59 protein-coding genes (2 of these 59 only partly in view) are annotated in these 54,063 nt (G+C 70.3%); 34 read left to right on the forward strand and 25 right to left on the reverse strand.

The window, feature by feature from the left end; translation table 11 throughout:
* From AB6V29_RS05360 to AB6V29_RS05370, 3 genes are all read left to right on the forward strand, one after another.
* Positions 1–759 carry the 3' portion of an ABC transporter substrate-binding protein gene (locus AB6V29_RS05360; protein ID WP_210073361.1) on the forward strand. The gene continues 567 nt to the left of window position 1, outside the view, so only the last 759 of its 1,326 coding nucleotides appear in the window; its start codon lies off the left edge, out of view; it ends in the stop codon at positions 757–759.
* 130 nt (positions 760–889) lie between these two features.
* Positions 890–2,242, forward strand: coding sequence for a carbohydrate ABC transporter permease (locus AB6V29_RS05365; RefSeq protein WP_307312966.1), 1,353 nt, complete (start codon positions 890–892; stop codon positions 2,240–2,242).
* Positions 2,239–3,216 carry a carbohydrate ABC transporter permease gene (locus AB6V29_RS05370; protein WP_210073363.1) on the forward strand — a complete coding sequence of 326 codons (978 nt, stop codon included), beginning with the start codon at positions 2,239–2,241 and terminating at the stop codon, positions 3,214–3,216. The genes AB6V29_RS05365 and AB6V29_RS05370 overlap by 4 nt, the downstream gene beginning before the upstream one ends.
* 398 nt (positions 3,217–3,614) lie before the next feature.
* On the opposite strand, the gene AB6V29_RS05375 is transcribed toward AB6V29_RS05370, so the two are convergent.
* Together AB6V29_RS05375 and AB6V29_RS05380 are read right to left on the reverse strand one after the other, a co-directional pair.
* A complete protein-coding gene (locus AB6V29_RS05375; RefSeq protein ID WP_307312964.1) occupies positions 3,615–4,286 on the reverse strand; it encodes a DUF305 domain-containing protein in 672 nt (223 codons plus the stop codon).
* Positions 4,286–4,993, reverse strand: coding sequence for a DUF3105 domain-containing protein (locus AB6V29_RS05380; protein ID WP_307312963.1), 708 nt, complete (start codon positions 4,991–4,993; stop codon positions 4,286–4,288). Before AB6V29_RS05380 ends, AB6V29_RS05375 begins: the two co-directional genes overlap by 1 nt.
* 232 nt (positions 4,994–5,225) lie before the next feature.
* Between AB6V29_RS05380 and AB6V29_RS05385 the strand changes: the two genes are divergently transcribed.
* The 3 genes from AB6V29_RS05385 (at position 5,226) to AB6V29_RS05395 (ending at position 9,340) form a co-directional block, all read left to right on the forward strand.
* Positions 5,226–6,563, forward strand: coding sequence for a multidrug effflux MFS transporter (locus AB6V29_RS05385; protein WP_210073369.1), 1,338 nt, complete (start codon positions 5,226–5,228; stop codon positions 6,561–6,563).
* 109 nt (positions 6,564–6,672) lie between these two features.
* On the forward strand, positions 6,673–7,371 hold the full coding sequence (locus AB6V29_RS05390; RefSeq protein ID WP_369357409.1) for a phosphatase PAP2 family protein: 699 nt from the start codon (positions 6,673–6,675) through the stop codon (positions 7,369–7,371).
* Positions 7,372–7,381: 10 nt separating this feature from the next.
* The gene (locus AB6V29_RS05395) at positions 7,382–9,340 is read left to right on the forward strand and encodes a helicase HerA-like domain-containing protein (RefSeq protein ID WP_369357410.1); all 1,959 of its coding nucleotides are present in this window, start codon (positions 7,382–7,384) and stop codon (positions 9,338–9,340) included.
* 71 nt (positions 9,341–9,411) lie between these two features.
* On the opposite strand, the gene AB6V29_RS05400 is transcribed toward AB6V29_RS05395, so the two are convergent.
* On the reverse strand, positions 9,412–10,893 hold the full coding sequence (locus AB6V29_RS05400; protein WP_210073375.1) for an MFS transporter: 1,482 nt from the start codon (positions 10,891–10,893) through the stop codon (positions 9,412–9,414).
* Between the two features lie 132 nt (positions 10,894–11,025).
* On the opposite strand from AB6V29_RS05400, the gene AB6V29_RS05405 reads away from it, so the two are divergent.
* From AB6V29_RS05405 to AB6V29_RS05415, 3 genes are read left to right on the forward strand one after another with little or no spacing between them, the layout of a single operon-like run.
* A complete protein-coding gene (locus AB6V29_RS05405; RefSeq protein WP_307312957.1) occupies positions 11,026–12,693 on the forward strand; it encodes an SDR family oxidoreductase in 1,668 nt (555 codons plus the stop codon).
* Between the two features lie 10 nt (positions 12,694–12,703).
* A complete protein-coding gene (locus tag AB6V29_RS05410) occupies positions 12,704–13,186 on the forward strand; it encodes a molybdenum cofactor biosynthesis protein B (RefSeq protein ID WP_369357413.1) in 483 nt (160 codons plus the stop codon).
* The gene (locus AB6V29_RS05415; RefSeq protein ID WP_369357415.1) at positions 13,183–13,611 is read left to right on the forward strand and encodes a molybdenum cofactor biosynthesis protein MoaE; all 429 of its coding nucleotides are present in this window, start codon (positions 13,183–13,185) and stop codon (positions 13,609–13,611) included. Before AB6V29_RS05410 ends, AB6V29_RS05415 begins: the two co-directional genes overlap by 4 nt.
* A 132-nt stretch (positions 13,612–13,743) precedes the next feature.
* Here the strand turns inward: AB6V29_RS05415 and AB6V29_RS05420 are convergent, their stop codons facing one another.
* From AB6V29_RS05420 to moaA, 5 genes are read right to left on the reverse strand one after another with little or no spacing between them, the layout of a single operon-like run.
* A complete protein-coding gene (locus AB6V29_RS05420; RefSeq protein WP_369357417.1) occupies positions 13,744–13,980 on the reverse strand; it encodes a MoaD/ThiS family protein in 237 nt (78 codons plus the stop codon).
* On the reverse strand, positions 13,977–14,477 hold the full coding sequence (moaC, locus tag AB6V29_RS05425; protein ID WP_369357419.1) for a cyclic pyranopterin monophosphate synthase MoaC: 501 nt from the start codon (positions 14,475–14,477) through the stop codon (positions 13,977–13,979). The genes AB6V29_RS05420 and moaC overlap by 4 nt, the downstream gene beginning before the upstream one ends.
* Positions 14,474–15,697 (reverse strand): gephyrin-like molybdotransferase Glp, encoded by a 1,224-nt coding sequence (glp, locus tag AB6V29_RS05430; protein ID WP_369357421.1) that lies wholly within the window; start codon positions 15,695–15,697, stop codon positions 14,474–14,476. Before glp ends, moaC begins: the two co-directional genes overlap by 4 nt.
* Positions 15,698–15,711: 14 nt before the next feature.
* Positions 15,712–16,494 (reverse strand): ThiF family adenylyltransferase, encoded by a 783-nt coding sequence (locus AB6V29_RS05435; protein WP_369357423.1) that lies wholly within the window; start codon positions 16,492–16,494, stop codon positions 15,712–15,714.
* The gene (moaA, locus tag AB6V29_RS05440) at positions 16,491–17,642 is read right to left on the reverse strand and encodes a GTP 3',8-cyclase MoaA (protein WP_369357424.1); all 1,152 of its coding nucleotides are present in this window, start codon (positions 17,640–17,642) and stop codon (positions 16,491–16,493) included. The genes AB6V29_RS05435 and moaA overlap by 4 nt, the downstream gene beginning before the upstream one ends.
* Positions 17,643–17,720: 78 nt before the next feature.
* On the opposite strand from moaA, the gene AB6V29_RS05445 reads away from it, so the two are divergent.
* The 4 genes from AB6V29_RS05445 to AB6V29_RS05460 all read left to right on the forward strand — a co-directional run bounded on the left by AB6V29_RS05445 (position 17,721) and on the right by AB6V29_RS05460 (position 20,907).
* Positions 17,721–18,116, forward strand: a complete 396-nt coding sequence (locus AB6V29_RS05445; protein ID WP_267787843.1) for a molybdopterin-binding protein — start codon at positions 17,721–17,723, stop codon at positions 18,114–18,116.
* 213 nt (positions 18,117–18,329) lie between these two features.
* A complete protein-coding gene (modA, locus tag AB6V29_RS05450) occupies positions 18,330–19,091 on the forward strand; it encodes a molybdate ABC transporter substrate-binding protein (RefSeq protein WP_369357426.1) in 762 nt (253 codons plus the stop codon).
* Positions 19,088–19,867 (forward strand): molybdate ABC transporter permease subunit, encoded by a 780-nt coding sequence (gene modB / locus AB6V29_RS05455; protein WP_369357427.1) that lies wholly within the window; start codon positions 19,088–19,090, stop codon positions 19,865–19,867. The genes modA and modB overlap by 4 nt, the downstream gene beginning before the upstream one ends.
* On the forward strand, positions 19,864–20,907 hold the full coding sequence (locus AB6V29_RS05460; RefSeq protein WP_369357428.1) for an ATP-binding cassette domain-containing protein: 1,044 nt from the start codon (positions 19,864–19,866) through the stop codon (positions 20,905–20,907). The genes modB and AB6V29_RS05460 overlap by 4 nt, the downstream gene beginning before the upstream one ends.
* A 1-nt stretch (position 20,908) precedes the next feature.
* Here the strand turns inward: AB6V29_RS05460 and cydC are convergent, their stop codons facing one another.
* From cydC to AB6V29_RS05480, 4 genes are read right to left on the reverse strand one after another with little or no spacing between them, the layout of a single operon-like run.
* Positions 20,909–22,594: a thiol reductant ABC exporter subunit CydC gene (gene cydC, locus AB6V29_RS05465; protein WP_369357430.1), complete on the reverse strand. Its 1,686-nt coding sequence runs from the start codon at positions 22,592–22,594 to the stop codon at positions 20,909–20,911.
* A complete protein-coding gene (gene cydD / locus AB6V29_RS05470) occupies positions 22,591–24,294 on the reverse strand; it encodes a thiol reductant ABC exporter subunit CydD (RefSeq protein WP_369357431.1) in 1,704 nt (567 codons plus the stop codon). Before cydD ends, cydC begins: the two co-directional genes overlap by 4 nt.
* A 3-nt stretch (positions 24,295–24,297) precedes the next feature.
* Positions 24,298–25,323 (reverse strand): cytochrome d ubiquinol oxidase subunit II, encoded by a 1,026-nt coding sequence (gene cydB / locus AB6V29_RS05475; protein ID WP_210073408.1) that lies wholly within the window; start codon positions 25,321–25,323, stop codon positions 24,298–24,300.
* Positions 25,324–25,332: 9 nt separating this feature from the next.
* The gene (locus AB6V29_RS05480; RefSeq protein WP_210073411.1) at positions 25,333–26,772 is read right to left on the reverse strand and encodes a cytochrome ubiquinol oxidase subunit I; all 1,440 of its coding nucleotides are present in this window, start codon (positions 26,770–26,772) and stop codon (positions 25,333–25,335) included.
* Positions 26,773–26,903: 131 nt separating this feature from the next.
* Here AB6V29_RS05480 and AB6V29_RS05485 point away from each other — a divergent pair, with 131 nt between their 5' ends.
* Together AB6V29_RS05485 and AB6V29_RS05490 are read left to right on the forward strand one after the other, a co-directional pair.
* Complete coding sequence (locus AB6V29_RS05485) at positions 26,904–27,449, forward strand: PadR family transcriptional regulator (RefSeq protein ID WP_369357434.1); 546 nt, start codon at positions 26,904–26,906, stop codon at positions 27,447–27,449.
* A 99-nt stretch (positions 27,450–27,548) separates the two neighbouring features.
* A complete protein-coding gene (locus AB6V29_RS05490; RefSeq protein WP_267787829.1) occupies positions 27,549–27,839 on the forward strand; it encodes a hypothetical protein in 291 nt (96 codons plus the stop codon).
* Between the two features lie 61 nt (positions 27,840–27,900).
* Here AB6V29_RS05490 and AB6V29_RS05495 read toward each other — a convergent pair whose 3' ends face one another.
* Positions 27,901–28,221: a heavy-metal-associated domain-containing protein gene (locus AB6V29_RS05495; protein WP_210073417.1), complete on the reverse strand. Its 321-nt coding sequence runs from the start codon at positions 28,219–28,221 to the stop codon at positions 27,901–27,903.
* A 10-nt stretch (positions 28,222–28,231) separates the two neighbouring features.
* Complete coding sequence (locus tag AB6V29_RS05500) at positions 28,232–28,513, reverse strand: metal-sensitive transcriptional regulator (RefSeq protein ID WP_210073419.1); 282 nt, start codon at positions 28,511–28,513, stop codon at positions 28,232–28,234.
* A 230-nt stretch (positions 28,514–28,743) separates the two neighbouring features.
* Between AB6V29_RS05500 and AB6V29_RS05505 the strand changes: the two genes are divergently transcribed.
* Entirely contained in the window at positions 28,744–29,106 is a 363-nt protein-coding gene (locus AB6V29_RS05505; RefSeq protein ID WP_307312934.1) for a hypothetical protein, read from the forward strand.
* Here AB6V29_RS05505 and AB6V29_RS05510 read toward each other — a convergent pair.
* Together AB6V29_RS05510 and AB6V29_RS05515 are read right to left on the reverse strand one after the other, a co-directional pair.
* Positions 29,087–29,782, reverse strand: a complete 696-nt coding sequence (locus AB6V29_RS05510) for an ABC transporter ATP-binding protein (protein ID WP_267787826.1) — start codon at positions 29,780–29,782, stop codon at positions 29,087–29,089. The genes AB6V29_RS05505 and AB6V29_RS05510 overlap by 20 nt on opposite strands.
* Positions 29,779–30,840 (reverse strand): ABC transporter permease, encoded by a 1,062-nt coding sequence (locus AB6V29_RS05515; RefSeq protein ID WP_369357437.1) that lies wholly within the window; start codon positions 30,838–30,840, stop codon positions 29,779–29,781. Before AB6V29_RS05515 ends, AB6V29_RS05510 begins: the two co-directional genes overlap by 4 nt.
* A 146-nt stretch (positions 30,841–30,986) precedes the next feature.
* Between AB6V29_RS05515 and AB6V29_RS05520 the strand changes: the two genes are divergently transcribed.
* The 5 genes from AB6V29_RS05520 to AB6V29_RS05540 all read left to right on the forward strand — a co-directional run bounded on the left by AB6V29_RS05520 (position 30,987) and on the right by AB6V29_RS05540 (position 35,057).
* Positions 30,987–32,150 carry a sensor histidine kinase gene (locus tag AB6V29_RS05520; RefSeq protein WP_369357438.1) on the forward strand — a complete coding sequence of 388 codons (1,164 nt, stop codon included), beginning with the start codon at positions 30,987–30,989 and terminating at the stop codon, positions 32,148–32,150.
* Positions 32,147–32,767 carry a response regulator gene (locus AB6V29_RS05525; RefSeq protein ID WP_369357440.1) on the forward strand — a complete coding sequence of 207 codons (621 nt, stop codon included), beginning with the start codon at positions 32,147–32,149 and terminating at the stop codon, positions 32,765–32,767. Before AB6V29_RS05520 ends, AB6V29_RS05525 begins: the two co-directional genes overlap by 4 nt.
* Before the next feature lie 37 nt (positions 32,768–32,804).
* Positions 32,805–33,308 (forward strand): bifunctional nuclease family protein, encoded by a 504-nt coding sequence (locus tag AB6V29_RS05530; RefSeq protein WP_369357442.1) that lies wholly within the window; start codon positions 32,805–32,807, stop codon positions 33,306–33,308.
* Positions 33,309–33,394: 86 nt separating this feature from the next.
* Entirely contained in the window at positions 33,395–34,456 is a 1,062-nt protein-coding gene (gene gnd, locus AB6V29_RS05535; protein WP_267787821.1) for a phosphogluconate dehydrogenase (NAD(+)-dependent, decarboxylating), read from the forward strand.
* 34 nt (positions 34,457–34,490) lie between these two features.
* Positions 34,491–35,057, forward strand: coding sequence for a ribonuclease H (locus tag AB6V29_RS05540; RefSeq protein WP_369357444.1), 567 nt, complete (start codon positions 34,491–34,493; stop codon positions 35,055–35,057).
* Here AB6V29_RS05540 and AB6V29_RS05545 read toward each other — a convergent pair.
* Together AB6V29_RS05545 and AB6V29_RS05550 are read right to left on the reverse strand one after the other, a co-directional pair.
* A complete protein-coding gene (locus tag AB6V29_RS05545; RefSeq protein WP_369357445.1) occupies positions 35,054–36,010 on the reverse strand; it encodes an NAD-dependent epimerase/dehydratase family protein in 957 nt (318 codons plus the stop codon). The two genes, AB6V29_RS05540 and AB6V29_RS05545, sit on opposite strands and share 4 nt — an antisense overlap.
* A 118-nt stretch (positions 36,011–36,128) precedes the next feature.
* The gene (locus tag AB6V29_RS05550) at positions 36,129–37,442 is read right to left on the reverse strand and encodes a DUF222 domain-containing protein (RefSeq protein ID WP_369357447.1); all 1,314 of its coding nucleotides are present in this window, start codon (positions 37,440–37,442) and stop codon (positions 36,129–36,131) included.
* 309 nt (positions 37,443–37,751) lie between these two features.
* Here AB6V29_RS05550 and AB6V29_RS05555 point away from each other — a divergent pair, with 309 nt between their 5' ends.
* From AB6V29_RS05555 to yiaA, 4 genes are all read left to right on the forward strand, one after another.
* Complete coding sequence (locus AB6V29_RS05555) at positions 37,752–38,708, forward strand: hypothetical protein (RefSeq protein WP_369357449.1); 957 nt, start codon at positions 37,752–37,754, stop codon at positions 38,706–38,708.
* A gap of 57 nt (positions 38,709–38,765) precedes the next feature.
* Entirely contained in the window at positions 38,766–39,350 is a 585-nt protein-coding gene (locus AB6V29_RS05560; protein WP_369357450.1) for a hypothetical protein, read from the forward strand.
* A gap of 210 nt (positions 39,351–39,560) precedes the next feature.
* A complete protein-coding gene (locus tag AB6V29_RS05565) occupies positions 39,561–39,776 on the forward strand; it encodes a hypothetical protein (RefSeq protein WP_369357452.1) in 216 nt (71 codons plus the stop codon).
* A gap of 164 nt (positions 39,777–39,940) precedes the next feature.
* On the forward strand, positions 39,941–40,384 hold the full coding sequence (yiaA, locus tag AB6V29_RS05570; RefSeq protein ID WP_369357454.1) for an inner membrane protein YiaA: 444 nt from the start codon (positions 39,941–39,943) through the stop codon (positions 40,382–40,384).
* A 4-nt stretch (positions 40,385–40,388) separates the two neighbouring features.
* On the opposite strand, the gene AB6V29_RS05575 is transcribed toward yiaA, so the two are convergent.
* Positions 40,389–41,555, reverse strand: a complete 1,167-nt coding sequence (locus tag AB6V29_RS05575; protein ID WP_369357455.1) for a GNAT family N-acetyltransferase — start codon at positions 41,553–41,555, stop codon at positions 40,389–40,391.
* A 211-nt stretch (positions 41,556–41,766) separates the two neighbouring features.
* On the opposite strand from AB6V29_RS05575, the gene AB6V29_RS05580 reads away from it, so the two are divergent.
* Both AB6V29_RS05580 and AB6V29_RS05585 read left to right on the forward strand, forming a co-directional pair.
* Positions 41,767–42,051 (forward strand): hypothetical protein, encoded by a 285-nt coding sequence (locus AB6V29_RS05580; RefSeq protein WP_210073439.1) that lies wholly within the window; start codon positions 41,767–41,769, stop codon positions 42,049–42,051.
* 29 nt (positions 42,052–42,080) lie between these two features.
* Entirely contained in the window at positions 42,081–42,572 is a 492-nt protein-coding gene (locus AB6V29_RS05585; protein ID WP_369357457.1) for a hypothetical protein, read from the forward strand.
* Positions 42,573–42,587: 15 nt separating this feature from the next.
* On the opposite strand, the gene AB6V29_RS05590 is transcribed toward AB6V29_RS05585, so the two are convergent.
* Positions 42,588–43,052, reverse strand: coding sequence for a GNAT family N-acetyltransferase (locus AB6V29_RS05590; protein WP_267787812.1), 465 nt, complete (start codon positions 43,050–43,052; stop codon positions 42,588–42,590).
* Between the two features lie 84 nt (positions 43,053–43,136).
* Complete coding sequence (locus AB6V29_RS05595; RefSeq protein ID WP_210112119.1) at positions 43,137–44,171, reverse strand: LLM class flavin-dependent oxidoreductase; 1,035 nt, start codon at positions 44,169–44,171, stop codon at positions 43,137–43,139.
* Between the two features lie 90 nt (positions 44,172–44,261).
* Between AB6V29_RS05595 and AB6V29_RS05600 the strand changes: the two genes are divergently transcribed.
* From AB6V29_RS05600 to AB6V29_RS05610, 3 genes are all read left to right on the forward strand, one after another.
* Positions 44,262–45,017 (forward strand): hypothetical protein, encoded by a 756-nt coding sequence (locus AB6V29_RS05600; protein ID WP_369357458.1) that lies wholly within the window; start codon positions 44,262–44,264, stop codon positions 45,015–45,017.
* A 63-nt stretch (positions 45,018–45,080) separates the two neighbouring features.
* On the forward strand, positions 45,081–47,612 hold the full coding sequence (locus AB6V29_RS05605) for a DEAD/DEAH box helicase (RefSeq protein WP_369357460.1): 2,532 nt from the start codon (positions 45,081–45,083) through the stop codon (positions 47,610–47,612).
* Between the two features lie 114 nt (positions 47,613–47,726).
* Positions 47,727–48,032, forward strand: a complete 306-nt coding sequence (locus AB6V29_RS05610; RefSeq protein WP_267787805.1) for a response regulator — start codon at positions 47,727–47,729, stop codon at positions 48,030–48,032.
* A 99-nt stretch (positions 48,033–48,131) separates the two neighbouring features.
* Here AB6V29_RS05610 and AB6V29_RS05615 read toward each other — a convergent pair whose 3' ends face one another.
* A complete protein-coding gene (locus AB6V29_RS05615; RefSeq protein ID WP_103206025.1) occupies positions 48,132–48,692 on the reverse strand; it encodes a Dps family protein in 561 nt (186 codons plus the stop codon).
* Between the two features lie 170 nt (positions 48,693–48,862).
* Here AB6V29_RS05615 and AB6V29_RS05620 point away from each other — a divergent pair, with 170 nt between their 5' ends.
* Together AB6V29_RS05620 and AB6V29_RS05625 are read left to right on the forward strand one after the other, a co-directional pair.
* Positions 48,863–50,668 carry a glycoside hydrolase family 15 protein gene (locus AB6V29_RS05620; protein WP_369357462.1) on the forward strand — a complete coding sequence of 602 codons (1,806 nt, stop codon included), beginning with the start codon at positions 48,863–48,865 and terminating at the stop codon, positions 50,666–50,668.
* A gap of 53 nt (positions 50,669–50,721) precedes the next feature.
* Positions 50,722–51,615 (forward strand): SDR family oxidoreductase, encoded by an 894-nt coding sequence (locus tag AB6V29_RS05625; protein ID WP_267787803.1) that lies wholly within the window; start codon positions 50,722–50,724, stop codon positions 51,613–51,615.
* Positions 51,616–51,693: 78 nt separating this feature from the next.
* Here AB6V29_RS05625 and AB6V29_RS05630 read toward each other — a convergent pair whose 3' ends face one another.
* On the reverse strand, positions 51,694–52,155 hold the full coding sequence (locus AB6V29_RS05630) for a GNAT family N-acetyltransferase (protein WP_210073480.1): 462 nt from the start codon (positions 52,153–52,155) through the stop codon (positions 51,694–51,696).
* Positions 52,156–52,238: 83 nt separating this feature from the next.
* Between AB6V29_RS05630 and AB6V29_RS05635 the strand changes: the two genes are divergently transcribed.
* Positions 52,239–53,168, forward strand: coding sequence for a helix-turn-helix domain-containing protein (locus AB6V29_RS05635; RefSeq protein ID WP_369357464.1), 930 nt, complete (start codon positions 52,239–52,241; stop codon positions 53,166–53,168).
* Between the two features lie 4 nt (positions 53,169–53,172).
* Here AB6V29_RS05635 and AB6V29_RS05640 read toward each other — a convergent pair whose 3' ends face one another.
* Positions 53,173–53,445 carry a hypothetical protein gene (locus tag AB6V29_RS05640; protein ID WP_369357466.1) on the reverse strand — a complete coding sequence of 91 codons (273 nt, stop codon included), beginning with the start codon at positions 53,443–53,445 and terminating at the stop codon, positions 53,173–53,175.
* A gap of 143 nt (positions 53,446–53,588) precedes the next feature.
* On the opposite strand from AB6V29_RS05640, the gene AB6V29_RS05645 reads away from it, so the two are divergent.
* Positions 53,589–53,747 (forward strand): hypothetical protein, encoded by a 159-nt coding sequence (locus AB6V29_RS05645; protein ID WP_210073487.1) that lies wholly within the window; start codon positions 53,589–53,591, stop codon positions 53,745–53,747.
* Between the two features lie 84 nt (positions 53,748–53,831).
* Here AB6V29_RS05645 and AB6V29_RS05650 read toward each other — a convergent pair whose 3' ends face one another.
* Positions 53,832–54,063, reverse strand: the final stretch of a protein-coding gene (locus AB6V29_RS05650) for an epimerase (RefSeq protein ID WP_369357468.1). It continues 773 nt past the right edge of the window; only the last 232 of its 1,005 coding nucleotides appear in the window; its start codon lies off the right edge, out of view; the stop codon is at positions 53,832–53,834.

Consider the following 54,063-nt stretch of genomic DNA (forward strand, 5'->3'; position numbering starts at 1 on the left):
GCCCCCTGGTGCGCAGGCTTCGCCTCGGGCGATGCGTCGGGGTGGCCCGGAACCGACTGGATCGAGGACATGGTCCTTCGCCAGTCCGGCGCCGACGTCTACGACAAGTGGGTCGCGAACGAGGTCAAGTTCACCGACGCCCCGATCAAGGAGGCCTTCGAGGCCACCGGCAAGATCCTCCTGAACCCGTCGTACGTCAACGCCGGCTTCGGCGACGTCAAGAGCATCAACTCGGTCGCCTTCGCCGACGTGGCCGCCAAGGTCGCCGACGGCAGCTGCCCGATGACGCACCAGGCCTCGTTCCTGTCGTCGAACTTCCTCACGGTCAAGAACGCCGCCGGCCAGACGCCGACGGTCGCTCCCGACGGTGACGTCTACGCGTTCCTGCTCCCCGGCGTGACCGAGGGCAACCTCGCGGTCGAGGGCGGCGGCGAGTTCGTCACCACCTTCTCCGACGACGCGAACGTCCAGAAGGTCGCCGAGTTCATGTCGACGCCCGACTTCGCCAACGCCCGCGTCAAGCTCGGCGGCGTGATCTCGGCCAACAAGGGCGCTGACCCCTCGCTCGCTTCGAGCGAGTTCCTGCAGGAGGCCATGAAGGTCGTGCAGGACCCGAGCACCACGCTGCGTTTCGACGCGTCGGACCTCATGCCGGCCACCGTCGGTTCGGGCTCGTTCTGGAAGGGCATGGTCAGCTGGATCGACGGTACGCCGACGGACCAGGTGCTGAGCGACATCCAGACCGGCTACAACAACTAACGCACTACCGCACCACCGATGGGCCGCCCGCCACGCGGGTGGCCCATCCGGGGTCCATACTTCTATTCCGCCCGCACGCACCACACGGGCACTCATTGATGAGCACGAAGGCGTGTTCGGGAGGGACGTCATGACCGATATCAAGAACGCGGAGAAGGCGCCGACGGCGTCACCTCCGCCGGGCGGACGAGCCGAGCGTCGCACGCGCGGCTCCGGCGCACGCAATCGGACCACGCTGCTCGTGGTCCTCGTAGGGCTCATCCTGGCGGTGGCGCTCTTCCTCTTCATGGTCACGCGGGCACCCGCCGAGACCAAGCCGACCACCCTGGGCTTCAGCCTGAACAGCTTCTTCATCTGGCTCGGCGGACTCAGCCCCCTCGTCCAGATCCCGCTCGTCGTCGTCGCTTTCGGTGCCGTGGTGGGACTGCTGCTGCTCCTCATCGAGTACGCGCCGCGCTCCGGCAAGGGCTACTTCTGGCTGCGGCTCATCGCGTGCTTCGGCATCCCGGTGCTGGCATTCATGCTGCTGCGCCCGTACCAGAACGCCGTCGTCTACGTCCTCGGTATCGCGATCCTGCTCGGCGCGGTCCTGTTCTACGCCGACTACCGCTCACGCCAGGGTGCGGGATACCTCTTCCAGCTGATCCTCTTCGCGGCCCCCGCATCGATCCTCCTGCTGATCGGCCTCGTCTACCCGGCCATCACCACCTTCTTCCAGTCGTTCTTCGACAAGACCGGTGACAACTTCGTCGGTCTCGAGAACTACATCTGGACCTTCACGAACCCCGAGGGGTTCTGGTCGGTGATCAACACGCTCATCTGGGTGCTCCTGGCCCCGACCATCGCCACGGCCATCGGTCTGGCGTACGCCGTCTTCATCGACCGCGCGGCGGGGGAGAAGTACCTGAAGGTGCTCATCTTCATGCCGTTCGCGATCTCGTTCGTCGGCGCCGGCATCATCTGGAAGTTCGTCTACGACTTCCGTCAGGGCGACCAGATCGGTGTGCTGAACGCGGTGGTCACGGCCTTCGGCGGGCAACCGGTCTCGTGGCTCGCGGCGTCGCCGTTGATCAACACGCTGTTGCTCGTCGTCGTCTTCATCTGGAGCCAGACGGGGCTGGCGATGGTCATCCTGTCGGCTGCCATCAAGGCCGTGCCGCCGGAGCAGAACGAGGCGGCCGAACTCGACGGAGCCAGCGCCTGGGAGCGTTTCATCAACGTCACCGTTCCCGGCATCCGCTCCTCGCTGATCGTGGTGCTCACCACGATCGCCATCGGCGCGCTGAAGATCTACGACATCGTCGCCGTCATGACGGGCGGACGAAACGACTCGACGGTGCTCGCCTTCGAGATGGTCAACCAGCAGCAGCGTTTCCAGAGCTACGGGCACTCCGCGGCGTTGGCCGTGGTGCTGTTCATCTTCGTGCTGCCGCTGATCATCTTCAACGTCCGCCAGATCCGGAAGCAGAGGGAAGTGCGATGACCACCTCGACCGTGGTGATCGAACCCACCACCGACACACGCTCCGCACGCCAGGTCGCTCGCGACACGCGTAAGCACGAGGCCATGGCGCGCAAGCGCCTGACGTCGAAGGGCGCCACGATCGCGGCCATCGTGATCGCCTTCTTCTGGACGATTCCGACGTTCGGTCTGTTCATCACCTCGTTCCGACCGGGTTCCGACACCCAGTCGTCCGGGTGGTGGACGGTGTTCACCGACCCGTCGTTCACGCTGGAGAACTACCGCCTCGCGCTGACCTCGGGCGGGACCGCGTTGACGTTGGCGCAGTCCTTCCTCAACTCGCTCGCGATCACCATCCCGGTGGTGCTGTTCGCCCTCGCCGTCGCCTCGCTCATCGCCTATGCGTTCGCGTGGATCGACTTCAAGGGACGCAACTTCTTCTTCATCTTCATCTTCGCGCTGCAGATCGTGCCGCTGCAGATGGCCCTCGTGCCGCTGCTCAGCCTGTTCTCGCGCGGACTGACCATCAACGAGGTCACGATCTTCCCGGGTTTCGACCTGCGCGGTGTGGAGCACAGCTTCGCGACCGTGTGGATCGCGCACGTGATCTTCGCGATGCCGCTGGCGATCTTCCTGCTGCACAACTTCATCGCCGAGATCCCCGCCGAGGTCATCGAGGCGGCGCGCGTGGACGGTGCCGGCCACGGACAGATCTTCTTCCGACTGATCCTGCCGCTGGCCGCTCCCGCTCTCGCCTCGTTCGCGGTGCTCGAGTTCATCTGGGTGTGGAACGACCTGCTCGTGGCGACGATCTTCGCACCGTCGTCCTCGTTGCCACTGACCCAATCGTTGAACTCGTTGTCGGGGACCTGGGGCGACCAGTGGTTCCTGCAGTCCGCGGGAACATTCATCTCGATCCTGGTTCCACTCATCGTGTTCTTCCTGCTGCAGCGCTTCTTCGTGCGCGGTCTGCTGGCCGGAGCCACGAAGGGCTGAGCCCGTCTCGACCGAAGGGGCGCGGCATCCGGAGGGGTGTCGCGCCCCTTCGTCGTTCCCCGGCCCGCGCGCCGGTACCCACGCATAAACGCGATCCACACGTGGAAACGCGAGGAGCGCGCGTTTGTGCGTGCGGATCGCGTTTCTGCGTGAGGGGTGGGGAGCGGATGCCGTGCGGCGGACGGACGTGGGCGAGGGGCGTGGCGGGCGGGCCGGCGCGCGACCGCGGAGGGGGAACGGCGACCGCGGGGGCGGATGACCGCACTCCCTACGCATAAACGCGATCCACACGCGGAAACGCGAGGAGAGCGCGTTTCTGCGTGCAGATCGCGTTTATGCGTGAGGGGTGGGGAGCGGATGCCGCGCGGCGGACGGCCGTGGGCGAGGGGCCGCGGGGGTCAGGCGCTGCACGCGAGACGCGACTGGATGTCGCGCATCGCGTCGAGCTCGGCCGACTGGCCTGTCACGATCGCACCGGCGACCTCCTTGACGCGGGCATCGGTGCCGAGCTCGATGACGGCCTGCGCCATGGGGATCGCTCCCTCGTGGTGGCGGATCATCAGGTCGAGGAACAGACAGTCCGCCGGGCGCCCCTCGTCGCTGCGCAGCTCATCGAGCTGGGCGTCGGTGGCCATGCCCATCTCGGCGAGCAACTGCTCCTGCGTGAGCGCGGCGGTGTCGCCGTGGCTGTGTTCGCCCGACTTCTCCATCCACGTCATCAGCGGCTGACTCGAAGACTGGGGCAGGCCCCACTGCACCAGCCACCCGTACATCTCGCCGCGCTGACCCGACTGGGCGGTGGCGATGTCGTACGAGAGGGTGCGCAGCTCGTCGTCGTCGGTCTTGCGGTAGATCTCCATCGCCATGAGCACGGCCTGCGTGTGGTGCACCTGCATGTCGCGCGCGAAACCGGCCTCGGCCGAGTTCTCACCCGGGTGCGCGGGCGCTGCCGTCGCGCCGAACGCGGTGAAGCGGCCGACCGCGAAGGCGACGGCGATCACCGCGACGGCGACGAGGGCGACGACGACCCAGCGGACCGTGGGGCGAGCGACCGGGGCGTCGTCGGTCATCAGGCCTTGCCCGGACCGTTGACGCCTCCCGAGCACGCGGCGTTCGGCTCGGGGGCGTTCTGGCTGCGCCAGAACTCGGTGAAGAACTCCGCGATGCGCGGGTCGGTCGGGTCATCGAGCTTCAACTGGTGGTTCCACGCGCTGACCGCGACCGGGGTGTCCATGCCGGGGTAGGGCGAGAGAAGGGCGTAGCTCGAGGGCATGACGGCCTTGAGGGCGTCGATGCCGGCCTGGTCGACACGCTCCGGGTCGTAGGTGATCCACACGGCGCCGTGCTCCATCGAGTGCACTGCGTTCTCGTTCTGCTGCGGCTCGGTGTAGATGCCGCAGTTGAGCCAGATCGGGTTGTGCGGGCCACCGGCGGGCGGGTTCTGCTCGTAGGTCACGGCACCTTGCACGTGATCGGAGCGGTTCTCGAACGTCTGCACACCGCTGATCTCGCGGCCGGTGCTGTTGCCCGCCTGGTAGCTGGTGGGGGGAGCGGGGGCGAAGGCGAAGGATGCCACGACGAGGCCGATCACCGCGACGGCGGCCGTGGAACCCACGACCCACCACACGAGCTTGCCGCGCTTACGCTTCGCGACCTGCTTCTGGTACTCGGCCAGCTTCTCTTGACGCTTCTGCTCACGCTGCTGCTTGACGGTGAGGTCGATCTGGGCCTGCTTGGCGGGGTTGCCGCTGGCTCGCTTGTCGGAGGGGGAGGTCATGCGCTGTGTTCTGTCTCTCTTCGGGGCGGGACACATCGGCAGCCGCCGACGTCCCCAGCCTATGCGGGTGAATGGGCCGATGGCCTGGGAGGAACCCGCGAGCTCGGGATGGTGGCGTGCGGGTGGTCGCGGTAGTATGACGATGTCGAATCGATTCGAGGTTCGACGATCCCCCCTCTTTTCTCAGCCCGATTCCATCGGGCTGTCCGTGTTGCGAAACGAAATCAAACGCGTGCTCGATACTGCCTCCCACCCCGTCATCCCCTCGTCGCCCCGCTCGCCGCAGACGAACACCGGCGCCATCCGCGCGATCGGCAAGAACCCCGCCACCGCCCCGATCGTGCTCCACCCGGGCGACGCCATCCCCGCCTCCCGCCGCCTGCTGTACATCCTGGTGCTCGGCGCGCTCACAGCCCTCGGCCCGTTCACGATCGACCTCTACCTGCCGGCGTTCCCCGTGCTTGAGGCCGACTTCCAGACGACCGCGGCGGCGATCCAGCTCACGCTCACCGGCACCATGATCGGCTTCGCGCTGGGCCAGCTCATCGTGGGCCCGCTCAGCGACAAGGTCGGCCGTCGCCTTCCCCTGCTCTCGGTCACCGCTCTGCATGTGGCCGCGAGTATCTTCGCCGCCTCGGCGCCGACGCTCGAGACCCTCTCGATCGCGCGCGTGCTCATGGGTGCGGGTGCCGCCGCAGGCGGTGTCGTGGCCGCGGCCATCATCCGCGACCTGTTCGGCGGTCGCCGGCTCGTCGTGATGCTCTCGCGCATGGCCATGGTCTCGGGCGTCGCGCCCGTGCTGGCGCCCCTCGCCGGCTCCGCTCTGCTGCTGGTGATGAACTGGCGCGGCATCTTCGTCGTCCTCGCCGTCTACGGCGCCGTCATGCTCGTCTCGGCGATCCTGTTCGTACCCGAGACCCTTCCGCCGGCTCGCCGCGGCGGACCCGGTGCCACGACCGTCTGGCAGCGCTACGCGAGCGTGTTCCGCGACCGCGTCTTCATCGGGGTGCTCATCATCGGTGCGATGACCTTCAGCGGGCTGTTCTCGTACCTGTCGGCATCCTCGTTCCTCTTCCAGGTGACCTACCAGTTCAGCGCGCAGGGCTACGGCGTGCTGTTCGCCGCGAACTCCATCGGCGTCGTCGTCGGCGTGCAGGTGGCCTCGCGCCTCGCCGCCCGGTTCGGGCCGCAGTGGGTGCTGGCCGTCTCGACAGCGGTGCTCGTGCTCGCGGGCGGTGCCATCGTGCTGACCGACCAGCTGGGCCTCGGACTGTGGGGCACGATCGTGCCGCTGTTCTTCTTCATGACCGCGTGCGGATTCACGTTCCCGTGCGCCCAGGTGCTCGCCCTCGACCGCCACGGCAAGGCCGCGGGAACCGCGCAGTCGATCATCGGTGCGGCGAACTTCGGCGTGGCCGGGATCATCTCGCCGCTGGTCGGTCTGCTCGCCACCGGTTCGGGAATCACCGCGACGACCATGGCCTCGGTCATGCTCGGCTGCGCGGTCATCGGCGTGCTGTCGCTGTGGCTGCTCGTGCGTCCGCGCACGGTGGAGCGCCTCGCGCCCTGACCAGCCTCGCCAGCCGGTCGGCGGCGCGCACATTACCAGGTCGGTCCCGGGGGTTCGCTCCCGGGACCGACCCATTCCCCCGTCGCCGCCGAGGCGGCATCATGAGGCGATGGATGCCTCCGCGATCGACGATGTGCTGGACACGCGCCCGCAGCGATTCCGTGCGACGGTGGGCGTGGTGTGCATCGCCCTCGCGTGCGCGCTCGGCGCATGGGTGTTCTTCCGCGGGCCGAGTCCGTTCGCGCTCGACGTGTGGTGGAACCAGCTCTTCGCGTCGTCGCCGTCCCAGCCGCTGCTGATCTTCTCGATCGTGATGGACACGGTCGGGGGTCATCTCACCGCCGTCGTGATCGTGCCGGTCCTGGGTGCTCTGGCACTCTTCCTCTCGCGTAGGCGATGGTCGGCGCTGTACTTCCTGACCGCCTCGGTGGGCAGCGCTCTGCTCGTGCAGGTCGTCAAGCACACGTTCGGCCGCGCGCGACCGGAAGACATCCTCATCATCAGCGATTACGGATCGTTCCCCTCGGGGCACACGGCCAACGCGGCGACCATCGCGGTGGTCGCCGCCGTGCTCTTTCCCGCGTTCTGGGTACGGATCGTGGGGGTGGCGTGGGTGGTGCTGATGGCGTTCAGTCGCACGTACCTGCACGCGCACTGGCTCTCGGACACCGCGGGTGGAGCGCTCATCGGCGCCGGTGCCGCCCTCGTCCTGGCGGCGGCGTTCTCGCGTCTGCGCGCCCGCGACGAAGACCGACTGGCGATTCGCAAGACACGCGAAGCGGATGCCAGAGCATCGGCCCAGTCGTAGGCTGTCGCGCATGAGCGAGCCCGGCGACGCGCCCTCCGTTTCCGTCGAAGATTCATCAGCGGCCGATGCCGAGGTCGCGCGTCTGCGCGCCGAGGCCGACGCGGCCGAAGCCGAGCTCCGGCTGGCGCGCGCTCGCGCCGACCTCGCTGCTGCTGAGGCGGCCGCTGCGGCGGCGCGTGCTCGTGCGGCGGGTGCGGCAGCGCCCGGCCCCGCGCCGGTCGTGCCGCCGGAGGAGCGGTCGGCGACGACCCCCGCGTCGACCGACCACGCCGCGGCGTCGACGCCCCCCGACGCGGCCCCGGCCCCGGCCCCGGCCTCGACTCCCATCTCGTCCGTCGACGGCCCCCTCTCCGCCGCGCAGATCGCCGAGATCGCCGCCGGATACGCCGCCACCGGCGCAACCCTCGACCTGGGCGTGCTCGTGAACGGCGGGCCGGTGGAATCCGTACCCGTACGTATTCCCCTCGCGATGACGAACCGCCACGGTCTCGTGGCCGGCGCGACGGGAACGGGTAAGACACGCACGCTGCAGCTGCTCGCGGAGCAGCTGTCCGAGAACGGCGTGCCGGTGTTCGCCGCCGACATCAAGGGCGATCTGTCGGGGTTGGCCGCCGAGGGCGTCTCGAGCGAGAAGCTCCTCGCGCGCACCGCCGCTCTCGGCCAGGACTGGTCGGCGCGATCGTTCCCGACGGAGTTCTTCGCCCTCGGCGACGACGTGGGGTCGGGCATTCCGGTGCGAGCGACGGTGTCGGGTTTCGGCCCCCTGCTGCTGAGCCGTGTGCTCGGTCTCAACCCGACCCAGGAGTCGAGCCTCGGCCTCGTCTTCCACTACGCCGACGAGAAGGGACTGGCGCTCGTCGACCTGTCCGACCTGCGCACGGTGCTGACCTACCTCACGAGCGAAGAGGGCAAGCCGGAGCTGAAGGGCATCGGCGGGCTCTCGGCGGCGACGGCGGGCGTCATCCTCCGGGAGCTGGTGGCTTTCGCCGCCGTCGGCGCCGACACCTTCTTCGGTGAGCCCGAGCTCGACGTCTCGGTGTTCTTGAGGACGGATGCCGCGGGCGCGGGCATCGTGAGCTTGCTCGAGGTGCCCAACGTCGCGGCGCGGCCCCAGCTGTACTCGACGTTCCTCATGTACCTGCTCGCGGAGCTGTACGAGGCCCTCCCCGAGGTGGGCGATCTCGACAAGCCCAAGCTCGTGTTCTTCTTCGACGAGGCGCACCTGCTGTTCCGGGACGCGTCGAAGGCGTTTCTCGAGGCGATCACCCAGACCGTGCGGCTGATCCGCTCGAAGGGCGTCGGCGTCTTCTTCGTCACTCAGACGCCGAAGGACGTTCCCGGCGACGTGCTCGCGCAGCTCGGCTCGCGGGTGCAGCACGCTCTGCGTGCTTTCACCCCCGACGACGCCACGGCCCTGCGAGCCTCTGTGCGCACCTACCCCGACTCGGGTTACGACCTCGAGCGGGTCCTCCAGGAGCTCGGGACGGGCGAGGCGATCATCACCGTGATGAGCGAACGCGGGGCGCCCACCCCGGTCGCGTGGACGCGGATCTTCGCGCCGCGTGCGTCGATGTCGCCCCTCCCCGCCGAGGCGATGGCGTCGGCGGTGTCGGCATCCCCCCTCTTCTCCGCCTACGGAACGCCGATCGATCGCGAGTCGGCACGCGAGATCCTCGGTGCGCGCATGCAGGCGGCGACCGAGGCGAAGGACGCGGCGGAGCGGGCGAAGAAAGAGGCCGCGGACGCCGCCGAGTACGCCAAGCAGAAAGCGGCGATCGACAAGGCCAACGCCGAAGCGCAGAAGAAGGCGCAGCGCGAGTACGAGCGGATCCTCAAGAGCACCGCGGCTCCGCGCTCTCGCACCGCCACACCGACCGCCGGACTGGACGGCCTGCTCGGGCGCGGGGCGACCAAGAGCATCGTCAACGGGGTCATTCGCGGACTGTTCGGCAACGGGCGGCGCCGCTAGCTCCCCATCGACGACGAGACGGGATCGGATGCCGGTCACCCGGCATCCGATCCCGTCGTCGTGGTCGCGGCTTAGGGGCGGTGCAGCTCGAGCGGCATGGTGGACGTGTCGATGAGCGGGTCGTCGTCCTGGCGCGCCACCAGGGCCTTCGCCTCGCCGGGAGTCTCGACCGTGGGGACCGAGCCGAGCAGCGGCCGCTTGGCCGTCTCGGGCATCGCGATGAGGGCGACCAGACCCATGGCGGCGAAGAACATGATGTAGAACGCCGGCATGAGGGTGTTGCCCGTCCAGTCGATCAGCGCCTGGCTGAACAGCGGGGTCGTGCCGCCGAACAGCGAGACCGACACGTTGTAGGCGATCGCCATCGCCCCGAAGCGCGAGGCGGTGGGAAAGAGCGCGGGAAGAGTGGATGCCGCGATGCTCGCGTAGAACGCCACGGGTACCGCCGCGAGGACGAGGGCGATCATCACGGCCCACAGCTCGCCGATCTGCATGATGAGGAAGGCCGGCACGAGCAGCACGAGAGCGGAGCCGGCCGCCAGGACGTAGATGGGCTTGCGGCCGACCTTGTCGCTCAGTCGTCCGAAGATCGGGAGCATGGCGGACATCAACAGCAGGACGGGGACGGTGGCGACCGCCGACCCGACGTTCGAGATGCCGACCTCTTTCTCGAGGTACACCGGCATGTAGCTGGTGAGCGCGTAACCGGCGGTGTTGGTCGCGGCGACCAGGGCTATCGCGATGAGCAGCGGCTTCCAGTGATGGCGCACGATGCCGGTGAGACCCTGTCGCGACATCGGGTCGTCCTTGTCGATCTCGTTCTGGGCCTCGGCCGCGTGCGTCTGCTCGAACGAGGGGGTCTCGGGGATCTTGAGCCGGAACCAGATCGCGACGATACCGAGGGGCACCGCGAGAAGGAACGGGATGCGCCAGCCGTACTCGGTCATCGCGTCGGGGCCCGAGACGCTCGTGACGACCGCCGTGGTGATGGCCACGGCGCCGGCGCCCGCGGCGAAGCCGACGTAGGAGCCCACGTCGAGCCACGACGACCAGAAGCCGCGGCGCTTGTCGGGGGAGAACTCCGACACATAGGTGGTCGCACCGGCGTACTCGCCGCCGGTGGAGAAGCCCTGGACCATCTTCAGCAGGTACAGCGGGACGATGGCCCAGAGTCCGATCTGAGCGGAGGTCGGCAGGATGCCGATGAGGGCGGTGGCCGTGGCCATCATCGCCATCGTGAGGAAGAGCACCTTCTGTCGGCCGATGCGGTCGCCGAGCGGGCCGAGGACGAAGCCGCCGAAGGGGCGGACGAGGAAGGAGATGGCGAATCCGAGGAGGGTGACCAGCAGACCCCACGGGTCGGGCAGATCGGAGGCGAAGACGGCGGTGAGCGTCACGGCGAGGTATCCGTAGATGCCGAAGTCGAACCACTCCATGAAGTTGCCGACGACGGTGCCGCCGATGGCGGTGCGCACGCGCTTCTTGTCGACGACGATGACGTCGTCGACCTCGAGCCGGGGGGCTTCCGATGTCGAGGGGGGTTTCTCGTTCATCCTTCTACCGTTACCCGCATCAGTCCTTCGTTTCCAGTCCGGCCGGTGCGTGCGGGCGGTGTGATAGCCAGGCGGGAGTGCTGCCACGTCAAGCCCCCGAGGATGTCGGGGGTCCGGCGTACCGTGACGGGCATGCCCGAGCTCTCCGCCCCCACCGGTCGCGAACCGGCGCTCATCGCCCAGCCCCGCCCCGACGGATCGGCGCCGCGCGCGCTGGTGCTCGGAGCAACCGGTTACCTGGGGGGAAGGCTCGTGCCGCGGCTGCTGTCGGCCGGCTACCGGGTGCGCGTCCTCGCGCGCGATGCGCGCCGGGTCGAGGCCTTCCCGTGGGGTGACGACGTCGAGACCGCCACCGGCGACGCGACCGACGCCGATGCCGTCCGCGCCGCGGTCGAGGGCGTCGACGTGCTCTACTACCTGATCCACTCGATGGGCAGCGGCCGGGATTTCGAAGCGACCGATCGCGTGGCGGCCCAGACCGTCGCCGACGCCGCCTCGGCGGCATCCGTCTCGCGCATCGTCTACCTCGGCGGCCTGCACCCCGACGACGCCACCCTGTCGGCGCACCTGCGCTCGCGTGTGGAAGTGGGCGAGATCCTGCTGCACAGCGGCGTGCCCACCCTGGTCTTGCAAGCCGGGGTCGTGATCGGCTCGGGCTCGGCGTCGTTCGAGATGGTTCGCCACCTCACCGATGTGCTGCCGTACATGCCCGCGCCCAAATGGGTGCGCAACCACATCCAGCCGATCGCCGTGCGCGACGTGCTGCACTACCTGCTGGGGGCGGCGCGTGTGGCCCCGAACGTCAACCGCGCCGTCGACATCGGCGGGCCCGACGTGCTGCGCTACGGGCAGATGATGAACGGCTACGCGATGGAGGCCGGGCTGCCGCAGCGCGCGATCGCCCCGCTGCCGGTGCTCACCCCGCGCCTCGCCTCGCACTGGGTGAACCTCGTCACCCCGATTCCCCGGGCCATCGCCCGGCCGCTCGTGGAGTCGTTGCAGAACGACTGCGTGGTCAAGGACCGCGCGATCGACGATCTGGTCCCGCGACCCGAGGGCGGCCTGCTGCCCTACCGCGAGGCCGTGCGCCGGGCCCTGGGCCGCGTGAACGATGACGCGATCGAGACGAGCTGGCAGGACTCCGAGGTCTCGGGCGCCCCGAGCGACCCCCTGCCGAGCGACCCCGAGTGGTCGGGACGATTGGTCTACACCGACGTGCGCTCGATGACCACGAAGGCGAGTTCGGCGCAGCTGTGGTCGGTGATCGAGGGGATCGGCGGAGAGAACGGCTGGTACTCCTCGCCGGTGCTCTGGGCGATCCGCGGGTGGATGGACCGACTTGTCGGCGGGGTGGGCCTGGCCCGCGGTCGTCGGAGCCGGTCGGTGGTGACGGTGGGCGACGCCCTCGACTTCTGGCGCGTCGAGGCGATCGAGCCCGGCCATCTGCTGCGCCTGCGCGCCGAGATGAAGGTGCCGGGCGGGGCGTGGCTCGAGCTGCGGGCGACGCCCGACGGCGAGGGGGCGCGCTTCGACCAGCGGGCGCTGTTCTTTCCCACGGGCCTCGCCGGCCGTCTGTACTGGCTCGCGGTGCTGCCCTTCCACGGACTGATCTTCAGCGGCATGGCCCGACGCATCACCGCCGCGGCCGAGCACGTGCAGCGCGACGATCTCGAGCCGAAGTCGAAGGCGGGCCGTATCGCGCCCGAGATCGCCGAGGTCGAGACGACCGCCGCGCCCTCGTCCGAGGACGTCCCCTCGGCTCGGGCGACAGCCCGCCGCCCCGGCGGCCGCAGCGCCTAGGCTGATCGGCGTGCCCCATGTCGCCCGCGTCCTGACCGTCTCCGATCGCTCGGCCGCGGGCCTGAGAGAGGACCGCGGGGGTCCGCTCGCCGTCTCGCTGTTGCGCGAGGCGGGCTTCGTCTGCGCCGACCCGGTGGTCGTGCCCGACGGTGCCGATAGCGTCGAGCGGGCGCTGCGCGACCTCGTCGCAGACGGCGCGGGGCTCGTCGTCACCACCGGAGGCACCGGGATCGCCCCCACCGACCGCACACCCGAGGGCACCGCTCGCGTCCTCGACCGCGAGCTGCCCGGCATCGCCGAGGAGCTGCGGCGTCGAGGCCTCGCCGACACCCCCATGGCGGTGATCTCTCGAGGGCTCGCGGGGATCGTCGACCCCGGCACGCTCGTCGTCAACCTTCCCGGGTCGACGAGGGCCGTGGCATCCGGGATCGCCGTCGTCGCACAGCTGGCCCCGCACATCCTCGACCAGCTCTCCGGAGGAGACCACGCATGAGCGCTGTCCGCATCGCCCGCTTGTCCGAGACCCCGCTCGACCTCGACGACCACCTGGACGCCGTCGAGGAGTCGTCGTCGGGGGCCGTGACGACCTTCGTCGGACGCGTGCGCGACATCGACCCCGACGCCTCGGGCGCGGTCGTGGCGCTCGAATACAGCGCGCACCCTGACGCCGAGCAGACCCTGCACCGCATCGCCGAGACCGCCGCGGCGGGAACCGATGCGATCGTCGCCGTCAGCCACCGCGTCGGCCGTTTGGGCGTCGGAGAGGCCGCGGTCGTGATCGCCGTGGCATCCGGTCACCGCGCCGAGGCGTTCGAGGTCTGCCGCGCCGTGATCGAGACCATCAAGACCGACCTGCCCGTGTGGAAGCGTCAGGTCGAGGCCGACGGCACAACGGAGTGGAAGGGCCTCGGGGGCTGACGGCTTCTCACGCCCGCAACGGATTCGGATGATCGGGGCGCATCCGGAGACCGCAGCGAGGGTGCGCCCGGATCCCATGCACGGATCCGCATCCGGTGGGCGGCGCGCGCCCCGGGCTCAGCCGCCCCGGGCTCAGCCGCCCGCGAAGGGCGGGAGCACGTCGACGTACGTGACGCCGTCGAGGGGGACGTCGTCATCGTGGCGCGTGCCGTCGACGAGCACGGCGCAGCGATCCAGGATGCCGCCGAGCGCGGGGTGGTCGGCGACGACGGCCGCGCGCACAGCGGCGAGGGTCGGTTCGGTGCGGTCCTCGGCATCGGTCCCCGCCGCCTCCGCCGCCGCGGCGAAGTAGCGCACGCGCACGCTCACGCGAGTTCTCCCTCGGCGGCGGCGTCTTCGCCCGGGCGCAGCCAGTCGCCGGACTTGCCGCCGGTCTTCGACACGATGCGCACGTTCTCGATGAAGGTGCCCTTGTCCATGCCCTTCACCATGTCAACGATCGCGAGAGCCGCGACGGAGACGCTCGTCAGCGCCTCCATCTCGACGCCGGTGCGGTCGGCGGTGCCGACGGTCGCCTCGATCTCGACGCCCTCGTCGGTGATCTCGAGGTCGACCGAGGCGCGGTGTACGCCGATGACGTGCGCGAGGGGGAGGAGCGCGGGGGTGGACTTCGCGGCCTGGATGCCGGCGATCCGCGCCACGGCCAGCACATCGCCCTTGGGGGCGGTGCCGTCGCGGAGGGCGGCGACCACCTCGGGCGCGCAGCGCACGAAGCCGCGCGCGGTCGCGGTGCGGACGGTGGGCTGCTTGAGCGTGACGTCGACCATGCGGGCGTGGCCCGCGGCATCCAGATGGGTGAAGGTCATGGAATCAGCATGACATCGAGCGGGTCGCCCACCGACACGGTGGACACCTCGGCGGGAACGATCGCGAAGGCCTCGGCGCGCGCGAGGGACGCGGCCAGGTGTGAACCCGAGCCGCCGGCGGTCGCGGGGTGAACGGTGCCGGCGACGAGGTCGATCGCCGCGGGGAGGTACTGGCGGCGTCCGGGGGGCGTCGTCCAGCTCTCGGATGCCGTGAGTCGGGCCAGGCGTCGATCGATGACCGTGCGCCCCTGCAGTGCCAGCAGCGCGGGGCGCACGAACACCTCGAACGACACCGCGACACTCACGGGGTTGCCGGGGAGACCGAAGACGAGGCGGCCGTCGTCGAGGACCCCGAAGGCCTGCGGCTTGCCGGGCTGCATGGCGATCTTGTCGAAGGAGATGCGGTCGGAGAGGGCCTGACGTACCGGTTCGTAGGCCCCCGCGCTCACACCGCCCGTGAAGACGACGACGTCGGCGTCGTGGGCCTGCTCGAGGAGGGCGTGGATCGCGCCGGCTTCGTCTCGAAGCGAGGCGATGACCGTCACCTCGGCGTCGGCGTCCGCGATGAGAGCCGCCAGAAGGGTCGAATTCGAGTCGGGGGTCTGCCCGCGCCCCGGCACGGTGCCGGGGGCGACCAGCTCGCTGCCGGTGGAGACGACCGCCACGCGCGGGCGGCGGCGCACGACGAGCTCGGCCACGCCGGCCGCGGCGGCAGCGGACAGGGCCCAGGCCCCCAGTCGCTCGCCGGCCGCGAGGACGACGTCGCCGGCACGGGTGTCCCCGCCCCGACGTCGGATGAACGCCCCCGCGGCGGCGGGGGCGTGGAGCACCTCGACGACACCGAGCGAGTCTTCGAGACCACCCGCGGTGTCCTCGAAAGGGACGACCGCGTCGGCCGCGGCGGGAATGGGCGCGCCCGTCATGATGCGCACCGCCTCGCCCGGGCCGAAGGACGGGTCGGCCGAAGAACCGGCCGGCAGATCGGCGACCACGCGCAGGGACGCCGGGGTGCCGGCATCCGCCCCCTCGACGTCGGCGAGGCGCACCGCGAAGCCGTCCATCGACGAGTTGTCGAAACCGGGGAGGTCGTGCGCGGCGCGCACGGGCTCGGCGAGCGTGCGACCGCTCGCGTCGGAGAGGACGACGGTCTCGGCGGGCAGGGCCGAGACGGCGGCGAGCACGCGGGCGCGGTGCTTCTCGACGGTGAGCAGCGGGGTCATCGGGGCCTCCGGGGTCAGGGTGAGACGGCAGGGCGTGCCGCCGGGACGAGCGGGATCACGTCGTGCCGGGCGCGCAGGGCGTCGATCACGACGAGCCGGCCGAGCAGGGGGTCGCCGGCGCCGGTGACGAGTTTGATCGCCTCGGTGGCGAGCATGCCGCCGACCTGCACGCACAGCGACCCCAGCACACCCACCTGCGCGCACGTCGGGGGCTCGCCGGCGGAGCCCGCGGGGAACAGATCGCCCAGGACGACCGGGGCGTAGCCCTCGGGCGGGGCCGACCAGAACACCGTGAGCTGCGCCGCCCACTCCTGCACGGCTCCCCAGACGAGGGGGATGCCGAGCTCTTCGGTCGCGGCGGCGACGGCCTCGCGGGTGTCGAAGGTGTCGCTCCCATCGATCACGAGGTGGGCGCCCGCGAAGAGTTCGCGTGCATTGTCGGCGGTGAGTCGCACGTGTCTCTCGTGGACGAGGGTGAGAGGAGAGAGATCGTGCACGGCGCGCGTCGCGGAGGCGGTCTTGGCGGTGCCGATGTCGTCGACGCGGTGCATCAGCTGGCGTTGCAGGTTCGTGCGCTCGACGGTGTCGTCGTCGATCACGACGAGCTCTCCGACCCCCGCGGCGGCGAGGGCGAGCAGCACGGGCGAGCCGAGACCCCCGGCTCCGACCACCGCGATGCGGGCCGAGGCGAGACGGCGCTGGCCCTCTTCGCCGATGCCGGCGAGCACGGCGTGACGGGCGGTCCGGATGAGTTCTTCGGGGGCGAGCGAGGCCACCGGCTCGACGAGCGGTCTCATCCGCCGATCGCGCTCATCGTGCGCTCGGGCTGGACGAAGTCGGCACGCGCCAATCCGACGCGGTCGGAGCCGTGGGCGCGGGGCTTGGCCCACATGGCATCCCGCCAGACCTGCGCGATCCCCTCGTCGTCGGCACCCGACCGCAGGGTCGAGAGCAGATCGGTCTCTTCGTGCGAGAACAGGCACGAGCGCACCTTGCCGTCGGCGGTCACGCGGGTGCGCGTGCACGCCGAACAGAACGGCTCGGTGACCGAGGAGATGATGCCGACGTGACCGGCCACCGCGGTCTCGCCGGGGCGGCGCACCTCCCACCGCTCGGCGGGGGCCGCGCCCCGCCCGCGGGGATCGGGGGCGAGCGAGAACGCCGTCTCGATCTCGGTGCGGATGTCGTGCGCCGAGATGACGTTCGTCGCCGTCCACGAGCGGTCCCCGTCGAGGGGCATGTCTTCGATGAAGCGCATCTCGAAGCCGTTCGACACGGCCCAGTCGACCAGCGGAACGATCTCGGTGTCGTTGATGCCGCGCAGCAGCACCGCGTTGATCTTGATGGGCCCCAGACCCGCCGTGCGGGCGGCCTGCAGACCCGCGAGCACCTTGTCGAGGTGCGGGCGACGGGTGAGCTCGGCGAAGGTCTCGGGGTGCAGTGTGTCGAGCGAGACGTTCACGCGGGTCAGTCCCGCGTCTTTCAGCGCCTGGGCTCGACGGTCGAGGCCGACGGCGTTGGTGGTCATCGAGATGGGGAGGTCGGGGTTGTCCTCACGGATGCCGGCGATGATGAACTCGAGGTCTTTGCGCACGAGGGGCTCGCCCCCGGTGAGGCGCAGTTCTTCGGCGCCCAGCGACTGCACCGCCACGCGGACGATGCGGCGGATCTCGTCGGTGCTCATCAGCTGCGCCTGCGGGAGCCACGGCATCCCGTCGGCCGGCATGCAGTACGTGCAGCGGAGGTTGCACTTGTCGATGACCGAGACGCGCAGGTCTGTCGCGACGCGACCAAACCGGTCGAGCAGGCCGCCCTCGCGGGGAGCTGCGGCCCCGCTCTCGCGGATCGCGCCGAGAGTGCTCGGGGCGCCGGTGTCGCGCAGAACCGTGGCGCCGAGGGGTACCGCGACCGGTCCCGGGGCGGCGACGTCGTGCGCAGCTTCCATGGGTCGAGCCTAGGTCAGCGCAGACGGGGGTGGGGCGGTGGCGCCTCCGGGGCAGGACCGCGGGGGTACGGTCGGGGGATGCCGAACACCTATCGCATCGCGCAGGCTGCGCGTCTTCTCGGAGTCAGCGACGACACCGTGCGCCGGTGGATCGATCAAGGGGTGCTGCCGACGACCGGGACCTCGCCGACCGAGATCCCCGGAGCAGCCCTCGCGGAGCGGGCCGTGGCGCTCGCCGACGAGCCCGACGACCCGACGGGTATCGCCTCGAGCGCACGCAACCGCTTCGTCGGGATCGTCACGCGTGTGCGCATCGACGGGGTGATGGCGCAGGTCGACCTGCAGTGCGGGCCGCACCGGGTCGTGTCGCTCATGTCGGCCGAGGCGGCCGAGGACCTCGCGCTCGAGCCCGGCTCCCTGGCGGTCGCGTCGGTGAAGGCGACGGTCGTCACGGTCGAGGCGCCGCGCGGTTGAGGTCGGCGGACTCCGCGGGCCGAACTCCGGAGATCCGGGGGTCGAGATAGCTCGGTGGGGCGATCGTGGGGCTCGAGAGCCGATTTCTCCGGAGTTCGGCGCACGGGTGCTCGGCGTAGGAATCCGTGGAAACGGGTCCAGCGCGTCCCGGAGTCCGCAGATGCGGAATACTGAGGGCAGAGCGAGCCGTCGGCGTCGCCGAAAGGACTTCTCATGCGCCGCAGTCTCCGCTTCTTCGCCGTTCTCGGTGCCGTCGCCGTGCTCGCCTCGGGCTGCGCGGGCGCGGTGACCGCCCCCGCGGCATCCGAGGACTCCCTCTCGGGGACCGTCGAGGTGTACGCCGCGGCCTCGCTGCAGCGCTCGTTCGCCGAGATCGCCTCGGCGTTCGAGTCGGCCCACCCCGGAGTCACCGTCAACGCGGTCTACGACGGATCGAGCACCCTCGCGACGCAGATCGGCGAAGGCGCTCCGGCTGACGTCTTCGCCTCGGCCGACGAGAAGAACATGGCGAAGGTGAAGACGCAGGCCCCCGCCCCTCAGCTCTTCGCCGGCAACACGCTCGTGATCGCCGTGCCGAAGGGAAACCCGGGCGGCGTGGCCACCCTCGCGGACCTCGCCCGCGTCACGACGGTGCTGTGCGCCCCGGAGGTGCCGTGCGGCGCTGCCTCGGCGACCCTGCTGTCGAACGCGGGTGTGAGCGTGACCCCTGCCAGCTCCGAGCAGAACGTCACCGCGGTGCTGACCAAGGTCGCGGCGTCCGAAGCCGATGCGGGCCTCGTCTACGCCACCGACGTCAACGGTCGCGACGACGTCGAGACCATCGTTCCCGCCGGTGCCGACGCGGTCGTCAACCGGTACCCGATCGCCGCGCTGACCGATGCGCCGAATCCCGACGCCGCTGCGGCCTTCGTGGCGTTCGTCCTCGGCGAGGACGGGCAGCGCGTGCTCGCCGACGCCGGGTTCCGCGCCCCGTGAGAGAGACGGGCTACGTCCCCCGCTGGTTGATCGTTCCGGCGGTGGCCGGCTTGCTCTTCCTCCTCGTCCCGCTGACCGCACTCGTGTCGCGCGTGCAGTGGGCGACGCTGTGGAGCGACGTCACCTCCGACGCCGCCCTCTCGGCTCTCGCCCTGTCGCTGATCACGGGGGCCGCGGCCACCGCGGTGTGCGCGGTCGTCGGCATCCCGCTCGCGCTGCTCATCGCGCGCAGCCCCGCCCGCACGGCAGCCGTGCTGCGGGCCCTGGTGACCGTGCCGCTCGTGCTGCCGCCGATGGTCGGCGGCGTCGCCCTGCTGTACCTGTTCGGGCGCAACGGCTGGTTCGGTTTCCTCGGACTGCCGTTCACCACCCCCGCCGTCGTGCTGGCGCAGGTGTTCGTCGCCCTGCCGTTCCTCGTGCTCGCGGTCGAGGGGGCGCTGCGCAGCACCGGCGTCGAGTTCGAGCGTGCCGCCGCTTCTCTCGGCGCAAGTCGGGCGACGATCCTGCGCCGCATCACGCTCCCGCTCGCGGCCCCCGGCATCGTCGCCGGGGTCGTGCTGTGCTTCGCCCGCGCGATCGGGGAGTTCGGGGCGACCGCGCTGTTCGCCGGCAACCGCCCGGGCGTGACGCAGACCATGCCGCTCGCGATCTACACGGCGTTCAACGGCGCGGGCGTCTCGCAGGGCACCGCGGTGGCGCTGTCTCTCCTGCTGTTGATCACCGCCGTCGCGGTGCTGCTGCTGGTGCGCGGATGGCGGCCGGGGGTGGGTAGATGACGATCCCGGGTGCCGCGGAGCTCCGCGCCCGCATCGCCGTGCGCCGCCGAGACTTCGTCGTCGACATCGCGCTCGACCTCGCCCCGGGCGAGACGGTGGCCGTGATGGGGCGCAGCGGCGCGGGCAAGTCCACGCTGCTCGGGGCCCTCGCCGGGCTGACCCCGCTCGACGAGGGCGAGATCTCCGTCGACGGCCGGGTGCTCGATCGCGCACCGCGGCTGCGCACGGCCCCGATGGAGCGCGGGATCGTGCTGCTCGGTCAGGAGGCCCGGCTTTTCCCGCACCTCACCGCGCGCGAGAACGTCGCCTTCGGTCCGCGCTCGGCCGGGGTCCCGGCATCCGTCGCTCGCTCCCTCGCCGATGAATGGCTGGACCGCGTGGGGCTCCCGGGAACGGGTGATCGTCGCCCCGCGCGGTTGTCGGGCGGGGAGCAGCAGCGCGTGGCCGTGGCCCGGGCGCTCGCCGCCGAACCCCGGGTCGTGCTGCTGGACGAACCGCTCGTGGCCCTCGACGCGGTCACGGCTTCGGAGATCCGCGCGATGCTGCTCGAGCGTCTCGCGGGGGTGACCACCGTCGCCGTCACGCACGACGCGATCGATGCCGCCGCTCTCGCCGACCGGCTCGTGATCGTGGAGCGCGGACGGGTGACGCAGGAAGGGCCCGTGCGCGAGGTGCTCTCGGTCCCCGCCACCGACGTGGCGGCGCGGATCGCGGGACTCGAGCGCCTCGAGGGCGTGGCTCGAGGCGGCGCGTTCGTGCGCGGTCAGCTGCGGCTGGAGTCGACGGATGCCACATCCCTCGCCCTCGCGCGGACCGAAGGTATGGCACTGGCCGCCGTCTTCCCCGCGTCGGCCGTGCGTCTCGGGGAGGGGACTCCGGCTCTCGTGTCGCACCTCGAGCCGACCCCGACCGGCGTCCGGGTGGTCACCGATCACGGAGCCGCGGAGGTCCCCCCGGCCGAGGCCGCGTCGATCCGACCCGGCGACACGGTGCTCGTGAGCATCGCTGCCGAGCGCGTCCGTTTCGCCGCCGCCTCCTGATTCAGCCCGCCACCACGCGTCCGTTCTCGAGCCTCACCTCGCGGTCGACGAGAGCGTCGGGCACGTCCACGTGCGAGACCAGGATCACCGCGCGATCGCGGTCGACCGCGCCGAGCAGGTCGCGAAGGAGGGCGTCGGATGCCGCGGGGTCGACGCCCGCGGTGGGCTCGTCGAGCACGAGCACGGGAAAGTCGCGCAGGATCGCGCGCGCCAGGGCGAGGCGCTGCGCCTGGCCGCCCGAGACGAGCCCGCCCCGCTCGCCCACGTCGGCGTCGAGCCCCCCACGCTCTCGCGTCCAGTCGTCGAGCCCGACGCGCTCGAGCGCCGCCCACAGGTCTTCGTCGGTCGCACTCTCGCGCGCGAACAGCAGGTTCTGGCGAACCGACTCGTCGAAGAGGTACGGCGACTGCTCGATCAGACCGACAGTGCGCCGCAGGTCGTCGCCCGAGATCTCGCGGGCCTCGCGACCGCCGAGCCGGTACGACCCCTCGTAATCGAGGAAGCGGGTGAGCACGTGCGCGAGCGTGGTCTTGCCGGCGCCGCTCGGGCCGGTCACGAGGACGCGCTCGCCGGGACCGACGCGGAGGACGACGTCGTCGAGGCGCCCGGAATCGCCGTCGGCGTCACCGCGCGCCGGCCAGTGGGCACGGATGCCGCTCAGCTCGAGGCCGGCGCCGAGGACGGGGGCCTTGTCGGTCGGGGCCGGTTCGTCGCGGGGGAGGCCGTCGGGGGTGGCTTCGGGCACGGCCTCGGCGATGCGCTCCGCGGCCGACCGCACCTGCCGCCACGAGGCGAGGGCGAGGGGGACCGGGCCGAAGACCTCGAACACCGCCATCGGCAGCAGCACGACGACCGCAAGACCCGGCCCCGACAGTGCGCCGCCGGTGACAGCGGGGGCGGCGACGAGAAGGGCGACGAGGGAGGCGACGCCGGCCAGCACCGACACCGCGCCCGAGGTCAGCCCCTGGGCTCCGCCGCGTCGGACGACGGCCCGGCGCAGTGCGGCGTCGGCTCGGCGCACGCGCTCGGTCGCGGCGTCCAGGGCTCCGTACGCCGTCAGCACGTCGAGATTGGCGAGCAGGTCGTGCACCGCGTCCGCGACGGCGGCGCGCAGCGGCGCGATCGAGCGCTCGGCGCGGGCGCCCGCGGCCCAGCCGACGGCGACGGCGAGGCCGAAGGCGGCGACGAGGCACACCAGCAGGACGACGGCCGCGGGCCACGAGACGAACGCGGCGAAGATCACGGCGGCGAGAGAGGTCAGCGCGGCGACCGCGAGCGGCAGCACGACCCGCAGGGGCAGGTTCTGCAGCTCTTCGACGTCGTCGACCACGCTTGAGAGCAGCCCTCCGCGGCGGGAGCGGGCGAGACCGTCGGGGGCGAGCGGCACGAGGTCGCGCATGAGGTCGGCGCGGACTCCCGCGAGCTGGTGCAGAGCGGCGTCGTGGCCCGTGAGGCGCTCGAGGTAGCGGAAGACCCCGCGCGAGAGCGCGAACGCGCGCACTCCGACCACCGCCATCGACAGGTACATCACGAGCGGTTGCTCGGCGGCCCGGGCGATGAGCCAAGCGCTCGCCGCGAGCAACGCGATCGAGCTCGCCGCGGTGCCGACACCCGACAGCACCGCGGGTGCGAATCGTCGGGGCGAGGGCAGGGCGGAACTCAGGATGCCGCGCACCCGGGCGTTCACGAGCGCACCGCCTGGGCCGCGCGTGGGCTGCCCGACACGGGCGTGCGCTCGTCGGTGCGAACGGCGGACGACGGAGATTCGCGCGGGGGCGTCAGCTCGACCACGCGGTCCGCGATCGCCCGGGCGGAGCGGCGGTGCGAGACGAGAAGGACCCCGCGACCGGCATCGGCCTCGCGGCGCAGGGTCGCCCAGAGATGCGCTTCGGTGTCGGCATCCAGAGCGCTGGAGGGCTCGTCGAGGACGAGTGCCGGCACCCCGCCGACCCGCGCGCGGTATAGCGCCCGCGCGACCGCGACGCGCTGCGCCTGCCCACCCGAGAGTCCTGCACCGCCGGCGCCGAGCGCGATGGCGGGATCGATCTCGGCCGCTCCGGCGTCGGCGAGGGCCGCGGCGACCTGGGCGGAGTCGACCGGGGAGCCGAACGAGACGTTCTCGGCCACCGTGCCTGTGACGAGCCCGGGTCGTTGTCCCGCCCAGGCCACCGAGTCCCGAGCGTGCGGCACGGCCACGCCGTCGACCCGCACCTCGCCGTCGTGCGCGGCGAAGCCGAGCAGCGCCGCGATCAGAGACGATTTGCCGACGCCGCTGGGGCCGTTCACGAGCACCACCTCGCCGGGCCCCACCGACAGCGAGACGGTGGGGAGAGCGTGCCCCTCGCGGTGCACCCTGACGCCCTCGAGCGCGATCGTCGAGCCGAGCGCCGGGGTGACGGCATCCGGAGTCTGCCCCTCGGGAGTCTCGGCCGAGCGGGCGGCGTCGAGGGCGTCGAAGATCTCGTCGGTGGCCGCGACCCCCTCGGAAGCCGCGTGGAACTGCACGCCGACCTGGCGCAGCGGCAGGTACGCCTCGGGCGCCAGCAGCAGCACGAAGAGCCCGATCAGCAGCGTGAGGTCACCCGAGAGCAGACGGAAGCCGATGGTGACGGCGACGATGGCGACCGAGATGGATGCCAGGAACTCCAGCGCGAAGCCCGAGAGGAACGACACGCGCAGCACCGTCATCGTCTCGCGCTTGTAGTCGCGCGTGATCGTCTCGATCGAGCGTGCCGCGCGGTGCTGGCGTCCGAAGGCTTTGAGCGTGCCGAGGCCCTCGACGGTGTCGGCGAAGCGTGCGGCGAGGCGGCCGAGGGTGCGGTACTGCCGTTCCTGGACGCCACGGGTGGCGAGACCGATCAGCACCATGAACAGCGGGATCAGGGGAATCGTCAGCACCACGATCAGGCCCGAGAGGGGGTCGGCCAGCGTGATGGCGCCGATGAGGATCGGCATGGCGATCGCGGTGGCCACGAGCTGCGGCAGATACCGACCGAAGTAGGCATCGAGTGCGTCGAGACCGTGGCCGGCGGTGAGCGACAGCGAGGCGGAGTTTCGGCGGGCGAGCCAGCCCGGACCGAGGCGTGCGACCGCGCCCACGAGCGCTGCCCGCAACTGCAGCGATGCCGCCGCCGCGCCCCGCGCCGCCGTGCGCTCCGAGGCGGCGATCAGCAGGCCCCTCAGGAGCACGAGCGATGCCGCCACGCCAATATATCCCCACAGCTCGCCGACCGGTCGGCCCTGGATCGCGCCGACGAGCGCTGTGGCGAGCGCCCACGCGAAGCCGACGGTCACGCCGGTCTGCGCGAGCACGATCGCCGCGGTCACGGCGAAGAAGCCGCGGGAGGCGGTGGCGTAGCGGAGCAACCGCGGGTCGACGGGTTTCATCGGTCAGTGGGCGACGAGCGCGGCCTTCTCGATCCGGGCGCGGGTGACGCGCTTGCGGAACACCCAGTAGGTCCAGCCCTGGTAGGCGAGGATCAGCGGGAGGAAGATGAGCGCCGCCCAGCTCATGATCGTGAGCGTGTAGTCGGTGCTCGAGGCGTTGTCGATCGTGAGGCTCGAGCCCGCCGCGAGCGTGGAGGGCATGACGTTCGGGAACAGCGCGAAGAACAGCGCGGCGACGGCGGTGACGATCGTCACGGCGCCGAGGGTGAAGGCGGTGCCCTCGCGGTCGCGGGCGTTCGCGAGCCACGAGCCGATCAGCGCGAGCGCGGCGATGCCCGAGAGGGCGACCACGCCGAGGAACAGCGGAGCGCTCGCGGCGTTCGCGATCGTCCAGACGAGGAAGAGCGCGGCCAGGGCGATCGTGACCAGGCCCGCGCGTGCTGCGAGACGTCGAGCGTCGGCACGCACCTGCCCGTCCGTCTTGAGTGCGACGAAGTAGAGCCCGTGCAGGAAGAACAGGGTCAGGGTGGTGAGTCCCCCGAGGATGCCGTAGGGGTTCAGCAGCGTGAGCACGCTGCCGACGTACTCGTGGTCGGCATCCAGCGGCACGCCCTGCACGATGTTCGCGAAGGCGACGCCCCAGAGGAAGGCGGGGACGGCCGATCCCGCCACGATCATGCGGTCGAAGGTGCGCTTCCACTTCAGGGACTCGCGCTGGTGGCGGTACTCGAACGAGACACCGCGGGCGATCAGGGCGATCAGGATCGCCAGGAGCGGCAGGTAGAAGCCGCTGAACAGGGTCGCGTACCACTCGGGGAAGGACGCGAAGAGCGCGGCACCGGCGACGATCACCCAGGTCTCGTTGAGGTCCCAGACGGGGCCGATCGTGTTGATGATCTGGCGGCGGGCGATGTCGTCCTTGCCGAGGAAGGGGATCGACATGCCGACGCCGAAGTCGAACCCGTCCAGCACGAAATAACCGACGAAGAGGAAGGCGACGATCCAGAACCAGAGGTATGCGAGATCCATGAGGGGCTCCTAGTAGACCGTGGTCGGGGTGTTCTCTACCGAGTCGTCTCGCTCGGCGTCGGGATCGGGCAGGGGCTCGGGGCCCTTCTGAGCGAACTTCACGATGAGGCCGAACTCCACGACGGCGAGGGTGGCGTAGACGAGGGTGAAGGCGATCAGCGAGATGAGCACGCTCCAGCCGGGGACGCTGGGGGAGACCCCGTCCTGCGTGAGCATGAGGCCGAACACGATCCAGGGCTGACGGCCCATCTCGGTGAAGATCCACCCGACGAGGCTCGCGAGCATCGGCAGGGGAGCGGCCCAGATCGCCACGCGCCACATCCACGGGGCGACCGGACGGGTCGCCTTCTTGCGGGTGACCCAGAGGCCCGCGACGCTGACGAGCGCCGCGATCCCGCCGAGCGCGATCATCCAGCGGAAGGCCCAGTAGGTGACCCAGAGCACGGGGGCGAAGTTGCCGTCGACCTGGTCGGCGAACTGGGGGAACATCTGCTGGCTGTAGAGGGTGTTCAGGTCGTTGATGCCTTCGACGCAGCCGTCGAGCGAGTGCGTGGAGAGGATGCTGAGCAGGAAGGGCACGCGGATCGAGAACAGCTCGCTCGTTCCGTCGGGCGTTCCCAGCGTGAAGATCGAGAACGAGGCATCCTGCCCGCAGACGGTGTTGAAGGTCGCTTCGGCCGCCGCCATCTTCATCGGCTGCGTGGCGACCATGACCAGGCTCAGCTGGTCGCCCACGATCGCGACGAGCACGAAAGACACCAGCGTCGACCACAGGCCGAAGCGGAGCGTCTTGCGCATCATGTCGGTGTTGCGACCGCGTGCCATGTGCCAGGCCGACACGGCGACGACGACCATCGCGGCGAACATCCAGCCCGCGAAGATCGTGTGCGGGAAGGCCGCGAGGGCGACGGGATTGGTGAGCATCGCCCAGAAGTCGACGAGCTCGGCGCGGTGGCCGTCGGCCGACATCTGGTAACCGACCGGGTTCTGCATGAAGGCGTTTGCGGCGATGATGAAGTAGGCCGACAGGGTGGCGCCGATAGACGCCATCCAGATGCTCGCGAGGTGCGCGAGGCGCGGGAGCTTGTCCCAGCCGAAGATCCAGAGGCCGATGAAGGTCGCCTCGAGGAAGAAGGCGAGCAGTCCCTCGAAGGCGAGGGGGGCGCCGAACACGTCGCCGACGAAGCGCGAGTACGCCGACCAGTTCATGCCGAACTGGAATTCCTGGACGATTCCGGTGACCACGCCCATGGCGAAGTTGATGAGGAAGATCTTCCCGAAGAAGCGCGTGATGTGAAGCCATCGCACGTCTCCCGTCCGATACCAGGCGGTCTGGAAGATCGCCACGATGAGCGACATGCCGAGCGTCAGAGGCACGAAGAGGAAGTGGTACAGCGTCGTCAACCCGAACTGCCAGCGGGCGAGGGCGAGGGGGTCGAGCCACTCCATGAGGAGCCTCCGATCGAACCGGAACGTGTGGTCAGACCACATGCTACGCCGGGCCTCCTCGGCGCGTCGGGGGATCCCTCGGTGTCGAACGATATACTCGGCAAGTCATTTCTGACCCGCCAGGAGGCGTCGTGTCCGTCCGTCTGAGCCTGCTCGCGATCCTCGACCGCGGCACCTGCTACGGCTCCCAGCTGCGGGCCGAGTACGAGCGGCGTACCGGAGCGCGGGTCAATGTCGGCCAGGTGTACACGACCCTCGAGCGCCTCGAGCGCGACGGGCTGGTGCAGGGCGCCGGCCTCGACGACGAGGCGCGCGTGCTGTGGGAGCTGACCGTCGAGGGCCGCGTCGAGGTGCGAGCGTGGCTGAGCAGTGCCTCGCTGGTCGAGGGGCGCGACGACGTCGCCCTCAAGGTCGCCCTCGCGGTGACGCTCCCGGGAGCGGATGTGCCCGGCATCCTGTCGGTCCAGCGCGAAGCGGTCCGTGCGGCGCTCGCCGAGGTGCGGGAGGAGCGGACGGATGCCGTTCCCGCCGCCATCGTGCAGGCGGCGCGCCGTGCGCGGCTCGAGGCGGACCTCCGGTGGCTCGATGAGGTCGAATCGCTCACCGCGGGGGTGGAGCCGTTCGACCTGTCGGAGCAGCGCCCACGCCGCGGTCGCCCCGCGCGCAGCGTCGGCTGATCCCGACGTATCCGCGATCCGCCGTCGCGTCAAGGGCCGCGCGGTTCGGGGGCGGACAGCGCACTCTGGGATGACCTGGAGGAGCCAAGGAGTCGTCGCATGGTCATGGAAGCACCCCTCAGTCGCCCGGGATCATCGAAGGCCGCGGCTCGCGCCGCGGCGAAAGCGGCCCCCTCCTCGACTACGCCCGCCCTCACCGAGATCCCCTGGACGCGCGTCGATCTCGATCTGTACGAGGTCGCCCGCGAGGGGTACATCGTCGGATACGTCGAAGTCGTCGGCGCCGTGTTCGTGGCGCTCGGCGGACCGCGCTACGACCGCGCTGTCGAGATCTCGCAGCACCTCACGTTCCACGCGGCCGTCGACGCGCTGGTGCGTCGCGTCTTCTGAGGCACGCGCCACGCGGAGCGGATTCCCGAGGGTGAGGGATCGCCGTGCCCGCGGCATCCGGTCACCGGACCAGGGTGTACCCGGCCTCGTCGATCGCCGCGGTGAGAGCGGCCTCGTCGGCTGAACCCGTGATGCGCACGAGCGAGGCGTCGCCCGCACGCAGGTCGACGTCGACGACCTCCACGCCGTCGAGCGCGTTGAGCTCTTCGCTCACGGCGCGAACGCAGTGCTCGCAGGTCATCCCCTCGACGCGGAGCACGACGGAGGACGCCTCGTCCGAGGCGACGGCGGGGGTGGATGCCGCGCTCTTGCACCCGCAGCCGTCGCCGCAGCCGCCGGCGGGGGCCGAGGTGAGGCCGAGGTCGATGCGCTGTTCGGTCATGTGCGTCTCCTTACGAGCGGACCAGGCGAGCGATCGCCTGGTTCGCCTCTTTCAGCTTCTCGTCGGCGACGGGGCCGCCCTGTGCGGCCGCTTCGGCCACGCAGTGGGAGAGGTGGTCGTCGAGCAGGGAGAGGGCGACGTTCTCGAGCGCCTTGGTCACGGCCGAGACCTGGGTGAGGATGTCGATGCAGTACTGGTCGTCGTCGACCATGCGCGCGATGCCGCGCACCTGCCCCTCGGCGCGGCGCAGACGCTTGAGGAGGTCGTCTTTGTGGCCCTCGTATCCGTGCATACCCCGATGATACCCCCATGGGGTATGCCTAGCACCGTCTTGCGCCGTGTCAACCCCCTCGGAATCCACGCTCGACGGGCGGATGGTCGGAACATCAGGAGGTCGACATGTTCTCTCGTCGCACCGGTGGTGGTCAGCGATGACCGCCGATCCCTTCCCCACCGGCCCCCACCGCCCCGTGCGCATCCCGCACCTGCCCCCGTTGCGCTCGCAGCGGCGAGAATCGAAGGATGACGCGAACACTGGCAGCGCTGCCGGGCGCCGCCCGGAGACTGTGCCTCAGCCGAAGAAACGGCGAGATCTGCACCCGTGAAGACGGACACCGCGGCCTTCACCACCGCACCGGCGGACGACTGCTCTGGAGCGACCTGCAGGCCGACCCGCCCGAGTGCGTCGCGGGTGGGACTCCCGCCGAACCCGCCCCGACGCTCGATGACGGATTCCCCGGCGGCCGGGCGCTATGCCCGGTCTGCTGGGCGTTCGTGAACCGTGACGACGGCGGTCTGCTCGAACCCCACGACTCGTGGCGAGGGGACGAGTCGCGCGCCGAAGCCGACCGCCGTCGCGAGTGGTTCAACGCGTACGGGTGGTGACGAGCGCCGCGCGCCCGTCCACGATCTCCACCGTCTCGTCGAGGGCGTCGCGGTGCACGAGGTCGTGCGTCACGAGCAGCGTCGCGGTTTCGCGTTCCCGCGTCAGTCGAGACAGCAGAGCCATGATCTCCCCGCCCCGGGCGGTGTCGAGAGCGCTCGTCGGCTCGTCGACCAGCAGTACCCGCGGCTCGTGCACGAGAGCGCGCGCGATCGCCACCCGCTGACGCTGACCGCCGGAGAGCTGGGCGGGCCGACGATCGGCCAGAGCGCCGAGACCGACGGCCTCGAGCAGCTCGTCGACCCGTGAACGAACGAGCGCACGCCGTTCGCGCCGGTCGGGGCCGCCGAGCTCGGCCATGACCCGCAGCTGCTCGCGAGCGGTGAGGGCCGGGAGCAACTGCGGCTGCTGGAACACGATGCCGATGCTCTGGCGCCGCAGCGCCGTCGCCGCCGCGGCGCTGAGCCGGGTGGCATCCGTCCCCGCGACGATCACGCGCCCGGAGTCGGGGCGCACGAGGGTGGCGGCCAGGGCCAGAAGGCTCGACTTGCCCGAACCCGAGGGGCCGGTGATGCCGGTCACGATGCCCGGGCGGCCCTCCAGGGTGACATGGTCGACGGCGGTGACGCGGGCGTCTGCGTCGGGATAGGTGAGGGTGACGTCGTCGAGAAGGATCATCGGGTGCTCCCGAGGGCGGTGAGGGGGTCGGAGGAGGTAACTGTGCGCAGCGACACCGCGGCGCCGAGCAGGCCGAGCACGACCATGACCGCCGCGGGGGCGAGGGTCGTGAGCGGGTTCAGGACGAAGGGCAGCGCTGCGCCGGCGAGGGTGCCGAGCAGGGCGGTCAGTCCGATCCCGATGCCGACTCCGAGCCCCAGCACGACCAGAGCCTGGCCGAGGGCGTCGCGCACGAGTGCGGGAGTGCTCGCCCCGAGCGCTTTGAGCACGGCGATGTCGGACGAGCGCTGCATCGTCCAGACCGTGAAGAACGCGCCGACCACGAGCGCCGAGACGCCGAACAGCATTGCGATCATCAGCGCGAGCGAGCCGATCTCGGAGCGGAAGGTCGTCAGCGCCGTGAGGCTCGACAGGGGAGTGGATGCCGTGGTCCCGGTGTCGGCGGCCACGGTGTCCCACGCCGGGGAGCCGGTGACGGCGAGAAGCGTCGGTTGCCCCGTGCCGCCCAGGTGCTGATCGAGAGTCGCCCACGCGTGCGCGTCGAGTGTGGCCACGGGGGTGTGGCTGTACCACCGGTCGCCATCGATCGCGGCGACGCGGTACGAGGATCCCGCCACCGTGACCTCGTCGCCGACCATCGCCCCCAGGCTCTTGGCCGCACCCGCCGACAGGTCGATCTCATCGTCGCGGTGGGGAGCGCCGAAGCTCGTTCCCGCGTCGAGGCCGAACAGGGCGACGGCGCCGACGGCTCCGGGTCCCTCCGCCCGTGTCTGCGTGATCCCGACGGCGGTGACGCTATCGACCCCCGGGGCCGCGCGCCATGCCGAGACGGTGTCGTCGTCGATCGTGGAGTCGGCGAACGTTGCGCTCGCGCCGCCGACGGGGTGCAGGACGAGCCGGTCCCCGGGCAGGGCGAGAACGGCCGAGACGTTCTGCGCGGCGAGTCCGCCCGTGAGCCCGGAGAGGAACCCGACGAGCAACGTGATGAGGGCGACGACCGCCCCGATGAGGGCGAATCGCCCGCGGGCGAACCGCAGATCGCGCCATGCGACGTACACGTCGCCTCCTTCCGCCGGCGTCTCTCGTCGGCTCCGTTCCACCCTCGTCCGGACCGCTCCGGCCGTCATCGGCGGGGTGGGCGAACCCTTCTTCCACCTTTCGGATGATCCGCCGAGGTCCCGGCATCCGTAGCCTGGATCGGGAAATGACCCATCGTCCCCTCGCCCCGGTCTTCGCGGGGCTGCGCGCGGGCTTGCACGCTCTCTTCGGCGGACTGCTCGCTCTCGTCGTCGCGCGCGTGCTGCTGACGGACGGGTCCGTGCTCGCCCTCATGCTCGCCGGAGCGCTGGGCGCGGTGTACCTCGCGGGACTCTGGATCGCCCGCGCGGGGCGATCGCGGCGCGGTGTCGTGTGGGTGGCGGCGCTCACGGTGGTGTGGGCGGCGCTGGTGTGGCTCGTCCCCGAGGCCGCGTATCTCGTCTTCCCGCTGTTCTTCCTGTACCTGCACGTGCTCCCGGGGGGAGCGGGTCCCCTCGCGGTCGTGGGCACGACCGCCCTCACGATCGCGGCCTTCGCCGTCCACGGGGGCCTCACGGTGGGCGGCGTCGTCGGGCCCGTCGTCGGTGCGGGTGTGGCGCTTCTCATCGGCCTGGGCTACAACGCCCTCGAGCGCAGGGCCGCGGAGCGCGAAGCCCTCGTGGCCGAGCTTCTCGCCACGCGCGACCGGCTCGCCGCCGCCGAGCGCGAGCAGGGGACCCTCGCCGAACGAGCGCGCCTGGCCCGCGAGCTGCACGACACCGTGGCGCAGGGACTGTCGAGCATCCAGATGCTGCTCCACGCGGCGGAGAGAGCGGATGCCGAGGGTCCTGGCATCGACCACGTACGGCTGGCGCGCCAGACGGCGGCAGACGGCCTCGCCGAGACCCGCCGGTTCATCCGAGAACTGGCTCCGCCGAGCCTCGACCGCGGCCTCGGCTCCGCCCTCGAGCGTCTCGCCGGCGGATGGGGTGCGCGCGAGGGTATCGACGTGGAGGTGGAGGTGGATGCCGTGCTCTCGCTGCCCATGGACGCCCAGACGGCCCTGCTGCGCATCGCCCAGGGGGCCCTCGCGAACGTCGCCCAGCACGCGCGGGCACGCTGCGTGCGCATCCGGCTCGTGCCGCAGTCGGGCGGGGCGCGTCTGACCATCTCCGACGACGGCGCCGGGTTCGATGTGCGTCGCGCCGAGGCCGCGGCATCCGGAACGGACTCCTTCGGACTCCGGGCCATGCGCGAGCGCGTCGATCAGCTCGACGGCGTGCTCGACGTGGACAGCGCGCCGGGCGCCGGATCCACCATCACCGTGGTGCTGCCGGGGGGAGCGTCGTGATCCGCGTGGTGATCGCCGACGACCACCCGGTCGTACGGGCGGGCGTGCGCGCCCTGCTCGACGCCGAGACCGACATCGAAGTGGTCGGCGAGGCCGCTGACGCCGACGAGGCCGTCGCTCTCTCGGCATCGCTGGCGCCGGAGCTCGTGCTGATGGACCTGCAGTTCGGCGAGCGGGCCGCCGGGGCCGAGGCCACGCGGCGGGTGCGTGCTCTCGCCGCCCCGCCGTACGTCCTCGTCCTGACGAACTACGACACCGACGGCGACATCCTCGGCGCCGTCGAGGCGGGGGCCAGCGGGTACCTGCTGAAGGACGCCCCGCCCCACGAACTGCTCGCCGGCATCCGCGCCGCCGCCGCGGGGCAGAGCGCCCTGGCCCCGGCGATCGCGGGGCGACTTCTGGCTCGCCTGCGCGAGCCCCGCGTGACCCTCTCGGCGCGCGAGATCGAGGTGGTGCGACTCGTCGCCCGCGGGGCGACGAACGCCGAGGTCGCCGCGCGCCTGCACATCACCGACGCGACGGTGAAATCCCACCTCGCGCACGTGTTCTCCAAGCTCGGCGTCTCGTCGCGTACCGCCGCCGTCTCGGCCGCGCGGAGTCTCGGCATCCTGCGCTGAACGCGCGGACCACGGGCACGCCCCGTACGATGGCTGCATGATCCGGGTGCACGTCGTCGGGGTCGCACTGGATCCGGCGCAGCAGCACGTCATCCTGCTGAAGCCCGTCGACACCACGACGGACGGCGACCGGGTGCTTCCCGTCTGGATCGGGCCGCAGGAGGCCATGTCGATCCTCGTCGCGATCGAACGCACCGGCTCGCCGCGTCCTCTCGCGCACGACCTCATGACCGCGATGCTCGGTGAACTGTCGGCCTCCGTGGATCGCGTCGAGATCACCCACCTCGACGAGGGGACCTTCCACGCGCGGGTGGTGGTGAACACCCCGGCGGGGCCGCGGACCTTCGACTCCCGTCCCTCGGACGGCATCGCCCTCGCGTCCCGAGCCGATGCTCCGATCCTCGTGGCGAACGCCGTCTTCGAAGAGGCCGGTGTGCCGGACGAGGCCGTCGAGCTCGACGGCGGGGGCGCGGACGAAGACCGGGTGGAGGAGTTCCGGCGCTTTCTGGAGGGCGTCGATCCCGAGGATTTCCAGGGCTAGCACCGATCCCTGGTGCCTCCGGACGCTCCTAGACTCGCGGAGGGACCGCGCGGCGCGGCCCGTCATGCACGACGAACGGGGAACCAATGCAACTCGCCATGGTCGGACTCGGACGAATGGGCGCCAACATCGTCCGCAGGCTCATGAAGGACGGTCACGACTGCGTCGTGTTCGACGTGAACCAGGATGCCGTGGCGTCGCTGGTCGCGGAGGGCGCCACGGGGGCGACGAGCATCGCTGACCTGGCTTCGAAGCTGCACAAGCCCCGCGCCGTGTGGCTCATGATCCCCGCCGGTCTCACCGGCACGGTCGTCGACGAGGTGGCCGAGGTGCTCGAGCCGGGCGACATCATCATCGACGGCGGCAACTCGAACTACCGCGACGACGTGCGTCGTGCGAAGAAGCTCGACGAGAGCGGCATCCACTACGTCGACGTGGGCACGAGCGGCGGCGTCTTCGGTCTCGAGCGCGGCTACTGCCTCATGGTGGGCGGCCACGACGAGGCCGTCTCCCACCTCGAGCCCGTGCTGCGCACCATCGCCCCCGGTCCCGGAGAGGTCGAGCGCACGCCCGGCCGCACCGGCGATTACACGACCGAGGAGCGCGGGTACCTGCACTGCGGTCCGTCGGGCTCGGGCCACTTCGTGAAGATGGTCCACAACGGCATCGAGTACGGCATCATGGCCGCGCTCGCCGAGGGGCTGAACGTGCTGAACAACGCCGACGCGGGCCTGCGTCAGGGCGAGCACTCCGCCGAGGTGGCGCCCCTGGAGGAGCCCGAGTACTACCAGTTCGACATCGACACGGCTCGCGTCACCGAGCTCTGGCGCCGAGGCTCGGTCATCTCGTCCTGGTTGCTCGACCTCACCGCCGCGGCGCTCGCGCAGAACCCGACGCTCGACGGTCTGGCCGGCCGCGTCTCGGACTCGGGCGAGGGACGCTGGACCGTCAAGGCCGCCGTCGACACGGGCGTGCCGGTGCCGGTGCTGGCCGCGTCGCTGTTCGAGCGGTTCGCTTCGCGCGGCGAGGACCACTTCGCCAACCAGGTGCTCTCGGCGATGCGCCTGCAGTTCGGCGGACACCAGGAACTGCCCGCGGGCGATGTGCTCGAGGCCGGACAGAAGAAGGCCGAGAGCGGTCGCGACTGACCCCTACGACGACGCCCCGGGGGAGACTAGAGGGATGAGCAGCACCGATTCCCCGTCGCCCGCTGACCGCTACGTCGTCGCCACCGACGGCGCCTGCAAGGGCAACCCCGGGCCTGCCGGGTGGGCCTGGGTCGGCGAAGACGGACACTGGGCGGCCGGATCGATCCCCGAGGGCACGAACAACATCGGCGAGCTGCTCGGGCTCCTGCACGCCATCACCGACCATGCCGACGTGCGCGAGCTCGTGGTGCAGGCCGATTCGAAGTACGCCATCGACACCTACTCGAAGTGGATGGACGGCCATCGCCGCCGCGGCTGGGTCACGAGCGCGAAGAAGCCGGTCGCCAACCAGGGCATCCTCGAAGCCCTCATCGCCGCGCGCGACGCGCGGCGGGCGGCGGGCCTTCCCGACGTCGTGCTCGAGCACGTGCGCGGGCACTCCGGTCACGTGCTCAACTCGTGGGCCGACGAGCGCGCCGTGCGCGCCTCGCAGCATGCGGCGAAGGGCGAGGAACTCATCTGGACCTCGCTGCGCGGTCTCGACAAGCTCGAGGTGTCGTCGGCGCCTCCGCGTTCTGCGGCTGACCGCAACGGGCGCTAAACGGCCAGCACCTCCGCCTCCTCGTCGAGGGTGAGACCCGCGCGCCGGGGGCGGTCGAGCCCGCGTCGGCGCTCATCGTCGAGGGCGCGGTGCATGGTCTGGGCGAGGGGGCGTCGCCGACCCCCGGATGCCACGAACGCGGCGTCGCTCCGGCGGGCGAAGCCGCCGGCGCTCTCCGGCAGCCACAGGGGCAGCGACCGGGGCCCCGCCCAGTACGCGACGCCCCGCGCGGTCAGGGTCTCGTCGTCGAGGGCGACCGTCTCGCTCGGAACGGCCGCCGCGTCGCGCGCTGCCGCCAGCACCGCGGCGAGCGGCAGTTCTTCGCCGACCGCGTTGATCGGGCCCGTGACACCCGTGCGTCCGGCGTGCGCGATCCACGCGGCGAGATCGTCCACGTCGATCGCCTGGGCGTGGCGACCGCTGGTCTCCGGCGCGAGCACGCGACCGCCGCGGGCGAAGCGCGCCGGCCAGTAGCCGAAGCGGTCGCTGGGGTCGCCCGGCCCCACGATCAGCCCCGCCCGGGCGAGGAGTGCCCGGTCGCCCAGCCGCGCCGAGGTGAGTCGTTCGGCGTGCACCTTGGCATCCGCGTACTGCTCGAGGTCGCTCGGCTCGACGAGCTCCGCCGACTCGTCGGCGAAGGGGATGTCCGAGCGGGCATACACCGAGACGCTCGAGATCAGGCTCCAGTGCGCTGCGCGGTCGGCGAGGGCGTCGAGGGCGGATGCCACGAACCCCGGGTCCCACGAGAGCTCGACCACCTCGTCCCAGTCGCGCTGCACGCGCGCGTAGGAGTCGGGGTCGTTGCGGTCGGCGCGGATCAGTCGTGCACCTGGTGCCGTCTCGCCGGATTCGCCGCGGGCGAGGCAGGTGACCTCGGCCCCCTGCGCGAGGGCCTGCGCCGCGACGGCGCGGCCGAGCCATCCGGTTCCACCGAGGATGAGGAGCTGTCGCATGCGGGCCAGCCAACCATCCGAGGTGGGGGAGGGGCGAGGGCGTTCGCGCTCAGCGGAGGGAGCGGTGGTGCCCCGCGGAAGGCGGGGCGGTCATGCCCGACGAAGGACGCGAACGTGCTCAGAACGGCGGTGGGTCGGGGTCGGGGTGAGGATCGGGGCCGGGCGCGAACGCGACCCGACGTTCGGGTGGGTCGGTGCTGCGGCGCCCGAGAGGGCTCGTCCAGACGATGCTGCCGTCGGGCTGTTGGGCGGCCGTCCAGGGGGTCTCTGTCTTGAGGATGTGGTGCCGCTTGCACAGGCACGCGAGGTTGCACAGCGTCGTTCGGCCGCCCTTCGCGTGGTCGAGGTTGTGGTCGATCTCGCAGTGACGGGCGGGCTGACGGCATCCGGGAAAGCGGCAGTGCACGTCCCGGAGGCGCAGGAAGCGACGCATCGCCGGAGTCGGACGGTAACGGTCGACGCCGAGGGCCACGCCCGTGACCGGGTCGGTGAGCAGGCGTTCCCACCCCGGCGCTTCAGCGAGGAGTCGGCGCGCCGTGTCCGCGTCGACGGGGGTGCATCCGTCGAGCATCGCGCCGCGCTCGCTCGCGCCGACGGCGGTCAGCACCGGGATGACCACCGAGACCTCCGCCCGGATCGCTCCCAACCCTCCCGGGAGGTGCGCGTGCGTCGGGTCGATGACCGGTCGACCGCCGAGCACGAGGTCGCACAGCAGGTCGGCGCGCGTCTGGTCGATCGACCGGGTGTCGGTGACGCCGATCTCTCCGCCGCCCGAATCGGCGACCCGGCGCACGGCGCGCGCCTGTCGCGTGAGTCGGTCGAACATCGCCCGGATCTTCGTCGCGCTGTCGATCACGCCGAGTTGCGCCATCCCGTCGATGTCGTCTTCGACCCAGACACGGCGTCGGTCCACCGCGTCGTCATGACGCTCCGTGATCGACCGAGGCTCGAGTTTTTCGGCGACCGTCCTGGCAAAGGCGCGAGTGCCGGCGACCGTGTCCCGTTCGGCTCGGGTCAGGACGCGGCGCTCGAACTCTAGGCGGCTCACCGGTTCGAGGAGGGGCGCCCCGATCTCGTGGATCACCTCGGCGTGCCGCGCCGTGATCTTCGCCTCGTCGAGCGCGGTCACCGTGGTGGCGAAGTCCTCGACCAGCGCGCCGGCCTCGTTGATGCGCCGCTGCGTCGTGCGGTCGTGCCACCGCAGCGCGACGCCGACCTCGGCCGCGATCGAGCGGAGGGCGAGCTCGCGCTCCTGCACCGTGCGGGGTCGGTGAGCGCTTCTCCCCACAGCGACGGCGTGCGCGCGAGCCAGCTGTCGGAACCGCTCCGCCTCGAGCGCGGAGATCGCGGCTTCGATCCGTACGAGAGAGGCGACCACGTCGTCGAGCACCGCGTCGTCCGCCTCGTGCGAAGAAGCGGCGGGGTGGCTCATGTAGACATGCTTCCACCAACCTCCGACATTGCTCCCGGCGTCGGTTCCGGCGTGAGGGGGAGGTGTGTGCCAGGGGTATCGCCGACCGCCGGTTGCTCGGTAGGAAGTAGACGTGACCACCTCCCCGTGGACCCCATCCTTCATCCAGCGGCGCATGGCGTTGACGCGGCCGAGCAATTAGGTGATATTCATCGCCGTATTCGTTGAGGGGTTCAGTCGCATATAGCTAAAACGCCGTTGGTCCCTATCCGCTGACATGCCCGGAACCGATAACGTGAAGCGACACAGCGTTGGAGCTAGGGGGCCTCAGTGGCGGGAAACGGCAGTCAGAGCGGGCCGAAGGTTCGCGAGCGCACGATTAATTTCTACGAGATCGTGAAGTATGTGAATTTCTCGACGAACGAGCGGATGATTCACGCGGATTGGCAGTCAATTCTCGAGGCGCTTGCTAGCGTCCCGCTGCGCGAACGAGTTTGGGAGGGACCCGAAAAGACGCTCATTGGAGAGGTCATGAGGGTCGATGGGCAGAGCCACCTGAAACTCATGCTGGTGCGGGACCAAGATTCGTGGCTTGATGTCTACAACAGTCAGAAGGACACCGTCGGTGAGCTGCAGTTGGAGGACTCCGCCCAGTTGCTCGAGACGTCGATCGTCGCGTTCCTTCCTTACGGGAACGTCATTGGACTGATTCAGGGGTCCACCACAGCGCCTACGCCGGGTGGTTTTGCACAGTGGCTAAACGGACTCAAGGTCCTGGCCGATGATTTTACGGTCGACACCGAGCCGATGGTCTCGCGGGAGATTCAAAACCTCATCAACCAGTCGGCGGAGCTCGACCGGATCTCCGTCAAGGTGCACACGAACCGAGCGGATGCCCTCGAGAAGCGAGGTTCGAAGCTTTCCTCTGTGCTGCGAGCGGTCAAAGAGGAGTACGGCTCAATGGTCGTGACTGTCATCTTGCAGCCGGGCAGAGCCAAGGACATGGCAGCGGGGCGCGCAGCGGTGCGCGAGGAAGCCAAGGTCATCGCCGAAGCCTCCGACAATAACGAAGTGCGCAGCGCGAAGGGCCGGCTCGTGTACATCGAGGCAGACGACAAGCGGCACGGCGTGGACGTAGACTTCGCGAAACAAAAGATCACCGCGAAGCGGCGCATCTCTACGACGTCTGAGGACGGAAGTCCGATTCGCAATGAGTCGGCCGTGAGGGCGATCGTTGAGGTCGCGCTCGAGCACGAAGCTGAACTGCGGAAGATTGTCCAGGCATAGCAGTGTCAGGGGTGCCTGCCACTATCGGAGTAACGTTCGACAGAAGGAGGGCAGGCCGTGATTCGCAGGCTCACGAGTGCCGCTCGCGATCTGTGGCTTGACCGAATCTGGGTCGACTACCCCCTCGCCGTCGCGGTGGTCGCCATGCACCTCGTCCTTGTAGGTGTATGGCCGTGGTTCGACGTCCTCGGCGCCGCAGGCGCGCCTGATCGTCGAGCCGTGTACTCGGCCGCCGCGATTGTGGTTTCCCTACTCGGTTCGTTCAGTGCCGTCGCGATCGGACAGATGAGCTCGGCCAAGGGCACCCGGGCCGATGCGTTGCGCGAGGCGGGCGGCCCTGATCTCGCCAAGAACTGGCGCAGCATTTTTAGGACCGCTCTGCTGTGCGCGCTCGTAGCGTTGACGGCGTTGTTGCTCGACCCTTCTGTGCCGCCGGTGGCGAATGAGCCTCCTCTGACACCCGTCATAGTTCGATGGGTGTTCGAGTTGGCGCTCGTGCTAGCCGTGGTGCGATTTCTTCGCTTGAGCGCTCTCTTCGTCGAAGTGATGCAAGTTGCGTCGATGGGCGACGCGAGTGGGAGCGCAGGGCCAGTCGACGCCCCGCGCCCTAATCCGGAATGGGCGCGAAGACACCGAGCCTGACGCCCGTCCAACATGAAGAACGCTGACTAGGTCGGCACTTCTCTGCTATACCGAAGGGCTGAGGTCGACGTCGGGCTCGTTTGTATCACGCATCCATCGAGCGAGCGGAACGTGTCCTGTCATCAGTCGGTCAGCCTTATCGTCGGCGCGCCAATAGACGCGCAGTGCGGTCGACTTCGGGGTCACGGCGCGAGCGCGCCTCGTTCCACAATGGCGGCCGCGATCGCGTTTGCTTGTTCGGGCCACATCATTCGCTTCGTCGGGACCGCAGGGGACCCCACCTGGCATTGGGTCGGAGCCGTCGTCCTCGCCGTGCTGGCCGGAGCGGCGGTGTTGTCGTTCGTGCGGGCCGTCCTCGCGATCCGCGCTTTCGAGGAGGAGAACGGAAAGGATGATGGGCGACAAAAGCCCGTCAACAGACGCTGACATCCGCCCGTCCACACCGAGACGGATCCGCGATCCTATACACAGATCCCGCCGCATAGCGTTTTCGGCATGAACTTTCCGCTAGCTTCTCCGCCACGGCATACGTCCCCGCCAGGGGGCCCGACGAAGGGGTGGGAAAGATGACGGATGGACACGCTCAACACATGATCGGTCGCCCGACCGGAGCGTTCGTGGGGGCCTCGTGGGTGGCACTCGGCCTCGGCGCTTCGGTCTACTTCATCGGCCTCTACAACGCGCACATGACGCTCGCCGAGAAGGGGTTCTACCTCGCGGTCTTCCTGCTCGGTCTCTTCGCCGCCATCTCGGTGCAGAAGGCCGTCCGCGATCGTGCGGAAGACATCCCCGTGACCGGCGCCTACCTCGGCGTCGCCTGGGGCATGCTTCTCGTCGCGCTCGCCCTCATGGCGGTCGGCCTCTGGAACGCCGAGCTGCTGCTGTCCGAGAAGGGCTTCTACGGCATCGGCTTCGCGATGAGCCTCTTCGCCGTTGTCGCGGTGCAGAAGAACGTGCGTGACCTCGCGGCGTTCCGGAACCTCCACCCCGACAGTGCGCCGGCGGAGTACACCGCCTTCCCGGCGAACGGGTGACGCCTCAGCCGACCGGCGTCCCCTGGTGGAACAGGCACCGCGGCGCGGGGTCGCATCGCCAGAGGGACGACCGGCGGCTGACGCGGTTCTCGAAGCGCAGCAGATAGGTCAAGAGGACCGTGTCAGGTCCGACGAGCCGACTCTCTCGTTCTTCGACGAGGGGCGAGGAGTCGGTTCCCGGTTCATCCCCCAGGGCGGCGACGATCCCGTCTCGCGTCCACCGACGGCCGGACTGGCCGACCTCGACGAACTCGGGGTCGAGCAACCGGTTCAGCTCGCGAGGGTTCGAGCGCACCGCCGGATGCAGAAGCGTCTCTTCGGCCGCCCAGGCCGTGGCGATGAGGGCGTCGGCATCCAAGGCCCTTCCGTGGATGACGTAGAAGCGCTGGATCCCGGCGGTCTCGCGTCCCCACGTGCTCGCGGCGACGCGGCGCTGGTGCGCGTCGAAAGCCGCTTCATCGACGAAGCGCTCCGACACGCTCCAGACGCCGTCGGTGTCGGTGGGGTCGACGTCGAAAGAGAGGCATCCCGGTTCCGCACGTGTCAGAGCGATGTGCTCGGCGAGATGGGCGCGCACGCGCTGCGCCTCGGCGGCGTCGGCGCAGCGCAACTCGCCGCGGAGCGTCACCTCGGGTCCACGCGGCACGGGCGTCGTGGAGCCACTCGCCCAGTCGCGGCGCAGAACGCTGTAGGCGACGGATGCCAGGGGGTCGCCGCCCTCGACGGGCCAGCCGTCGCGGTAGTGCGCCTCGAGCACCCAGCCGCATCGTTCGAAAACACGCCGCATGGCGACGTTGTCGTCGCGGGTCTGCCCCTCGAATCGGATGACGCCGCGGTGGTGCGAGAAGACGAGGTGGGTCGCGGCCGACAACGCCGCCGAGCCGAAGCCTCGACCGCGGGCGCCGTCGGCGAGCCGCAGATCGACCGTCGCGGTGGCGTCTTGCAGGTCCTCCAGCCGGATCACACCGACGCGGCCGTCGGTCTCGTCATCGATCCAATAGGTGTCGACATCGTCTCCACCCCACGAGCCGCCGCGAAGGGCGTCCTCGATCTGCGCGACCGTCGACTGCGCGCGCACATGGAACGGGAAGACGTTCGAGGTGAGGAACGCCGTCAGCGCGGCGCGGTCATCCGCACTCGAGAGGTCGACGCGCGTCAGAGAAATGCCCACGTGCCCACCGTAGACACGAACGCCCCGCGGAGGCGGATCGAGGCGCGGGTACCCTGGGAAGCCGTCCTCGCCCGCGATCTTCGGCGGGTTCGGTTCCCCGCCTTCGCCCCCATCCCAGGAGCACTCCATCGCCGCCTCGCCCTCTCCGACACAGATCCGCGCCCTCCGCACCGCATCCCTCACCACTGCCGGTGTCGGCGCCGCGATCACCATGGGGGCGCTGGGACCGTGGTTCACCCCCGTCATCCTCCTCGTCGCGACGGCGGGAGCTCTGCTGGTCATCTGGCGCACCGGCGCGGGTGTCATCGGCGCGCGGGCGATCGGGCCGGTACTCGCGGTGGTCGTCGTGCTGACGGTCGCGGCGTTGCTCGGGCTCATCGGCGTCCTGCCCTCCGCGTGGGTGTGGGCCGCTCTCGGCGCGTACGCGGTGGCATGGGGCGAGTACCTCGTGTCGCAGACCATCGCCCGCTCGCGCGGGCTGACGGGCTACCGGTGATCCCGGTCCCGTTTCGTCTCGTCGCTGCGGTGGCGCGCGCTCACGAGCGCGGCTGGCAGGGGATCCGCATCAACACGAACCTCTACGCGACGGGGCACTGGCGGTGCCGCGTGTTCGTTCCCGAACCGAGCGAGACGCACGACAGTCCTCTCGAACGGGAGAGCAATGTCGTGCTGAGGTACTCCAGCGCGGGCGGAGAGGACGTCTTCCAGGACGGGCGCACCGACTGGACGGCCGAGACCCTGGCCGACCGCTTCATCGAGCTCGCGCGGCCCCACGCCGCGGCCTCCGAACCCGACCCGGGGTACGCGACCTGGCTCGCCGAGCTGCGCCGTCGAACCGCAGGCGGAGCGTTCTGGATGGTCGAGGACGCGATGAGCCGCCAAGCCCTGTGGCGCGAGCGGGGACTCGTCTGCCTCTGGTATGCCGACGCTCAGGCGGAGCAGGCGGATGCCACGGGCGCCGTCGATCAGAACGGGTGGACGCTCGACGGCACGATGCGGGTGCCGCCGTCGCGCTGAGCAGCGCGGTTCGGGTCACCGCAGCTCGAGGCACATGAGCCCCGGCCGATCGTCCCACGACGGGACGACCTCGAAACCCGCAGCGCGGTACATCCGCACCGCGGGCTCACGCCAATCCCAGACCGACAGACGCACCGGTCGCACGGCTCCGGTGAGCGCAGCCGTGAGCAACGCGGTTCCGACGCCTCGCCCCCGGGCGCGCGGATCGGTCCACACGCGCGAGAGTTCTGTTCCTTCGGGCACGCTCGACGAGACGACGAGCCCGACATCTGCGCCGTCGACGGTGGCGATGAGGGCGTGCCGGCCCGCGAATGCCGCCGCCGGGTCGTCGATCTCCCGCGCGTAGCGCTCGGGAAACGCGTCGGCGGCGAGCCCGCGTTCGATCTTCTCTGCCTCCGTCTGCCGCAGGTACGCCCCGACGAGGGCGCTGACGGCCGCGCCGTCTCGCGGGAAGACGGCTTCGCGGATGGTGACGCTCACCCTCTCACCGTACGACTCGGCGCGAAACGCCGAACGGACCCGGATGCCGATCAAGTCGGCATCCGGATCCGTTCGGGGAGTCGTTCAGACCGTCGCGAGGGTCGACTGCCATCCGAGGGCGGGGGCGACGTGCTTCGCGAAGTTCTCGACGAGGCGGAGGTTGAACTCCACGCCCATCTGAGAGGGGATCGTCAGCATGAGCGTGTCGGCGCTCATCACGGCGGCATCGTTCTGCAACTGCTCCACGAGCTTGTCGGGGGTGGCCGCATACGTCTTGCCGAAGGTCGAGCGCATGCCGTCGATGACGCCGATCTGGTCGCTGCCGGCCGAGCCGCCGAAGTACATCTCGTCTTCCGCGGTGACGATGGGGAAGATGCTGCGGCTGACCGAGGTGCGCGGTTCGCCCTCGTGGCCGGCCTCGCGCCACGCGGCGCGGAAGGCATCGAGCTGCTGCGCCTGCAGGAGGTCGAAGGGCGTGCCGTCGGCCTCGGTGAGCAGCGTCGAGGACATGAGGTTCACGCCGATCCGTCCGGCCCACTCCGCGGTGGCCGTGGTGCCGGCGCCCCACCAGATGCGCTTGCGGAGCCCCGGGGAGTGCGGCTCGATGCGCTGCAGGCCCGTGCCGCCGCCGAAGGGGCTCATCGGGTCCCGCTCGGCGAGACCCTCGCCGTCGATCGCGCGGAGGAACAGGTCGAAGTGCTCGCGGGCGATGTCGCCGCCGCGCGGGTCCTCGGACCCGGTGTAGCCGAAGGCCTCGTAGCCGCGGACGACTGTCTCGGGTGACCCGCGGCTCACGCCGAGCGCGAGGCGGTTGGCGCTGATGAGGTCGACGGATGCCGCCTCTTCGGCGAGCATGAGGGGGTTCTCGTATCGCATGTCGATGACGCCGGTGCCGACCTCGATGCGCGAGGTGCGTGCGGCGATCGCGGCAAGCAGGGGCATGGGAGCCGCCTGCTGGCGGGCGAAGTGGTGGACGCGGAACGAGACGCCGTTGACCCCGAGGTCGTCCATGCCCTGGGCGAGGTCGATCGCCTGGAGCATCGAGTCGCCGGCGGTGAGCTGGCGACCGCCGCCGAGGGGGCCGTAATGGCCGAAGGAGAGTGTGCCGAAGGAGCGCATACCGGGTGCAACGCCGTGGTCGGCGATCTATTCCCGCGCATATACCGGGAGTCGGCCCCTGCCCCCGGCCGGTATGGAACCATTCAGGACATGGACGAGGATGTGCACGAGGAGTTGCGTCTCCTGCGCGCGCGGGCCTACGGCCCCGAGGCCGACATCGTCGACGACCCGGTCGCGGTGTCGCGCCTGCGCGAACTCGAGAACCTCGAGCGCGAGGATCGGCTTCGTCCACCCGAGACCCCGCCCTCGCCCTCGCCGGCCGCATCGGCCGGTTCGCGCCTCCCGGACGAATCCGTCCCGGACGAAGACGCGGACGGTGAAGAGATCCCCCGCGAGCGCGCTCCCCTCGTGCGCTCGAAGCGCCGCCTGTGGGCATGGGCGATCTCACTGGCCGTGGTCGCCGCCCTCGCGAGCGCGGCGACCGCGATGAGCGTGTCGTTCGTGCCCGTGACCGCGACGGCGGGAGCGCCCCAGGTCGACACGCTCGTGCCCGACCCGGACTCCTCGGCTCCCGCCGTGTTCGGTGAGCGCACGGGCGCGGAACGCGGCTACGAGAACTACTACGGGGTGGCCGCCTTCACCGGGCGGGCGCCCACCGACGCGACCGACAACCGCAACCCCTGTCTCTACCTGCTCGACGCCGACGAGGTGGACACCGACGACACACGCGGCTTCCGCGGCAACTTCGTCTACGGCGGCTGCGGAGCCGGGGTCTTCCCCGCCACGGTCCAGTTCGTCGTCGCCGACGGCATGCCCGACGCCTTCATCCAGCGCTTCCCGATCGGTACGAGCGTGCAGTTCGTCTTCGACGGCGAGAACGTCGGGGTCTTCAGCGATCGCGGGTGAGGCCGCGTGCGTCCCCTCGCCTGTCGCGGGCTGCGCTCGCCCCCTGAATGAGAGGGTGGGGGAGTGACCCCCCTTCTCGAGAACGTCCCCGTCGGCGCCGATCCGGATGCCGTGTACCTGGGCTTCGTCGAATGGGCGGCCTCGCGAGGGCTCACGCTCTACCCCGCGCAAGACGAAGCGGTGATCGAGATCGTGTCGGGCGCGAACGTGATCCTGTCCACCCCGACCGGCACGGGCAAGTCGCTCGTCGCGGTGGCCGCGCACGCGGCATCCCTCGCCCGGGGCGGCCGCACCTATTACACGGCGCCGATCAAGGCCCTGGTGAGCGAGAAGTTCTTCGCCCTCGTCGAGATCTTCGGCGCCGAGAACGTGGGCATGGTCACGGGGGACTCCTCGGTGAATTCCGATGCCCCGATCATCTGCTGCACGGCCGAGATCCTGGCGAACCTGGCCCTCCGACAGGGTGCCGACGCCGACGTCGACCAGGTCGTGATGGACGAGTTCCACTACTACGGCGAGGCCGACCGCGGCTGGGCATGGCAGGTGCCACTGCTGTTGCTCACGCGCGCGCAGTTCATCCTCATGTCGGCCACGCTCGGCGACGTCGAGGACATCGCCGACGACCTGACGCGCCGCACCGGCCGGAACACCGCGCGGGTGACGGGCGTCGAACGACCGGTACCTCTGCACTTCGAGTACGCCCGAACGCCCGTGCACGAGACGGTGCAGGAACTGCTCGACACCAAGCAGGCGCCGATCTACGTCGTGCACTTCTCTCAGGCCGCCGCGATGGAGCGGGCGCAGGCGCTGTCGTCCATCCGCATCATCGGACGCGAGCAGCGCGACGAGATCGCGGACGCCATCGGCGGCTTCCGCTTCACGACCGGCTTCGGCAAGACCCTCTCGCGCTACGTGCGCGCGGGCATCGGCGTGCATCACGCCGGCATGCTGCCGCGGTACCGGCGGCTCGTCGAGACTCTCGCGCAGCGCGGGCTGCTGCGGGTCATCTGCGGCACCGACACCCTCGGCGTCGGCATCAACGTACCGATTCGCACCGTGCTGATGACGGCGCTCACCAAGTACGACGGCACGCGCATGCGCCAGCTGTCGGCGCGCGAGTTCCACCAGATCGCCGGCCGTGCCGGTCGCGCAGGCTATGACACCGCGGGGACGGTCGTCGTCATGGCCCCCGACCACGAGATCGAGAACGCCGCGCAGATCCTCAAGGCCGGCGACGACCTGAAGAAGCAGAAGAAGATCGTCCGCAAGAAGGCGCCGCAGGGCTTCGTCAACTGGACCGAGCAGAGCTACGACCGCCTGGTCGCGGCCGAACCCGAGCCGCTCGTCCCGCAGATGAAGCTCTCGGCCGCCATGCTCATCAACGTCATCGCGCGCGGCGGTGACGTCTTCGCGAACGTCCGCTCCCTCGTCTTCGACAACCACGAGCCTCGCGCCCGCCAGTACGAGCTCGCCCGCCGGGCCCTCGCGATCTTCCGCACCCTCGTTCAGGCGGGGGTCGTCGAGGCCGGGGCCGACGGCATCCGTCTCACCGTCGATCTGCAGCCGAACTTCGCCCTCAACCAGCCGCTGTCTCCGTTCGCGCTCGCCGCGATCGAGATGCTCGACCCCGAGGTCGAACTCGGAAGGGGCCCGGATGCCGCGCCCCCGGCGTCATCGGTCGGCACCGGCCACTACGCGCTCGACGTCGTCAGCGTCATCGAGGCGACGCTCGACGACCCGCGCCCGATCCTGTCGCAGCAGCAGTTCCGCGCCCGCGGCGAAGCGGTCGCGGCGATGAAGCGCGAGGGCATCGAGTACGACGAGCGTATGGAGCTGCTCGAGCAGATCACCTGGCCCAAGCCGCTGGACGAGCTGCTCGCACAGGCCTACGAGGTGTTCGCGTCGAGCCAGCCGTGGATCCGCGACTTCGAGCTGTCGCCCAAGTCCGTCGTGCGCGACATGTTCGAGCGGGCGTGCTCGTTCGGCGAGTACGTGTCGCTGTACCAGCTCGCCCGCAGCGAAGGTCTGGTGCTGCGCTACCTCAGCGACGCGTATCGCGCGATCCGCCAGACGGTGCCGGTCGATGCGCAGACCCCCGATCTGCTCGACCTCATCGCCTGGCTCGGCGAGGTGGTGCGTCAAGTCGACTCGAGCCTGGTCGACGAGTGGGAGCAGCTCGTCAACCCCGCGGACGACCCGGATGCCCCGGTGGTGCCGCCCGCGCCGCCGTCGATCCTCACCAATCGTCGTGCCTTCGTCGTGCTCGTGCGCAATGAGATGTTCCGGCGTGTGCAGCTGGCGGCGCTGCAGCGCGACGACGAGCTGGTCGAGCTGGACCCCGACGTCGACTGGCCGGGGGTGCTCGACGACTACTTCGACGAGCACGACGCGATCGGCACCGGCGGGGCGGCGCGTTCGTCTTCCCTCGTGGTCATCGACGAGTCTTCGGCGGCCGAGGGCGTCTGGCGGGTCGAGCAGATCCTCGACGACCCCGCCGGAGACCACGACTGGCGCATCCGAGCCGAAGTCGACCTCGCCGCCTCCGAGGAGGAGGGCACCGCGATCGTGCGGGTGACCGAGGTGCTGCGGCTCTGATCGCTTCTCCCGAGGGCGGCCCGGGTGAAGTTCTCCACTGTTCGATAGTCATCCCCGCGGGGCGGGAGCACGGTGCTCTACAGTCATTGCATCCCACCCCGAAAGGATTGCCCGATGGAGACTCTTCCTCTGCTCTCGACGGCGGTCGGTCTGGTCGTGACGCTCTCCGTCACAATCCTGAGCGGGATGAAGTGGATGCTCGGCCGTGTCGAGCACCGGACCGATGCCCGCTTCGCGGAAATGGACGCGCGCTTCGAGCGGATGGACGCGCGGTTCGACCGGATGGACGCGCGGTTCGACCGGATGGAAACCCGCACCGATGAGCGCTTCGCGGAGGTCGGAGCGTCTCTCATGGAGGTCAAGCTCGGTCTCGCCCGCCTCGAAGGCCCGCACCCGCCGTTCCTCATCGCGCGCGGCTGAGCCGTCGCGCGGACGTGAGCCGTGGCGCGGACGGAACCACCGCACGAACGACGGATGCCGAGGCCCGAAGGCCCCGGCATCCGATGTGTTCTGCGGTGATTACGACTTGCGGGCGACGCGGTTCTCGGCGCTGACCATCCACGACAGCTGCTCGAGGCGCTCGAGCACGCCGTGCAGGATGTCGGCGCTGGTCGGGTCTTCGTCATCGACGTCATCGTGCACGTCGCGGACGGTGCCGACGGTCGCGTCGAGACGCTCGGTGATGAGGTCGATCACCTCGGCCGTGTCGACCTCGCCCTGGGGGAACTCGGGCAGGGTGGTGGTCTCGGCGATGGTGTCGCTGCGTCCGTCGGGCAGAGCGTGCAGGGCACGCATGCGCTCGGCGATCTCGTCGCTGAACTCACGGGCGGCGTCGATGATCTCGTCGAGCTGCAGGTGGGTGTCGCGGAAGTTCTTGCCCACGACGTTCCAGTGGGCCTGCTTGCCCTGGATCGACAGCTCGATCAGGTCGACGAGGACGGCCTGCAGGCTGTCGGTCAGCTTCTCCGAGGCCTGGAAGCCCTTCTCGGCGTTCTGCTCGTCGGTGGTCTCCGGACCGCTGCCGCCGCGGGCCGGGCGACGACGGTTCTTGGTGGGGGCGTCCTTGGTGGTGGTGGACATGCGCGTTCCTTTCACTCACGGTCGATAGCGACGTTAGGCGGGAAGCCGGAGCGTCCGACGGGGGTTGCGGGTGCGGCGGAGGAGGGGTAATCGGACGCCTGTCCGTAGCCGCTCCCGTCCGATCCGACAACCCCGGCCTGAGCGGAGGGCGTCATTCCTAGCGTGAGAACGTGCCCACGCCTCCCTCCCCGTCCCGACCGCTGCGCGATTACGCCGCGATCGGAGACGGGCGTACCGTCGCCCTGATCGGTCTCGACGGCTCCGTCGATTGGTTGCCGCTGCCCAACATCCACTCGCGGCCGGTGTTCGCGCGCTTGGTCGACGAGGCCGCGGGCGGGTGCATCCGGTTGGCGCCCGTGGGGGAGTACGAGGTGAGTCGCCGGTACATCCCGAGGACGAATGTTCTGGAGACGACCTTCACCACCAAGACAGGTACCGCAACCCTCACGGACGCGATGGTCACCGGTATCGCGGGCCGGCTGCCCTGGGCGGAGCTCGCGCGCCGCGTCGAGGGCGTGACGGGAGAGGTCGAGTTCGCCTGGTGCGTGCAACCGGGCACGATGCTGCGTTCGGCCGCCCCCTGGACGGAGCGCATCGACGGCTTCTCGGTCATGCGCATCGGGCACGTCTCCCTCGCGGTGGTCGGCCACGAACACGGCATCCATGGTGAACCGGATGCCGGCAACGAGAGCATCGACGGCAGCTTCACGACCGCGGAGGGTTCGCGTCATCTCCTCGTGATCGCCGCGACCGAGGGGGAACCCCTGCGCATCCCCGACGCGCAGAACGTTGATCGCGGAATCGACCGCACCGCCGACGGGTGGGCGATGTGGTCGGATGAGTTCTCGTACGACGGCCCCTGGGCAAACGACGTGCAGCGCAGCGCGCTCGCTCTCAAGCTCCTGCTGTTCAGCCCCACCGGTGCGATCGCGGCCGCGGCGACGACATCGCTCCCCGAGAATCCACGCGGTGGCAAGAATTGGGACTACCGCTACGCCTGGGTGCGCGACCTCGCCTACACCGCGCACGCGTGGGTCGGCTTCGGTCTGCGCGAAGAGACCCACGCGGCGATCTCGTGGCTGCTGCGCACGATCCGCAAGAACGGGCCCGAGGTGCAGGTGATGTACACCCTCGACGGCGACGCCGAGATCGGTCTCGAAAAGCACGACGTTCCGGGGTGGAACGGCAATCAGCCCGTCGTCACCGGCAATCCCGCGCAGGGGCAGCTGCAGCTCGGCGTGTACGGCGACCTCATCGCGCTGTGCCGCACCTACGTCGAGGCGGGCAATCGGCTCGACATCCAGACCGGACGCCTGCTCGCCGATGTCGCCGACCGCACGTGCGACCTGTGGCGCCGCGAGGACTCCGGCATGTGGGAACTGCCCGAGCTGCGGCATTACACCTCCTCGAAGATGGGCTGCTGGAAGGCTCTCGACGACGCGCAGTGGTTGGCCGGCGGCGGGCACATCCCCGACAACGGCGACCGCTGGCGCGCCGAGCGCGATCGCATCCACGCGTGGGTCGACGAGCACTGCTGGTCGCAGGAGCTCGAGGCGTACACGATCGCCCCGGGCAGCCAGGACCTCGATGCATCCGTGCTGCTGCACGCTCCCACCGGCTTCGACCGGGGAGAGCGTATGTCGAAGACGCTGGATGCCATCACCGAACGACTCACGACCGAGAACCACCTCGTCTACCGGTACACCGGCATGGACCAGGAGGAACAGACCTTCGTCGCCTGCGCCTTCTGGCGGGCGACCGCTCTCGCGTGCGTCGGCCGGCATGACGAGGCCATCGAGGCGATGGACGCGCTCGTCGCCCAGGGCAACGACGTGGGCATCTACTCCGAGATGATCGCCGAAGCCGACGGGGCGTTCTGGGGCAACCTGCCGCAAGCGCTCAGCCACCTCGCCCTCATCAATGCCGCCCTCGTCATCCGCGAGCTCATCGACGACGCCGAGCTCGGCGACCGCTGAACCTCCGCCGGGGCGCCCCGTCCCGGCATCCATCCCCTCTGAAAGGACTCGCCATGAGCACGCAGTACACCTTCACCGACCCGGCAAAGCTCTACGCCGATATCGACCCGCAGTCGCAGGATCAGACAGAGCCCGGCCTCGACGCCGAGTTGACGCCCAAGGCCGCGCTCGGCGAGGACACCTACGCGGGCAGCGGACGTCTCGAGGGGCGTAAGGCCCTCATCACCGGAGCCGACTCGGGCATCGGTGCGGCCACCGCGATCGCCTTCGCCCGCGAGGGCGCCTCGGTCGCGATGTCCTACCTGCCGGAGGAGAAGGTGGATGCCGACCGCATCGCCGGGATCCTCCGCGAGGCGGGCGCGACCGTCGTGCAGATCCCGGGCGACCTGCGTGAGCGCGAGTACGCCAAGACCCTGGTCGCGGAAGCGGTCGAGGGGCTCGGCGGGCTCGACATCGTCGTCAACAACGGCGGCAAGCAGATCTTCAACGAGGACATCACCACGCTGTCGGACGAGCAGTTCGACGACACCTTCAAGACCAACGTCTACGCGATGTTCTGGATCTGCAAAGAGGCGGTGCCGCACCTCCGGCCCGGCTCCACCATCATCAACACCACGTCGATCCAGGCCTACTCTCCGGCGCCGATCCTCGTCGACTACGCCTCGACCAAGGCGACCATCAACACCTTCACCAAGGCTCTCGGCCAGCAGCTCGCCCCGAAGGGCATCCGCGTGAACGCGGTGGCTCCCGGTCCGATCTGGACGCCGCTGCAGGTGACCGACGGCCAGCCCGACGAGAAGGTCGACGAGTTCGGCGAGGAGACCCCGCTCGGACGCATGGGTCAGCCGGCCGAGCTCGCGCCGGCGTACGTCTACCTCGCCTCGGCGGAGTCGAGCTACGTCATCGGCGAGACGCTGAACGTCAACGGCGGCATGCCCACGCCGTAAGCGGCACGCGAGGGGGCCGTCGTCCGGATTCGGGCGGCGGCCCCTCGGCATCCGCGGTCTCAACGCACGGGCGGGCGATCAGCGCAGCGCTTTGCGGTAGAAGATCTCGCCGTCGGCGGTCTCTTCGGAGCGGTGGTACCCCTCGCGCTCGTACAGACGCTGGTTGGCCTCGCTGAGTGCGCCGGTGAACAGCTCGGCCTCGGTGGCTCCCGCTTTGCGGCCGCGGTCCTCGACGGCGGCGAGCAACAGCGTGCCGAGGCCTTCGCCCTGCTGGTCGGGAGCGATGGCGAGACGACCGATGAGCAGCAGCTCGCCGTCGAGACGAGCGCGAACGGCCCCCACGATGCGACGATCCGTGACGGCGACGCATCCGAGGTTCTCGACGAGCTCCGCGCGCAGCTCCTCGAGGGTCTGCGTCAGCGGAGGCATGTCGGGATCGCCGTAGATGAGCGCCTCGCTCGCGAAAGCGGCGCGTTGGATGGTCAACACCTCACCCGCGTCGTCGGTGTCGATGGGGCGGATGGAGGCAGAATCGGCCATCGGGGTCCTTTCGAGGGGGAGGCTTCGGGATAACTATCATGAGCAGGAGCGCCCCGCCTTTCCGGCGGTCGACGCCCCTCTTCATGAACGAATTCTTCGACACCAGCGTCCGCACGAGCGACGTCGCCGAAACGCAAGCCTGGCTGCAAGCGCAGTACGGGCAGGTCGATGTGCAAGCGGATCGCGGCACCTTCGCGGAGCACGCGGTCGGCGACACGGCGTTCTCGATGCGCCGACTGATCTGGCAGTGCCGCGCCGAGGTGGTCCTCGAAGCGGACCGGTTCTACTTCGCGACATCGACGCCGGGATACGCATGGACCATCGGGTCCGAGACGGGGGAGTACAGCGTGGAGCCGGGCCTGGTGCAGCCGGGCCACGAACTGATCGGTCGCCCGGACGACACCGACCTGCGCCTGATCGCCTTCGATACCGGCTGGCTGACCGACACGGCGCGGGCGATCTACGGCGACGACGAACTCGCCGTGCGCTTCGCCGGCACGGCCCCCGTGTCGCGCCGCCTGCGTGACCACTGGCTCGCGACGGTGCGCTGGTCGCTCACGCAGGTGCCTCTGCTGAACGAGCCGCTGGTGCGCGCCCACGTGCGCCGCACTCTGGCGACCGCGACCCTCGAAGCCTTCCCTCTCGTCGGCGACCCCCGCGAGCGCCGGGCGTCGGCGATCGAGCAGGCGTCGATCTACACCTCGGCGGCGTCGTGGATCGACGACCACGCCTCGCTGCCGGTCACCATCGACGACGTCGCCCGCGCCGTGGGGACCTCGGTCGCGGGCCTGCGTCGGGCGTTCGTCGCGAACGCCCAGCTCAGCGCGACGCCCGAGGACTACCTCTCCGCCGCCCGGCTGAGCGCGGCGCACACCGATCTGGTCGATGCCGATCCCACCCGCGTCAGCGTCGGCGAGATCGCCGCCCGATGGGGATTCACCGACGCCGCGGCCTTCGTCGACGCCTATCACCGCGCGTACCGGGCCGACCCGCGTCGCACGCTCGAACGCTGACGTCTCAGCGATCGCGGTCGGTGTACTCGCCGGGGTCGTCGACGTTCTCGCGCGCCTCGCGGCCGCTGGGCCGCTCGACGTCGGTGTAGGCGCCGGCCTCGTCGGAGCGGGGCCGCGACTCGCTCCCGTCGGCGTTCTCGCTGTCGACGTATTCACCGGCGAGGTCGGAGCTCCCGCGGTCGGCGGTGCCGTCGGGCAACTGTACGTCGGTGTACTCGCCCTCCGTGGGCCCGGTGCCGTGTCCTGAGTCGTGTCCGTTGACGTCGCGCTCGGCCATTGCCGCCTCCTGGGTTGGTTGGTGTCCCCGACGTTAGACCCCGGATGCCGAGCCCAGAGCGGTCTTGACACGCGCAGTGTCGCGGGCCGCTCGCCCTGTCAAGGCCGGGGAGCGGGGCCCGATATCGGAGCAGAGTGGGGCCCATGCCAGCTCTCGCCATCATCCTCGTCATCGTGGGCCTCGTGCTCCTGTTCCTCGGTATCTTCGTCGAGGCCGTGAAGTTCCTGCTGTGGATCGGTGTGATCATCCTCATCATCGGGATCGTCGCCGCGCTCATGCGTTTCATCCGCCGTCAGGTCTGACCTCCGGTCCCCCCTCGCGGGATCGTTCGACGCCGCCCCCGTCCGACACCTCCGTCGGTGCGGGGTCGGCGTGCGTTCCGGCAGTCAGCGTGAGAAGAGGTCGCGCGCCCGAGCGGGCCGCACCGTCACGACGGCGTCGAGAGCCGGGCCGATCTGCGGGTACCGGAACGAGAACCCCGCCTCCGTCAGCACCCGGGGCACCGCCCACCTGCTCTTGAGCACGAGCTCGGGCTCGTTGCGCAGCACCGCCATCGCCGGGTCGAGCATCCACCGGAAAGCCGGCAGCCCGAAGGGAGCGCGGGCGACGCGGCGCAGC

The sequence above is a fragment of the Microbacterium sp. 20-116 genome (assembly GCF_041079415.1).
Classification (GTDB): Bacteria; Actinomycetota; Actinomycetes; order Actinomycetales; family Microbacteriaceae; genus Microbacterium.

Excerpts from the sequence above, each read along its gene's own strand:
- AB6V29_RS05565 (WP_369357452.1), top strand. The coding sequence starts at position 39,561 with ATGGCGGCCGCGATCGCGTTTGCTTGTTCGGGCCACATCATTCGCTTC.
- AB6V29_RS05380 (WP_307312963.1), bottom strand. The coding sequence starts at position 4,993 with ATGACCTCCCCCTCCGACAAGCGAGCCAGCGGCAACCCCGCCAAGCAG.
- AB6V29_RS05635 (WP_369357464.1), top strand. The coding sequence starts at position 52,239 with ATGAACGAATTCTTCGACACCAGCGTCCGCACGAGCGACGTCGCCGAA.
- AB6V29_RS05610 (WP_267787805.1), top strand. The coding sequence starts at position 47,727 with ATGGAGACTCTTCCTCTGCTCTCGACGGCGGTCGGTCTGGTCGTGACG.
- AB6V29_RS05460 (WP_369357428.1), top strand. The coding sequence starts at position 19,864 with ATGACGATCCCGGGTGCCGCGGAGCTCCGCGCCCGCATCGCCGTGCGC.
- moaC (WP_369357419.1), bottom strand. The coding sequence starts at position 14,477 with ATGACCTTCACCCATCTGGATGCCGCGGGCCACGCCCGCATGGTCGAC.
- AB6V29_RS05500 (WP_210073419.1), bottom strand. The coding sequence starts at position 28,513 with ATGCACGGATACGAGGGCCACAAAGACGACCTCCTCAAGCGTCTGCGC.
- AB6V29_RS05600 (WP_369357458.1), top strand. The coding sequence starts at position 44,262 with ATGGACGAGGATGTGCACGAGGAGTTGCGTCTCCTGCGCGCGCGGGCC.
- AB6V29_RS05365 (WP_307312966.1), top strand. The coding sequence starts at position 890 with ATGACCGATATCAAGAACGCGGAGAAGGCGCCGACGGCGTCACCTCCG.
- AB6V29_RS05545 (WP_369357445.1), bottom strand. The coding sequence starts at position 36,010 with ATGCGACAGCTCCTCATCCTCGGTGGAACCGGATGGCTCGGCCGCGCC.
- AB6V29_RS05505 (WP_307312934.1), top strand. The coding sequence starts at position 28,744 with ATGACGCGAACACTGGCAGCGCTGCCGGGCGCCGCCCGGAGACTGTGC.
- AB6V29_RS05400 (WP_210073375.1), bottom strand. The coding sequence starts at position 10,893 with ATGAACGAGAAACCCCCCTCGACATCGGAAGCCCCCCGGCTCGAGGTC.
- cydB (WP_210073408.1), bottom strand. The coding sequence starts at position 25,323 with ATGGATCTCGCATACCTCTGGTTCTGGATCGTCGCCTTCCTCTTCGTC.
- moaA (WP_369357424.1), bottom strand. The coding sequence starts at position 17,642 with ATGGAAGCTGCGCACGACGTCGCCGCCCCGGGACCGGTCGCGGTACCC.
- AB6V29_RS05520 (WP_369357438.1), top strand. The coding sequence starts at position 30,987 with ATGACCCATCGTCCCCTCGCCCCGGTCTTCGCGGGGCTGCGCGCGGGC.
- AB6V29_RS05490 (WP_267787829.1), top strand. The coding sequence starts at position 27,549 with ATGGTCATGGAAGCACCCCTCAGTCGCCCGGGATCATCGAAGGCCGCG.
- yiaA (WP_369357454.1), top strand. The coding sequence starts at position 39,941 with ATGATCGGTCGCCCGACCGGAGCGTTCGTGGGGGCCTCGTGGGTGGCA.
- AB6V29_RS05390 (WP_369357409.1), top strand. The coding sequence starts at position 6,673 with ATGGATGCCTCCGCGATCGACGATGTGCTGGACACGCGCCCGCAGCGA.
- AB6V29_RS05370 (WP_210073363.1), top strand. The coding sequence starts at position 2,239 with ATGACCACCTCGACCGTGGTGATCGAACCCACCACCGACACACGCTCC.
- AB6V29_RS05405 (WP_307312957.1), top strand. The coding sequence starts at position 11,026 with ATGCCCGAGCTCTCCGCCCCCACCGGTCGCGAACCGGCGCTCATCGCC.
- AB6V29_RS05625 (WP_267787803.1), top strand. The coding sequence starts at position 50,722 with ATGAGCACGCAGTACACCTTCACCGACCCGGCAAAGCTCTACGCCGAT.
- AB6V29_RS05495 (WP_210073417.1), bottom strand. The coding sequence starts at position 28,221 with ATGACCGAACAGCGCATCGACCTCGGCCTCACCTCGGCCCCCGCCGGC.
- AB6V29_RS05445 (WP_267787843.1), top strand. The coding sequence starts at position 17,721 with ATGCCGAACACCTATCGCATCGCGCAGGCTGCGCGTCTTCTCGGAGTC.
- AB6V29_RS05645 (WP_210073487.1), top strand. The coding sequence starts at position 53,589 with ATGCCAGCTCTCGCCATCATCCTCGTCATCGTGGGCCTCGTGCTCCTG.
- AB6V29_RS05415 (WP_369357415.1), top strand. The coding sequence starts at position 13,183 with ATGAGCGCTGTCCGCATCGCCCGCTTGTCCGAGACCCCGCTCGACCTC.
- gnd (WP_267787821.1), top strand. The coding sequence starts at position 33,395 with ATGCAACTCGCCATGGTCGGACTCGGACGAATGGGCGCCAACATCGTC.
- AB6V29_RS05630 (WP_210073480.1), bottom strand. The coding sequence starts at position 52,155 with ATGGCCGATTCTGCCTCCATCCGCCCCATCGACACCGACGACGCGGGT.
- AB6V29_RS05540 (WP_369357444.1), top strand. The coding sequence starts at position 34,491 with ATGAGCAGCACCGATTCCCCGTCGCCCGCTGACCGCTACGTCGTCGCC.
- AB6V29_RS05580 (WP_210073439.1), top strand. The coding sequence starts at position 41,767 with ATGGGGGCGCTGGGACCGTGGTTCACCCCCGTCATCCTCCTCGTCGCG.
- AB6V29_RS05530 (WP_369357442.1), top strand. The coding sequence starts at position 32,805 with ATGATCCGGGTGCACGTCGTCGGGGTCGCACTGGATCCGGCGCAGCAG.
- AB6V29_RS05550 (WP_369357447.1), bottom strand. The coding sequence starts at position 37,442 with ATGAGCCACCCCGCCGCTTCTTCGCACGAGGCGGACGACGCGGTGCTC.
- AB6V29_RS05435 (WP_369357423.1), bottom strand. The coding sequence starts at position 16,494 with ATGAGACCGCTCGTCGAGCCGGTGGCCTCGCTCGCCCCCGAAGAACTC.
- glp (WP_369357421.1), bottom strand. The coding sequence starts at position 15,697 with ATGACCCCGCTGCTCACCGTCGAGAAGCACCGCGCCCGCGTGCTCGCC.
- AB6V29_RS05480 (WP_210073411.1), bottom strand. The coding sequence starts at position 26,772 with ATGGAGTGGCTCGACCCCCTCGCCCTCGCCCGCTGGCAGTTCGGGTTG.
- AB6V29_RS05395 (WP_369357410.1), top strand. The coding sequence starts at position 7,382 with ATGAGCGAGCCCGGCGACGCGCCCTCCGTTTCCGTCGAAGATTCATCA.
- AB6V29_RS05615 (WP_103206025.1), bottom strand. The coding sequence starts at position 48,692 with ATGTCCACCACCACCAAGGACGCCCCCACCAAGAACCGTCGTCGCCCG.
- AB6V29_RS05595 (WP_210112119.1), bottom strand. The coding sequence starts at position 44,171 with ATGCGCTCCTTCGGCACACTCTCCTTCGGCCATTACGGCCCCCTCGGC.
- AB6V29_RS05640 (WP_369357466.1), bottom strand. The coding sequence starts at position 53,445 with ATGGCCGAGCGCGACGTCAACGGACACGACTCAGGACACGGCACCGGG.
- AB6V29_RS05375 (WP_307312964.1), bottom strand. The coding sequence starts at position 4,286 with ATGACCGACGACGCCCCGGTCGCTCGCCCCACGGTCCGCTGGGTCGTC.
- AB6V29_RS05510 (WP_267787826.1), bottom strand. The coding sequence starts at position 29,782 with ATGATCCTTCTCGACGACGTCACCCTCACCTATCCCGACGCAGACGCC.
- modA (WP_369357426.1), top strand. The coding sequence starts at position 18,330 with ATGCGCCGCAGTCTCCGCTTCTTCGCCGTTCTCGGTGCCGTCGCCGTG.
- cydD (WP_369357431.1), bottom strand. The coding sequence starts at position 24,294 with ATGAAACCCGTCGACCCGCGGTTGCTCCGCTACGCCACCGCCTCCCGC.